This is a genomic window from Porphyromonas sp. HMSC065F10, assembly GCF_001808555.1.
GTDB lineage: Bacteria > Bacteroidota > Bacteroidia > Bacteroidales > Porphyromonadaceae > Porphyromonas_A.
Map to the genome: position 1 here is coordinate 71,535 of NZ_KV793803.1, position 57,671 is coordinate 129,205.

Consider the following 57,671-nt stretch of genomic DNA (forward strand, 5'->3'; position numbering starts at 1 on the left):
GATATTAGAGTTCACTAATATCGGTATTAGAGATCTCTAATATCGGTATTAGTACGACGCGATATTTTTGATCCGGAAGTGCAGGTCACGATGGGTCCCTTTTTTTAGTCCGACCTTTTTCCTAAGCCTGTCGGTCGGTAATAATGGCTATCTTTGTCTCTGTGCAAGGCTATATTGATATGAAACGACTATTTCCGGTGCTCCTCCTGATCGCCTCCCTCCTCGTCGGAGGGAACTCTCTTGCGCAGCAGACAGCACATCCCTTGACTGTGGGAAGCTTCAACCTCAGGTACATCAATGACCACGATGGTGATAATAGCTGGGCAAACCGTTGCCAGATGGTCACCGACCTGATAGGTTACTACGGCTTTGACTTCCTCGGCACCCAGGAGGGCTACCTGGAGCAGCTGAGGGATATTGATACCCTTGATAACTATGACTACATCGGGGTAGGTCGTGATGATGGTAAGGAGGCCGGTGAGCACTCTGCCATCTTTTACCGGACCGACCGCTTCGACCTGCTGGATCAGGGTGACTTCTGGCTGTCGGAGACACCCGAGGTGCCGTCTCACGGCTGGGATGCCTCAGAGTGCCTCCGCATATGTAGCTGGGGACACTTCCGTGATCGGATCAGCGGCAAGACATTGTATTTCTTCAATGTCCACTACGACCATGTCGGTCAGGAGGCGAGACGTCAGTCTTCGCACCTCCTGCTGAGCCGCATCCGTCCCTTGCTCGATCGGGGGGAGACGGTGATCCTCACCGGTGACTTCAATGCCGGTCCCGATGAGGAGCCGATACGGATCCTCCGAGAGGCAGCGCTGCTTCGCGACTCGAGGACGATCAGCCACGCAAAGCCCTATGGCCCCTCCGGCACATTCCACGACTTTGATCTGAGTAACTTCTCTGATGAGCCGATCGACTACATCTGGGTGTCGCCCAATATCAGGGTGGATAACTATCGGACTATCACCGACCAAGACCATGGCAGACTTCCCTCGGATCACTTCCCGATCATGACGCACCTCACATTTTGAGCGATAGTAGAGTGCTATCCCCTTGCAGTATCCAATAAAATTCTTACCTTTGCAGAGCAAAACCGAAAGAAACAGGGTCAGAGAGACCTGTAAGAGTTCTGGAAGTTAGGTGCGGTAGTTCAGCTGGTTAGAATGCCTGCCTGTCACGCAGGAGGTCACGGGTTCGAGTCCCGTTCGCACCGCAGCGGAAAGAGAGATTGTAAGTCGCTGATATAAAGCACTTACAGTCTCTCTTTTTTGCATTTTCTCTCCGGTTTCTTCATACGATCTGTGCCTCGGATTTGCCTCAAATAGTATTGTTTTGCCCCAAAATGACCCCTCAACCCCGCAAAAACCACGCAATTTTTGATCCTGCCTTTTGGTCCTCAGACGTACGGAATGGAGTCCGGGAGGAGGGGTGGAGGAATTAGGGGGAAAATGGTAAATTTGAGCGCATTAAGCTAAGGAGTAGCTCTTCGGGTGCACAGCGAGCCCGAGGAGTAGCTTTCTCTGACGAGTAAAAACTTCGCTGTACGAGTCAATTAATGAGTAGAAAAAAGCCAAAGAATCAAGTGCCGGAGCCTGTCCTCCGTCGTCTGCCGTGGTATCTGGCGTACATCAAGCTGCTGCAGGCTAGAGGTAAGGAGGTGGTTTCCAGTACCTACATCGCCCGCAGCATTGGGATCGATCCGTCTCTCGTAGCCAAGGATCTGTCGTATGTCAATATCGTAGGCAAGACGCGCGTCGGCTACTCGACCGATGAGATGGTAGAGGTGCTGGGAAAGTTTCTCGGTTTTGTGGATCAGCATAAGGCCTATGTCTTTGGGTGCGGTAATCTAGGTGCCGCTCTCATCCGAGATAAGGGACTCTATCAGTATGGGCTGGACATCGTGGCGGGCTTTGACACCAGTCCTTCCGTGATCGGCGATGACTCCCTGGGGGTGCCTATCTATGATATGGCCGAGCTGGATCAGCACCTCGATGAGGGGGTACAGATCGGCGTGCTGACTGTGCCGGTCGAGTATGCTCAGGAGGTTACGGATCGTCTGGTGGAGAGTGGACTGAGGGCGATATGGAATTTTACGCCCTTTCGGATCGCAGTGCCGGACGATGTGGTGGTAGAGAATCTCTCTATGTATGCCAGTCTGGCAGTGATGTTCAATCGCGTCCACGCTATGGATCAAGAGGAGATATGAAGGTCTTCTGTACTGACTTTGATCTCCTTGTGGGCAACTCCTCTGCAGAGGACCCCCTGATGACAAGTCTCTACCTGAGGGGGGATCATACGCTCCTAAATAGTGGTAAGCGGGTCATGATCACCTCTTGGATGAAGGGGCTGAGCTATATGCCCCAGCTGGTCGTGAGGATTGACCGTGCGGGTAAGGGCTTCGAGCCACGCTTTGCCGACCGGTACTACCGGAGGGCTGCGTGGGGTGTGGCTTTGGCTGACCGACAGCTGGTGCTTGATCGGCTCTCTCAGCGTATGGATCCCGGTGTGGCATACTCCTTTGATGGCTCACTTGCGGTGGGGGACTTTTGCCCTATTGAGGAGCTACGGTCTAGTCGGGTGACACTCCTTGAGACTGAGGGGGCGACCCCTCTTCGTGAGTCTTCGGATCCTCTTCCACTGCCCTCGGACGACAGGATCAATGAAGTGGTCTCGGCGGTGGCTCAGCTCTATCTCCTTAAGACGGGCGACTGCATTTGTTTTCCCCTCGGAGATGAGTACAAGGCTATTGAGGGCGGGCATTACCTCTTTATTGCAGAGGGGGATGAGGAACTACTAAGAATAGGTATAGAATGAATATTGAAAAGAAATGGATCGCTCTGACGCTGCTGATCCTCACGCCCTTTGCGGGGTTGTCGGCTCAGGAGCCCGCCACTGAGCCCTCGGATCACTCTTGGTCTCCGAGAGTGACCGGTGCGCCCTCCCTCCTGATCACTCCGGATGCGGGGTCTGCAGCTATGGGTGAGAGTGGTCTTCTCTCTGCCCACGGAGCCTTTGCCCTTATGCATAATATGTCACTGCTACCGATCTCTGGTGGCCAGACGTGGGGGGTGTCGCTCTCCTTTACGCCGTGGATGCCGGATCTTACGCGGGACACAAACCTCTCGACTGTCACCGGGTACTACACCTTTGATGGGGCATCGGACCTGCGTCACTCCGTGGCGCTGGGGATGAGGTATTTCAATATCGGTCACACCCTCGCTTTCCCCAAGAGTAAGCGAGGCGTTATGGAGACACGACCCTACGAACTCTCTGTTGATCTTGGCTATGGACTGAGGGTCCTCCCTACGCTCAGTGTCGGGATCGGGCTCAGGTATTTTGTCTCCGACTACAATATTTCGCAAAATGGGGTGAGTAGCCTTGCTCAGACCGTTATGGGTGATCTCAGCGTGACCTATCGACAGTCCTTTTCTATCAATAGTCTGCCGACCGAGCTTACCGCAGCCTTGGCGCTACGCAACGTGGGAGGAAAGATGACGCACGATGGCGGTCTCTCCTATCTCTACTCGCCTGCCACGCTTGACCTCGGAGTGGGGGCGAGACTTCGGCTCACCGAGTCGGATGAGCTTTTCCTGCAGATCACGGGAGATAAGCTGATGGTTCCCGAGTATCCCACTTCGGCTAAGACCGGTAGTCTGGATGAGGCACGTAAGGCCTACTACCGGTACTCTATATGGCAGGCTATGGGACAGTCGTGGCGTGATACCGATGCTTGGCGCGATCTTGCTGCCTCCGTCGGTGTGGAGTATGGGTATAAGGGGCGGCTCTTCGCTCGAGCAGGCTACAGGTATGTCCATCCCGATGCCGGGGTTGGCGCCGGCTTGACCCTCGGTGGAGGCTTTCGCTACGAGATGGCAAGGCTTGACCTCGGCTACTTTGTGGCGAGCGATAGTAAGTCGCCACTCAATAATACCCTAAGAGTCACCCTGAGTGCAGACTTCTGATGATGCAAAAGATAAGGGTCGGCTACGGCTATGATGTCCACCGTCTCGTGGAGGGACGGTCACTGACACTCGGTGGGGTCCGGATCCCCTCGTCCAGAGGTCTCTTAGGGCACTCTGATGCAGATGTGCTACTCCATGCGATCGCTGATGCTCTCCTCGGAGCTGCTGCCCTGAGAGACATAGGCTTCCACTTCCCAGATACGGACCCCAAGTATGCCGGAGCTGACTCTACGCTCCTGCTTGCCGAGGTCTATAGCCTGCTCAGTGAGAGAAACTACAGAGTGGGGAATGTTGATGCGACCATTGTGGCGGAGTCTCCAAAGCTAAACCCCTTTGTGCCACAGATGCAAGAGCGGATCGCGGAGCTCCTGGAGGTCTCCCCAGAGGATATCTCGATCAAGGCAACCACCAATGAGCGGATGGACTCGGTCGGGAGAGAGGAGGGTATGACCGCTTATGCCGTCGCACTTATCTATGGGACGGAGTGCGGGGATAGTGATGAGCTGAAAAAAGGCTAATTTTGCCCCGCAATCAGATATAGGTATCAAGTCAATGTATATCGGAGTATTGAAGTCCAAGATCCATCGAGTCCACGTCACTGAGGCAAACCTTAATTACGTGGGTAGTATCACCATCGATGAGGAGCTGATGGATGCCGCTCACCTAATCCAGGGAGAGAAGGTGCAGGTGGTCAATAACAATAATGGTGCTCGGCTGGAGACCTATGTGATCCCCGGTGAGAGAGGTAGCGGGACGATCTGTCTCAATGGAGCTGCTGCTCGACACTTCCTGCCTGGTGACATTGTCCTCATCATATCCTATGCACAGATGACACCGGAGGAGGCTCTTCACTTTGAGCCGACAGTGATTTTCCCGGATACAACTACTAATAAACTTGTCGACTAATCCTTATGACTAATAGATCTTATCATACACTTGAGAATCATCTCCAGAGAGCGGTATCGGATGCTCTGAAGACCCTTTTTGACATAGACCTCTCACCTGAAGAGGTACGGCTGGATCCCACCAGGAAGGATCAGGAGGGGGACTTTACCCTTGTCGTTTTCCCTTTCCTCAAGCAGGCTCATATGAAGCCCGAGGAGCTGGGTAATGCCATTGGTGACTACCTGGCAGCCCACTTTCCTCGGATGATCCAGAGCTATAATGTGGTCAAGGGATTTCTCAATCTCTCTCTCACCTCTGCCCTCTATGTGGACCAGCTCGGTGAGGTGGCTGATCAGGAGCGATTTGGGACTCGTGTCACCGGTGAGGATGCGCCGCTCTATATGATCGAGTACTCCTCGCCTAATACCAATAAACCGCTTCACCTTGGCCATGTGCGGAATAACCTCCTCGGGTACAGCCTTGCACAGATACTCAAGGCTAACGGCTGTCGGGTGATCAAGACTAATATCGTCAACGACCGAGGCATCCACATCTGTAAGTCAATGCTGGCGTGGCTCAAGTGGGGCGATGGCGTTACGCCGGAGAGCTCAGGAAAGAAGGGGGACCACTTAGTGGGAGATTTCTATGTCCTCTTCGATAAGCACTATCGCGCCGAAGTAAAGGAGCTGATGGACTCTCAGGGCCTCTCTAAGGAAGAGGCCGAGGCAGCCAGCCCGCTGATGAAGGAAGCTCGGCAGATGCTCGAGAAGTGGGAGGCCGGTGATGAGCAGGTACGCTCGCTCTGGAAGAGGATGAACGACTGGGTCTACGCCGGATTTGATGAGACCTACAAGCGTCTGGGGGTAGACTTCGATAAGATTTACTACGAGAGCGACACCTATCTTGAGGGAAAGAAAGAGGTACTTCGCGGACTGGACGAGGGGCTCTTTGTCCGGGACGAGGACCGCTCCGTGTGGGCTGATCTCCGTGAGGATGGTCTGGATCGCAAGATCCTGCTTCGCTCCGATGGCACGTCGGTCTACATGACTCAGGACATAGGTACGGCGAAAATGCGCTTTGCTGACTACCCCATCGATCGCATGGTCTACGTGGTGGGTAATGAGCAGGAGTACCACTTCCAGGTCCTCTCCATTCTGCTCGATAAGCTCGGCTTCCCCTTCGGCAAGGAGCTTGTCCACTTCTCCTACGGTATGGTGGAGCTCCCCAACGGCAAGATGAAGAGCCGTGAGGGTACGGTCGTCGATGCAGATGATCTGATGCAGGCGATGCACGAGGAGGCGCATAATGTAAGCGAGACGCAGGGGCAGATCAAGGAGCTCCCCGAGGATGAGCGCAAAGAGGTCGACGAGATCGTCGGGATGGGCGCTCTGAAGTATTTCCTCCTGAAGGTCGACCCACGGAAGAATATGATGTTTGACCCAGAGGAGTCCATTGACTTCAATGGTAATACCGGGCCCTTCATCCAGTACACCTATGCTCGTATCTGCAGTCTGGTCAGCAAGGCCGGTGATCGCGTCGACTGGAAGGGGGCCGCTCTTGAGCTGGAGGAGAAGGAAAAATCGCTCGTACAGGCGATCGACCGTTTCCCGAGCGTGGTGTCAGCCGCTGCGGATGATCTCAATCCCGCTGCGATCTGCAATTACACCTTCGACTTGGTGAAGCTCTACAACCAGTTCTACCACGACTGCCCTGTCCTTCGGGAGGAAAATGCGCAGCTCCGCTCCTTCCGCATCAGCCTGAGCGAAGAGACCGGCAAGGTGATCAAGACCGCTATGGGCCTCCTCGGCATAGACGTACCTGAGCGGATGTAACTCTCTATAGCTCGATAAGGCAATGGCTCTATCTCACGAGGAAAAGAAGCAGCTGGCGGTCGACAAGAAATACCTCCGGATGGCTCGCATATGGGCGGAAAACTCCTACTGCACGCGGCTCAATGTGGGAGCGCTCATTGTCAAGGACAAGATGATCATCTCCGACGGGTATAATGGTACCCCGTCCGGATTTGAGAACAAGTGCGAGGACGATGAGGGTAAGACAAAGGCTTATGTGCTCCATGCCGAGGCAAATGCCATTACCAAGGTCGCTGCCTCTAATAATAATAGCACAGGCGCCACCATATATGTGACTAACTCCCCCTGTATGGAGTGCGCCAAGCTCATTATCCAGGCCGGCATCCGCAGAGTGGTGTACGCCACGCAGTACCGCATCACTGAGGGCATCGACCTCCTTCGTCAGGCGGGCATCACGGTGGACCATATCGACATTGACTCCTCGGAGGATCTCTAATCACTTCACTGAGCTATGACTAAGGACGCTGTCCGTAATATACTTGCTACTCTCCTTGTGGGTCTTGCGACACTCCTCCTGGCGGGGGGCGGGTACTACCTCGGTCGTTACAGGGCAGGACTTGGGAAAAACTCTGCCCTGAGTAAGCTCCAAGCCTCACTTGACCTGATCAATACTCAGTATGTGGACGAGGTCTCGAGCGACAGCTTAGTGGAGACCCTGATCCCGAGCCTTATGTCTCATCTCGACCCTCACTCAAGCTACCTGACGGCAGAGCAGAGGAAGAAGGAGAGGGAAGAGTTGGAGGGCTACTTCTACGGCATAGGTGTGGTCTTCAATTCCCTCAAGGACACCGCCATTGTGATCCGGACGATCCCCAATGGTCCCTCCGATCTCGTTGGAGTGAGAGCGGGGGATCGCATCATAAGTGTCGATGGACGATCCATCGAGGGTAAGATCCCTACCGATACGATTATGAGTCTGCTCAAGGGAGCCAACGAGAGTATGGTGACCCTTACTCTCCGTGATCCCTCCACCAATGACCAGAGGACTGTCCGGGTAAAGCGTGGCCCCGTCTCCACCAGTAAGGTAGGTGCCAAGTATATGATGAGTGACTCGCTTGGTGTGATCCGCTTGGACGGCTTCTCCCTAAATACCTACAATGACTTCATGCAGGCTTTTGCTCAGTTGCAGCAGAGAGGGATGAAGGGCCTTGTACTTGACTTGAGAGACAATCCCGGCGGCATCCTCGAGTCTGCCCTGAAGATGATCAATGAGATGCTCCCCAAGGATAAGCCGGTGATCTACATCGAAGGCGCTCACTACCCGCGAGAGCAATTTCTCAGCAGTGGGGGTGGCAGTCTGATTGACTTCCCTCTGTATATCTTGATCAATGAGTCCTCTGCATCAGCCGCAGAGATCGTCAGCGGAGCAATGCAGGACAACGACGCGGCGATCGTCATCGGACGACGCTCCTTCGGTAAAGGACTGGTTCAGAAAGTCTTTGAGTACCCTGACGGGTCCTCGGTTCATCTCACCATCGCCCGCTACTTCACGCCCTCAGGTCGCTGCATCCAGAGGGAGTACCATACAGGCGACAGTGATGAGTACTATAGCGACTGGGCAAAGCGATTCAGCAACGGTGAGCTCTACAGCTCCGACTCAATCCCAACGGACTCCTCTAAGGTCTACAAGACCGGACGCGGACGACTCGTCTATGGTGGGGGCGGCATTATCCCGGACATCTTCATCCCTCAGGACAGCTCCAAGCTTACAGGCTACACGATGGATGTCCTGCGTAGGGGGATCCCTCAGAAGTATGCCTTCCTCTACGCTGATAGCCACAGGGCTTACCTGACAGACATTGGTGACGAACTCCGGTGCTATGACTTCCTGAGACTACAGGGACTACCATGGTTGATGGGCAACTATGCTGCCCGCGACTATAATATCCCGCTGCGGGGCTACCTCCTCTCTCACGATGAGGAGTACCTCAGTGACCTGATGGCTCAGTCTGTCATTATGTATATCTATGGTGACGATGCTATGGCCAAGGTGGCTGCGCAGAGTGATCCGATGATCAGTCGCGCGGTGGACCTCTTCAGCCGTCAGATCTACTCACCGATGAGTCTTTCGTCGGAGAGGTAATCGTAGACTTTCTTTATCCTAAATCATGACACCAGTATTTAGCTCTCCAGTCACTAAGAAAGAGATAAGGGCCCTTGTCCGGGACCACTTCAGAGTGCTCTCTCCTGAGGAGCGTGACGAGCGGTCGGCAAGAGCTTGTCGATCCCTCTACGAGAAATTCTTGAGAGATCGTCAGGAGCAGAGCGTGGGACTCTTTATGAGTATGAAAAATGAGGTGCAGACGGCTGCCCTCATCAGTATTCTCCGTGCGGAGGGCTCACGTCGCCTTCTTGTCCCGAGATGCGATGATGGTGAGACCATTCGCTTCTACCCTATGGGTGATATCTCCGGCTATGAGCTATCCGGCTACGGGATCCCAGAGCCGACCTGCCCGATAGAGGATGAGGAGGTGCCTGAGTTACTCGTCGTCCCCGGGGTGGCATTTGGTCGCCGGGACGGGAGCAGAGTGGGGCATGGCGTGGGGTACTACGACCGTTACCTCGCGAAGCACGCCTCGGAGCTGAGGCTTGTCGTTGGACTGGGGCTTGAGTTTCAGATCTTTGACACAGTGCCTACTGACCCTCACGACTATCCTCTGGAGGGGCTCGCTTGGGAGGACGATACAGCGCTCTGCGGACCCTCCAGGTAAGATGCTTGACAAGGCAGCTGCATAAGCGCACTCTCTAATACCGATAAAAGAATTCACTAATACCGATATTAGGTGACACTAATATCGGTATTAGAGTTACCCCTCTTTTGACGGGGTAAATAGGGCAGGGGCGTTCATCGTCCGACAGCCATTGGAGAATGTTGCACGAAGTGCCATTCTCGCACATTTGTTTCAAATGTGCTGAGACTTTGCACGAAAGATGAGATGCAAGACGCTGAGGATGAGGTCGATGGGAGCGTACTCACGTACGTGACCGAGCCCGAATTCCGAAAGCAACGCACCAGATCGCCTTCGTGCAATAGTCTCCATTGAGACGGGTGCTTTTTTCTTCTCAGATCCGCATTATTTCGCTATCTTTGTATAGTAACAAAGAAGAGAATTATCAATCCATGAATACCGAAATAGAGACACCTAAGCCACAGGTGTATGACGCGTCCGACATCCAAGTACTTGAGGGACTGGAGGCGGTTCGTAAGCGACCGGCTATGTACATCGGAGACGTCAGCTCGAGAGGGTTGCACCACTTGGTCAACGAGGTGGTTGACAACTCTATCGATGAGGCAATGGCCGGGTATTGCAATAGGATCGAGGTAGATATCAATGAGGACAACTCGATCACAGTCCGTGATAACGGCCGAGGCATCCCTGTCGACATGCACCCCAAGCTTCATAAGCCTGCCGTCGAGGTGGTGCTTACTGTGCTGCATGCCGGAGGTAAGTTCAATAAAGACTCCTATAAGGTCTCCGGAGGACTCCATGGTGTGGGCGTCTCCTGTGTAAATGCTCTCTCCAATAAACTGCGTGTAGAGGTCTATCGCGATGGTAAGATCTATGCCCAGGACTATGAGAAAGGCAAGCCGGTGAGCCAGCTGGAGGTGATCGGTACGAGTGATCACACCGGTACGGTAGTCCGCTTTCTCCCCGATGACACCATTTTTACTACCACCCACTATCAGTTCTCAGTCCTTGAGGAGCGTATGAGGGAGCTTGCTTTCCTTAATGGAGGGCTTGAGATCCAACTGACCGACTACAGGGATAGGGATGAGGATGGTAACCCCAGGCGTGAGTCATTCCACTCGGCTCATGGTCTGGTTGACTTCGTGAGGTATCTGGATGCCAATAAGGAACCCCTCATCAGCGATGTCATAGATATCAATACTGTGCGTGATGATGTCCCGGTGGAGGTCGCTATGACCTACAATACGGACTTCAATGAGAATATCTTCACCTACGTCAATAATATCCATACCGGAGAGGGTGGTACTCACCTGACCGGCTTCCGTCGTGCACTGACACGAACCCTGAAGAAATATGCCGATGACTCCGGCATCCTTGAGAAGGAGAAGGTCGAGATCACTGGTGATGACTTCCGTGAGGGACTTACAGCCGTGATCTCTATCAAGGTGGCTGAGCCGCAGTTTGAGGGTCAGACGAAGACGAAGCTCGGCAACTCTGAGATCACCGGCATCGTCGACTCTGCCGTCAGCGATGCCCTGACGGAGTACCTCGAGGAGCATCCCAAGGAGGCTCGTGCCATCGTCGATAAGGTGGTCCTGGCGGCAAAGGCACGTACTGCAGCCAAGAGAGCGCGAGAGATGGTTCAGCGCAAGGGCCCGATGTTCTCCGGTGGTCTACCCGGCAAGCTGGCAGACTGTCGCAGCCGTGACCCTGAGGAGTGTGAGCTATTCTTAGTCGAGGGAGACTCGGCAGGTGGTACGGCCAAGCTGGGTCGCGACTCCAAGTATCAGGCTATCCTGCCTCTGCGAGGAAAGATCCTGAATGTGGAGAAGGCGATGCCCCACAGAGTATTTGAGAATAAGGAGATCCAGTCAATGTACACCGCCCTCGGTGTCTCTGTCGGCACAGAGGATGACCCCAAGGCGCTTAACTACTCCAAGCTGAGATACCACAAGGTGATCATCATGACCGATGCCGATGTGGATGGTGCGCATATCGCCACCCTGCTGCTCACCTTCTTCTTCCGCCACATGCGCGCCCTCGTGGAGGAGGGATACATCTATATTGCCAATCCACCGCTCTATCAGTGCCGGACCAAGAGTGGGGACAAGATTGACTACTGCTTCAATGACGAAGACAGGGCGGACTTTATTGCCCAGTATGGCGCCGGTGATGAGTCTAAGATCATCACCCAGCGATACAAGGGTCTTGGAGAGATGGACGCCAGTCAGCTCTGGGAGACGACTATGGATCCTCAGGGACGCTATCTCAAGCAGGTCACTCTGGAGAATGCCGTTGAGGCAGATCGAGTCTTCTCAATGCTTATGGGTGAGGATGTGGAGCCTCGAAGAGACTTCATCAAGGAGAATGCCACCTTTGCCACTGTAGATGCGTAGTATGTACGTCCTTCTGCAGGAGGAGGGTTATTAGATTTTAAGCGAGTGCGACTGACAGGTTTGTTAGTCGCACTCGTCATTTATGGAGATTTATTTTCTAAAGAAATAGATTATCATGAGACACTTGACAGAGGAGGAGATCACGCTTCTGGAGGAAAATAGGCGGTGTCAGGCAGATGACTGGAGTCGCATCGAGGTGAGTGAGACCTTTGCCCCCTCACAGCTGACCGAGGTGACGTTTGTGGGCCACTGTACCCTTGGTGACCTATCCGGCACCCACATAGATAGGTATGGGATCAAGCGGAGTAATGGCATCTGTCACGCGCTGCTGAAGGACACAACCATCGGGGATGGAGCGTATATTGCCAATGTCCGCGACTGCATATCGGACTACGATATAGGAGCTGACGTCACGATAAGTAATGTCAATGCCATCTATATGTCAGGCGCGTCGACCTTCGGCAATGGCGTGTCTGTGCCGGTACTCAATGAGACCGGTGGCATAGAGGTGCCTCTCTCTCGCAAGTTGACCGCTCAGATAGCCTACCTGCTGGTGACTACCCCTGACTCGGATCCCGTCCATCAGGAGCTGGTACGGCTGATTAGTGCGGACGTGGAGGAGTGCCGCTCGGAGCGGGGGACGATAGGAGACAACGTGAGGATCGTCAATACCGGTACCGTCACAGATGGGTACATAGGCGATGGGAGCATCATCGATGGTGCATCGATCCTCAGCGACTTCTCTCTCTGCAGCCGCCCCGGATACCCGGCTGTGGTCGGTAATGGAGTGATCGGTAAGCACTTCATCGCAGCTGCCGGTGCCTCAATGGTGGATAATTGTACGCTGCATATGGTCTTTGTCGGTCAGTCTGCAAAGGTGGGAAATCTTTTCTCAGCCAATGAGTCTCTGGTATTCAGTAACTGTACCTTAGAGAATGGAGAGGCTGCTGCCATTGTTGCCGGTCCCTTCACGGTATCTATGCACAAGAGCTCCTTACTGATCGCCGGCCTTTTCTCTTTCCTCAATGCGGGCTCGGGATCCAACCAGAGCAATCACCTCTACAAGACCGGTCCCATCCATCATGGTGTCGTGGAGCGGGGGAGTAAGACTTCAAGCGACTCGTATATCCTCTGGCCCTCAAGGATCGGTCCATTCAGCTTGATCATGGGTCGCCATACGGATCATGTGGATACCTCCGCCTTCCCCTTCAGCTACGTGATCGAGAATCACAATGAGACTTATCTCGTGCCCGGTCGAGCACTCCTAACTATAGGGACGATGCGTGATGCCAAGAAGTGGCCCTCTCGTGATCACCGACCGGGAGACTGTAAGCTTGATTGCGTTAATTACAACCTGCTCAGTCCCTACACGGTGGGGAAAATGGAGCAGGGATATCGAAAGCTGCAGGAGCTGCTTGACTTTGTCGGGCAGCACGATGAGACCTATATTTATCATAATCTCCACCTTAAGTCCTCATCCCTGCACCATGGGCTTAGGATCTATAGGCTTGGGATTGATAAGTTTATCGGCAACTCCCTCATCACTCGTATCCGAGATAAGGTGGAGAGCCGAGAGATTGCCACCATTGAGGATCTCAACAGGCTACTCCGACCGGATCACGATGAGGGAGTAGGTCCTTGGACGGACTTGTGTGGTATGATTGCTCCCGAGCGTGGGGTGAGACGGCTCGCTGATGGCTTGAGAGAGACTGCATATGCGACGATTGATGACTTTAGCAGTCAGGTCCGATCACTGCATGAGAGGTATTACGAGCTGGAGTGGGACTGGAGCTACGATCTGATCTACCGGTGGTACGGGCTTGATAAGTCTGAGTCTTTGACAGCAGAGGTGGTCCATGAGATACTGGACCGCTGGATCGATGCGGTGCTGACGATAGATCGCAGTCTCATCCAGGATGCTGCCAAGGAGCATGCGATCGATCGGAGGATATCCTCCTCTGCAACTACTCAGCTGGATGCAGCGGATGAGCTGGATCAGGATGTGTATGTCCAGTGTGTCCGGGAGCACATGGAGCGGAAGCAGAGCCTCTATGACTCAGTCGTAAGGCAACTGCAGCTTTAGTCTTTAGTCGGGTATAGAGGGGTTTCGTCTTCGTCACTATCAACTGACCGTGAGTCGGCACCCCACATCAGCTTCTTACGAAGGTTTTCAAAGTATTGGTAACTGCTGGTGTGGAGTACCCTGACTATCCGATCCGACTTCCGGACGGTCACACGACAATTGTCCGGGAAATCCTTTCCTCTCCCGTCCAGAGCGATGGCAAATGTCCCTGATCGGCTGCTGATTGTGAAGTCGATCGTCATACTGTCGGGTATCAGGATCGGTCTCATCGTGAGAGAGTGGGGGGCTATCGGGACTATAAGAAGTGTGGAGCAATTGGGGTGAACAAGTGGTCCGCCTACGCTCAGCGCGTAGGCGGAGGAGCCTGTGGGCGTTGACACGAGCACCCCATCTGCCTGGTAGTCGACCATCCATTGTCCACAGACCTTGGTGGTGACTCTGATCATACTCAGGATGTCTCGCCTGATGACGGAGACTTCGTTTAGTGCGATCCCTTGGTGAATGACCTTCCCGTCCGGATCGGTGACGACTGCCTCCAGCGTGGCTCGCTCGTCCACCTGAGCCCGCCCGGATCGTATCTCATCCCAATAAGAGGAGAGGATATCAGGCTGCATACTGGAGAGGAAACCCAGGTGCCCGGAGTTGAGACCGATGATCCCGGCTTCCGTGCCGGCGACCAATTTTGCACCTCGTAGGAATGTGCCGTCCCCCCCGATGCAGACCATTAGGTCAGTGTCAATAGTCCCGCTGAGGGGGTAGGTCTTCACGCCTGATGGAGCTATTTTGTGCTGCATCAGGTAGCTAAAAAACCGACTATCAATGGTTACCTCATCGGCACTGTCGGTGGTCAGCAGGTCCAGGATACCTCGAAGAGTATCAAGTGAAGCGGTCTGATGGGTCGAGCCTATGATGTTTATCCTCATATATTTACTCTAAAGGTCACTGAATATCCCCGTGGACAAATATAGCAAAAGGGGCGGGATCGGAATGCTCCGATCCCGCCCCTTAGGCGTTATTGGGTACTCAAGCCTTACTTGTGCTCCAGAAGGATGGTCTTAGTCGGACGATCGCAGACGGAGCTCGGACCCCAGTACTGAATCGGTCCCGGATAGACGAAAGCGGTCTCCTTAGCCCACTCCTCGCGATGGCTCTCAAACTCTCTGAACGGAGCGCCCTCCAGGTCAACAAGTGCCTTGCGGATCACCGGTTTGTCCTTTCCTCCGCGACGCTCAATATTGAACATCATCGTGATCGGCGTGCCACCGGCAATCCACTGCGAGACCTCTCTCGTGAGATTTTGTACAGAGCTCATATATCCCGTCAGACCGGCCTCGATCAGCTTACTTGCTGTAAAGCCCAGGGTATAGCAGTAGTCGGCATCAAAATTGGATGGAGCAGCACATCGTCCCTCATAGCCGAGGAAGTGGTGCTGAGTCTTAAAGGAGCCCTCGTACTTCCCCTCCTTCTTCCACTCTGCGAGTTTCTTTGCCACCATCCCCGAGAGGAGCTTCTCTGTCTCGATGAGTGACACTTGTACATTGCCGTGTGGGTCTCTCTCTCCGGCGATCTGATAGGCAACCGTGTCGGGCAGGGAGCGGAAGGCCTCTGCATTATCTGCTGAGAGTCGTGAGGCTATGAACTCAAGTTGCTCCTCCTTCGGGGTGTGAGCAAAGTCGTCTCCCACCTTGGCGAGGAGGTCATTCAGCTCGCTGATGAGATCTCGCATAGAGGGGATAAACTCGATCAGCCCCTCTGGGATCAGGGCTACACCAAAGTTATTGCCCTCAGCAGCACGCTTAGCCACTATCGAGGCAATATATTCTACAATCTGACTTAGGGACTGCTTCTTCTCCTCTACCTCCTCCGAGATGAGACAGATATTAGGCTGCGTCTGTAGAGCGCACTCAAGTGCGATGTGAGAGGCAGAGCGTCCCATCACCTTGATGAAGTGCCAGTACTTGCGCGCAGAGTTGCAGTCGCGCTCAATGTTTCCGATGATCTCGGAGTAGACCTTTGTGGCTGTGTCAAAGCCAAAGGAGGTCTCTATCTGCTCATTCTTGAGATCCCCATCGATCGTCTTGGGACAGCCGATCACCTGTACTCCGGCATCGATCGACTTGTAATACTCAGCGAGTACACAGGCATTGGTATTGGAGTCATCACCGCCGATGATCACGAGAGCAGAGATGTGGAGCTCGCGCAGGATCTGGAGTCCGCTGTCAAATTGATCCTTAGTCTCCAGCTTCGTGCGACCGGAGCCGATCATATCAAAGCCTCCCGTATTGCGATACTCATCGATGATCTCATCGGTGAGCTCGATATACTTGTGCTCGATCAGACCGGAGGGTCCCATTAGGAATCCGTAGAGCTTGCTCTTGGGATTAAGTGCCTTGATGCCATCGAAGATCCCCGCAATCACATTGTGTCCGCCGGGGGCTTGTCCACCGGATAAGAGGACCCCTACATTGATCGGGTCGTGCTTGGCATCGGCATCTTCCCCCTTCTCAAAGGTGATACTCGGCATGCCATAGGTGTTGGGGAAGAGTCCCTTGACTCTCTCTTGGTCAGCTACCGACTCCGTGGGGTTGCCCTTGACGGTGTGTAGCTTCCCTTTCAGCACGTCAGGCATCTTGGGCTGATAGGCCTTTCTCTCTTTCTGTAATTCGCTTACTCTCATAAGATGTGTATGAATGTGTGATGTTTATTCCTCTTTCTTACCCCTCTTGGACGGATCGTTGTGACTGATGAAGTAGAGCATCAGACCGAAATTGAGTGCCAGTATCAGGCACAGCAGTGCGAAGTAGGTCTTCATCCAGCCTGCTAAGAATATCAGGCAGACGATCGCGCCGATGATTGAGATGGCGGCTCCTGCTATTGCGACTGCTCTAAAGCCACGAAAAAACCTTGGTCCCGGAGGCATGGTAAATATGGATTAGTGTGATACTTCTTACCTATCAGTACAAAGGTACTCATTTTTCACTCCTTGGGAGTATCCCGGAGTGGCGTTCCAGACTCAGCCTCCGAGGCAAAAATGGTCTCTGGGTAAGTCACCTCCTCCAAGAATAATCCCTCGCTCGGCGCAGACGAGCCGCAGAGGGATCTGTCACGGGCGGATAAGAGATCTCCGAAGGCCGATGGGTCCATTTTCCCACGCCCAACCTCAAATAGTGTCCCCACTATGCCACGGACCATATTTCTCAAGAAGCGATTGGCCGTGATGTGAAAGGTGTAGCAACACTCACCGAAGGAGCGGTCACGCTCCCACTTCGCCTCTGTGACGATGCAGTTGTGCGTCCTGACCTGAGAGTGCTTCTTGGAGAAGGTGGTAAAGTCGTGCTCACCGATGAGATAAGTGGCCGCTTGGTTCATAGCCTCAAAGTCCAGCGACTCGGGCACAGGGGTACAGTATTTCCTGGTGAAGGGTGAGGCTGTAGTCCTTACGTGATATCCGTACCGGCGACTTGTCGCATCAAATCGGGCGTGGGCATCTGCGGTCACCCGCCTGACCTCCAGTAAGGCAATGTCGGGGGGAAGGAAGCGTCGCAAACGATAGACCATCTCCCCCATCTCTCTGCCCGACAGGTCGAGGTCCAGATGACAAACCATTCGACTGGCATGCACCCCCGTGTCGGTCCGACCGGCACCCGTGATGGATATGGGAAGGCGAAGCATCGTGCTGAGTCTCTGCTCCAGCTCCCCCTGCACGGTGCGTCCCTCCGGCTGCGATTGCCAGCCGAGGAAGTCGGTGCCATCGTATGCTATGTAGAGGAAGTATCTCATACCCTTCTTCTTTTGCTCAGAAAAAAGTCCCACAGAGATCCGTCAAGAGGAGCACTGTGGGACTTGCTTTTAGATGGTCAGCCCATCCTTGATAAGGGTAGGGCGCCATCGTGAGGGGGCTTACTTCTTGTCCGTCTCCTCCTTCTCTGCGGTGCTCTTGGAGGGGTCGTACTGATCGTTGAGATACTTGATCACCTCCTCAGTGATGTCGTACATAGGCACCGAGTAGATGATTGAGCCACCTTGGTTGGTGAGGATCACCTGATAGTGTCCGTGGAGCTCATTGTAGGTGCGTATCTGAGACCAGATGGTATCGGAGAGCGACTTCATCGTCTTAGCCTGCTCCTCCATCAGTTCACCTGACAGCTTCTGCTGGAGCTGCTGGAAGTCCTGCTGCTTCTTCGCAAGCCTCTGGTACTCCCGCTCGGCACGCTCCTGGCTGAAGAAGGCGTTGTTATTCATCTTGTACTGAAAGTCCTGCATCTCCTTCTCAAGCTGACGACCCTGAGCGTTGAGGTTTGCCTGCTTGGTCTCAGCGGATGCCATAAGCTTGTCGTTGACGTCCTTGGCATAGTTGTACTGGGTCATCAGGCTGTCAATGGTGACGTAAGCTATCGGCATAACAACGGTAGAGTCGCCGGTAGGCATGGGCGCCATCTTGGGAGTTTTGGGCTTGTCTGCGAAGTGAAGCACAAAAAGTGCAACTACTGCTACCGCCAAGATGACGGTGATGATGGTATTTGTAGAGTTCTTCATTGATGAAATGCTGGGAGCTGTAGGCAGAGATGCCCGAGATGACTCCTTTGAGAATTAATGGTTTTGGAGAATGACTGTATGATAAGAGATGTAAGTGTGATCAATCAAAGTGATGGAGGTCTTAGTCGTCCGGGAGCTCCTGACCCTCGCTGATGCGATCGTATAGGTCCCGATGCTTCATCTCAAGTGCGGTGATCTTATTGCCGCAGACGAGTCCCTTAGCGCGCAGTGCGGGCTGATCCTCTATTTCGGTCTTAGGGAACTCTCCACCTTTCACGAAAAACACCCGCACGCCCAAGAGTAGCACAGCTATCCCTACGAGTGCAAGAGTGAGTATGAGAGTTGTCGTCATAACTTGGTAATCGTTTCCTTAGGTGATCAAATACGCTGGCAAATATACCTTTTTTATTGCTTTCAAGGGTCCTGATCTCTTTGGGATCCGGTGAGGAGCGTCATCTTTAGGTAGTTATAACATTTCGTCGCTCGGTCTGTCGAGGCTTGTACAGCCTGAGTCGTCACTTTCCTCAGGTCGATGAGAGATGGTGAGGACGAAAAGGGGGCTTGCTAATCCAAATTTTTATCTTACCTTTGCAGTGCAAAAACGAAGAGTACATCTCTCGTATGGCGCAAATGGCGCGGTAGCTCAGTGGTAGAGCAATGGACTGAAAATCCATGTGTCCTTGGTTCAATTCCAAGTCGCGCCACTCCCTCCCCCGAAGCCCCTTGGATGTTGACTTAGGTCTCATTCAAGGGGCTTCACTTTTTAGGCTGGCTGGACTTCTTTTTTTTCGTACCTTTCCACTATGATTGAGTATATCTACGGGAAACTTTTCTCCAAGAATCCGGCATCTGTTGTCGTGGAGGCAGGCGGCATAGGGTACCTGCTCAATATCACCCTCAATACCTACAACGCTCTGGACCGTCTGGGGGCCGGAGAGGTTCGACTCTTTGTCCATGAGGTCATCCGTGAGGATGCGTACGAGCTCTATGGCTTTCTTGATCAGAGTGAGCGACAGATCTTTCGTCTCCTGATCGGGGTCTCCGGCATAGGGCCTGCCACCGGGCGACTTATCCTCAGCACTTTTACCCCTAAGGAGCTGGTCTCGATCATCGCGGCCGGAGACGACAGGTCCCTGCAAGGGGTCAAGGGGATTGGAGTCAAGACTGCTAAGCGGGCGATACTTGATCTTAAGGACAAGGTGGTCGCCGAGATGGCTGACTTCATCGATGCTAAGGATCTTACCCGGGATGACAAGGCGGTACCACTGGCGAGGAGGGAACTCTACGAGGAGGCGGAGCAGGCTTTTGTCACGCTGGGGTACACAAAGGCTATGGCTCATAAGGTGATCGCTATGCTGGTCAAGGAGGATCCTGATATGAGCGTCAATGACATCATCCGCCGAGGTCTGCAGATGCTCTAATCATCCTACCGACTGCTGATGAAGGGCTGCCTGAACCTCATGCTCTGCGTGGCCGGACTGCTGCTCTCGGCGTCAGCACTCGCACAGCAGCTGCCGAGCGATAGCGTGAGTAACGCCCCTCCCCGGCTCAGAGTCGTGACGAATGGCTCAGTCACCCTCTCGGCCGGCAGGTCGACGATATGGGAGGATAATCCTCTCCTGCCTCAGAGCTATCGCAAGAGGACAATGCCGATACTGGAGCAGCAGAGCAATCTGCACGCCAATGTGAGGTATGGTGACCGCCTGTGGCTAGACCTTGACTACAATACCGATAGGGGGCTCAGCTCATCCAAGAATAGACTGCGCCTCGGGTATAAGGGAGGGAAATACGAGATGCTGCAGTCCCTCCAAGCGGGCAACATTTCTTTCCGAAGCCACAACCCACTCATCTCCACACCATCCAACCTCTTCGGTGTCTCGGGCGACCTCTGGATGGGACCTCTGCAGCTACGCTTCCTCACCTCGATACAGAGAGATAATGTCAGGCGGATGACCATCAGACGGGGTAAGCAAGTGTACCCTTTTGATCTGAAAAGCTCCGACTATGAGGTCAATAAGCACTTCTTCCTGTCGGAGTTTTTTGCACAGAAATACGATAAGGCGCTCCGGCAGTTGCCCTTGGTGGAGAGTGATATCAAGATCTTGCGTGTCTCCGTCTGGATCGAGTCTGCCGGTATCGCGGATAATGGAGGTAGGGCACACAGAGTGGCTGCTTATCGGTCTCTTAGTTTGGAGAAGGAGACCCCACCGGAGGGGCAGGGCCAGGGTGAGGTCTCCGAGATCCCCTATGCCGTGCGACTGGATGAGGAGAGCTATGAGGTCAATCCGATCCTGGGCTTCATCTCGCTCAGGTTTCCTCTCTCGGACAGCAAGCGGCTCGCTGTCTCCTACGAGTACCAGTATCAGGGGAAGAGGATCCGTGTCGGCTCCTTTGATGCAGATAGTTCGGGTACGATCACAGCGGCACTTCTGGCAGATCGGGACAAGTCCCCCTCATCCGACCTTTGGCCTCTGATGATGAAGAACGGCTACTCCATCGGAGCAACCGGTCGACTTGATGGTGCTGAGGACTTAGACGTGAAGCTAAGCTACATAGAGCCCGGTACAGGAGTGGCTACCGAGATGACTCCATCCGGAGAGACCTGGATGAAGTGGATGGGCTTAGATGTGCGTGACAGTAGGGGCATAGGTGGGGTGAGTGATGGGCAGCTTGACTATACTCCGGGGGTGACGGTGAGTGAGGAGATGGGCACACTTTTCATCCCGAGGAGAGAGCCGTTTCGATCTCTCCCCGATGGGTATGAGCCCTATGAGATTCTATATACTGGGAGCCCGACCAGGGCCAAGGAGCGTCAGGATCTGGATCGATTTAGGATCACGGGCTCGGTCTCAGCGAGGTCGCAAGAGACGGTCAAGATCGGCCACCGCATCCCGAGAGGGAGCATCACTGCGACGCAGGGCGGTCGAGCGCTGATAGAGGGGGCCGACTTTACAGTCGACTACGAGCAGGGCGAGCTGAGAGTCCTAAGCACCTCAGACGAGCCGATAGAGATCACCATCCCTCAGGAGTCGCAGACGGAAGTCAAGCGGAAGTCCCTCTTCGGACTTGAGGCTGAGCTTGCACTTGCTTACCGCCTGACCCTCGGAGCCAGTCTATATGGTTACGTGGAGGATTGTGGGGGAGAAAAGATGCGGATCGGTCAGGAGGACTTGCGAAATACGATCCTGGGTACTCACCTCACGTACGACTACTCCTCTCGAAAGCTGTCTCGATGGCTCTCCCGCTTTGCAACCATCTCGGAAGAGATCCCCGTTTCGCTCAGAGCAAAGATGGCTTATGCTCACTTGATCTCCGACTACAATACCTCCGGAGGCAGAGAGGCGATCATTGTGGATGACTTTGAGGACGGTGGCACGGCTGTCGACCTGACCTCCTCGCTGCGGTGGCAGCTGTCGACACTGAGAGAGAGCAGTGCCGAATGCAGAGCCCACTTAGCGTGGTTCAATGTAGACCCTCTCTTGGTACGAGAGGGGGCACCCGGTCAGCCGACCGGGCTCAGTCGCCGCCCCGACCTGAGACAAAGTCCCCTCGTGCGCGAGTATCGAGTTGAGGAGCTCTTCCCCGGCAGAGACCCGGACCAGCTGACCACTCAGATCATCGAAATGCTAAACCTCTCGTACTATCCGGATGAGCGCGGCCCCTACAACTATCGCACAGAGGGCTGGACGTCGGATGGCAAGCTTGCTCGACCTCACGACAACTGGGCATCCATCGTATCACCTCTGGAGATAAGGGACTTGGAGAAGGAGCGCATCACCTCCATTGAGCTCTGGGTATTGGATCCTTTCTCCATTCGTCCCGATGTCCCGGAGGGGGATTTGATGCTCGATCTTGGTAGATTTTCTGAGGAGGTCATCCCGGATGGCGCTCTCGACTTTGAGAGTGACCTGCCCAAGGTGACTACCCCCCACGGTCGGCGATCGGAGACGCTCCCTTCGTCCCGCTCTTTCTCCTCTCAGAGCATTGATGAGCAGGATGTCGGCTTGGACGGTATTTCCTCGTCGGATGAGCAGGTCCTCTTTGCCTCGTACCTCAAGTCTGTCGCTACCCACATTGATCCACAAGCGTGGAGTGTGGACGGAGTTCGGCTACCCGGTTCGCCGCTTGATGACCCCTCCGGTGATGACTACCACTTCTACCTCGGGGAATACTGGGATAGGGTGGAGGCGGACATACTGAGCAGGTATAAGTATATCAATGGTACGGAGGGAAATTCGTTGCCGCGGCTCATCCAGGGGCACCAGTCGGCACGGACCGATCTGCCGGATAGTGAGGACCTCAATGGCGATGGAGTGCTATCCACTGCTGATGGCTACTTTCGCTACCACTTGCCGGTGACAAATGAGGCGCTCCGTCCCGGAGGAAAGTGGTACTCCGGGGAGGTGGAGATCCGAGAGGAGGACGGGCGCTCCTCAAGGTGGGTCAAGCTTACCATCCCACTCTCTAAGTACGATGCCGCCTCCGGAGCTCACCCCACAATGCAAGATGTGGAGGCGGTTCGGCTCACCCTACAGCACTTCGATACGCCGATACACCTCAGGTGCGCCTCCCTCCGGCTCATCTCCTCGCCCTGGCAGCGCTACACCTCGGTCATTGATCCCGACCGGTCCAATGCTGAGCTGACCTTGCAGACCCACAGCCTTGAGGAGGACTCGGGCAGATCCCCCATTCCCTACGTCTCCCCTAAGGGAGTAGTCCGTGACCGGAGGCGTGGCACCCTTTCCTTGGCTCGCTATGATGAGAAGGCGCTTGCCCTCTCGATCCCAAGTATGGAGAAGGACGAGGTGGCAGCAGTCTATCGGGCTACCGATCTTGACCTGCGCCACTACCGGTATCTTACACTTCATACCCATGCCGAGGGAGAAGTAAGGGATCGGGATCTTGAGCTCTTTGTCCGACTGGGATCGGACTACTCCGCCAATTATTACGAGTATCGTCTCCCCCTGATGGTGACCCCAAGGAGAGACTACAGCAGGATGAGCACCTCGGAGAAGCAGGACTTGATCTGGCCCCTCTCCAATGTCCTACAGATCGATCTTAGCGAATTGACCGGACTGAAGCAGGAGCGTGCCTCTCAGGGAACTCTTGATAAGAGGGAGCTCTACACACGAGGCAGAGTCTCAATCAAGGGCTATCCCTCTCTCGGCAACCTCTCAGCTATCTTGATCGGTGTTAGAAACAGGGGCAGTGGGCGCATCAGTGCAGAGGTGTGGGTCAATGAGCTCACCGTCTCAGGCGCCGGTCAAATGGGTGGCAGTGCTTGGCTCACCGACATACAGGCGACGCTCTCCGACCTTGGTTCCGCCAGTCTTAAGGTTGGCGGTCAGTCCGGTGGCTATGGCGACATACGAAATGATGTCCGTCTCCGGCAGCAACTCACACAAACCTATATTGACCTGGAGACTATGCTGGAGCTGGGTAAGCTTCTACCTCGAGAGTGGGGTATCCAAGCGCCTGTCCGATACACATTTCTTGAGAATAAAAGGACACCGCGCTATGATCCCTACGACACTGATCTGCCCTACCGAGGGAGGGAACCCATTTACCTCGAGTGTGCTGATCATCTCAGCCTCAGCAACTGGAGAGTGAGTCCTGAGGGAGAGCCACTCACCTCGGGTGATAAGTCAAGGTCCGATCTCACTTTCTCCTACGACCTCACCCATCATCAGCGCAAGGATCCCCGAGTGATAGAGGAGAAAAATAGACGGATGCACACCACCATAGACTACCGGGCAGAGGGGGGCGATGGGGATTACCTCAGGCTCCATAGTGGCTGGAGTCGAGTGGACAATACGTCCCTCATGCCCACACCCGGGGAGGAGAAGGAGCAGTCCGCTCAAGTTTATCGGAATTGGCTCTGGGACCGCTCTTTGGGCATCAAGTGGTCGCCTGTCGACTTTGGCTCACTCACCATCCACAGCAATACTTTTGCTCTCATTGACAATATCCCTCCGGAAGTCGCCCAAGGGGAGAGTGACCTCTCTTTCCGGCTATTCACGGACCAGATCCTCCGCTCCATTGTCTCACTTGGCACTACCGACAGGTATCAGGGGCGCTACAGCATCACACTTCATACCCCGAGTATGCGCCACTCCCTCCTGTCGCCACTGTACGCCAGTCTATCCTATAGCGGAGACTACAGCTGGAGTCGAGGTGTCGTGGCGGGCGACCGGTCGAGCGGCCACACGATCAAGAATAATGGACGCCTTGATCTCCAAGCACGGTACGACCTCAGCAAGGCATCCAAGCGGGTGGGGGAGCTTCGGCTGAGATACAGTCACGATGGCGGGAGTATGATCCCCGGCTTCCTGCCCGAGGCCGGCAAGATCTTTGGTTTCGGACATCAGGGACAAGTGCTGTCCCCCACGATCGGCTATATGCTTAGCATCAGCGACTATGCGGGTGAGATAGGTCATGCGGTACGGTCTCGCTGGATAATGGACGATAGCTCTCTCAGTCGCCTTCCCTCCTACTTTGTCAAGGACGATCTCTCCTGCGCTCTGAGCCTGCAACCGGTCCGAGGACTTTCTGTAGAGCTCTTCCTCACTCAGACGAAGAGCAACTCCTATATATGTAGCAGCATCACCGGAGATGTAGTTGATATGAGCGGACGGCTCACGATGTCCACCATTGGGCTTCGAGGCGATCGGACGGAACTACTGTTAAGAGAGTTGGCGGAAAACCCAACCACCGAGCAGGCCATTGACCGCTTCGCATCCGGATATCTCGTCAGTCCCAAAATGCAGCGGGGCTTACCCTCGTCGCTCAATCTTCTTCCCAACTGGCTCCTCACGATCGACCTCGCTTCGCTCTCTGACGCCGTGCGATCGCTTACACCCCAACTCCTGATCAAGCATCAGTACAGAGGACTCCTTGAGCTCCCCGACTACCGCCTGAGGAGCGACACCGGGAGCGGCGCACCATACGATCTTCAGACGATCACCACCACCGATCTCTTCAGCCCTCTGCTGGGGCTTGACACCTCCGTCGGCAAGAGCCTCACGCTCTCAGCAGCGTATGTCCTCCGTAAGTCGCACTCCATCCTCACGGAGAGTCTCAGACTCCTCTCCCAAACCGATCGGAGGTGTGACGTCTCACTCCGGTATCAACTCAAGCTTCCTGCCCTTATTCGGTCAAGCCTCCCCTTGTTGTCCTCCACCTCTACCAACCTTGAGAGTAGCCTTGGGTACTCCTTTACGCACACATCGCTGGAGGAGGCAGACCTCAGACGCTCCACTCAAAACAGGCTGCGGGGACTTGACACCCACAGCCTAAGACTGACGCTGGACTATCACTGCTCTCGGAGCCTCTCCATCAGAGGGTTTTGGAGAGAGGATATACGTACCCCCCTCGTCACCGGTCGGCAGTACCCCTACCGCAAGTCTTCCTACGGAGCCATGCTACTGCTTACCCTCCATCCCTGAGTGCCGGGGAGTCTCACTCGTCAATATTTTTCAGCGGGAGTGCCGGTGTCTGCTTGACTACGCCCAGCACAAAGACACTGTCGAGGCTACCGATGCTGTCGATCGTGCCGAGCTTGTTGAGTACAAAATTCTGGTACTCTGACATATCATGGACAAGGATCTTCACCATGAAGTCATAGTCCCCCGAAGTATTGTAGCACTCAACCACCTCGTCGAAGTCAACGATCTTGCTCATAAAGTCCTGTCCCATCTCCTGTGCGTGCTTCTTAAGCTTGATGTTGCACCACACCTGGATGTTATTTCCCGTCTTCTGAGGGCTCAGGATGGCAGCGTACCTCACGATGTATCCCTCCTGCTCCAGCTTGCGCTGTCGCTCAAAGACCGGTGACTGAGAGAGCCCGACGCGGTTGGCAAGCTCCTTAGTGGTCATCTTCCCATTTTGCTGAAGCTCCTTAAGGATCTTGATGTCGATATTATCTAATGTGTGACTCATAAAAAGATGGTTGATTTAGATGATGGCAAAGGGTAATTGTTCTTTACTGAGACAAAAATAAGCAATTCTTTCTCACCGACCGAATTCTTATGCTTCCGCTGTAGATGAGATGTCTATTAGCCCCTCGAGAGTCTGTTGGCAGACGACGGAAAATCCCCCAACGTCAGGCTCAATTCTTTTATCGATATTAGAGATCACTAATATCGGTATTAGATTGATGGTGTCTTCTCCTGAAAAAAGCACACCGCTGATTGACTTTGTATAGGTGTGTCCTGCAGGCTTTTTCAGCACGTCTGGTGACCTCTTATGGGGCGACCTCAATAAATTGGTACCTTTGAGTAATGAAGGAATGCTATCACAATATACCATCTCCATCGTATGTGATGGAGGAGACGCTCCTGAGACGCAATCTGGAGCTGATACGATGCGTGTCGGTCGAGGCGGACGTGGAGATCATACTTGCCTTTAAGGCTTTTGCTCTCTGGAAGACCTTCCCGATATTTAGGGAATACATCAGTGGCACTACTGCCAGCTCCCTGTCGGAGGCGCGGCTGGGCTACGAGGAGATGGGCTCCCTGACCCATACCTATGCTCCGGTCTATCGTCCGGATGAGATGGAGGAGATATTGCGCTGCAGCAGCCATATCACCTTCAATTCTCTCTCCCAATTTGACCACTGGTATCCCACGGTTCGCGACTATGCTGGGCATTCGATCAGCTGTGGACTCAGGCTTAATCCTGAGTACAGCGAGATCGAGACCGACCTCTACAATCCCGCCTCACCGGACTCAAGACTGGGCGTGCCGCTTGCCGACCTGCCTGACGAACTGCCGGTCGGGATCGAGGGGATCCACATCCACTCGCATTGCGAGGACGACTCGCACACCTTTGCGCGCTCGCTTGGCGTGATCGAGGAGAAGTTTGGTCGCTATCTCGAGCGAGCTAAGTGGGTCAATTTTGGGGGCGGTCACCTGATGACGCGGAAGGACTACGATGTGGAGCTGCTGATCAGGCTCCTCACCGACTTCCATCACCGCTATCCTCACCTGCGGGTGATCCTGGAGCCGGGGAGTGCCTTTGCTTGGCAGACCGGACCACTCATCACAACGATCCTCGATCGGGTGACCCATGGTGGAGTCACCACGCTGATGATTGATGCCTCCTTCTCCTGCCATATGCCCGACTGCCTCGAGATGCCGTATCAGCCTGTCATCCGGGGAGCCTCCATGGTACAAGACGAGGAGCATGCGTATGGCCCTTACCGTGTGGGTGGCAACAGCTGCCTCAGCGGGGATGTGATGGGCGACTGGTACCTTGACCATGAGCCGGTGGTGGGGGAGCGGCTGATATTCGAGGATATGATACACTACACGACGGTGAAGACGACTATGTTCAATGGCATCTCTCACCCCTCTATTTACCTACTCCACAGCGATGGTACACCGGAGCTGCTGCGAGCCTATGGGTATGAGGATTACAAGACAAGAATGGATTAAAGATATTGAGCGATGGGATTTTTTGGATTATTCTCTAAGAAAAAGAAAGAGACACTGGACACCGGTCTGGAGAAGACGAAGCAGAGCTTCTTCGACAAGCTCTCCCACTCCGTAGCGGGGAAGTCCAAGGTGGATGACGAGGTACTTGACAAGCTCGAGGAGACACTCATCACCAGTGACGTGGGCGTGGAGACGACGCTGAAGATCATTGACCGGATCGAGAAGCGTGTCGCTCAGGATAAGTATGTGGGCACCGGGGAGCTCAATCGACTGCTTAAGGAGGAGATTGCGGCACTCCTCGCTGAGAATGAGACGGAGGATGGCACCTCCTTTGACCTCTCCAAGCAGGTCAAGCCCTACGTGATCCTCGTCGTGGGGGTCAATGGCGTGGGTAAGACCACCACCGTCGGCAAGCTCGCCTATCAGTATAAGAGTGAGGGGCTTAATGTGGTGCTTGGGGCTGCGGATACCTTCCGCGCTGCGGCCATTGAGCAGCTGGAGATCTGGGGAGAGCGCGTCGGTGTCCCGGTCATCAAGCAGAAGATGGGCTCCGACCCGGCCTCCGTTGCCTACGATACCGTTGAGCACGGCAAGGCCAATGGTGCAGACGTGATTATCATCGACACTGCCGGGAGGCTTCACAATAGGGTGGGGCTGATGAATGAGCTCTCGAAGATCCGCAAAGTGGTGCAGAAGGTTCATCCGGAGGCACCGCAGGAGATCCTGCTGGTGCTGGACGGCTCCACCGGGCAGAATGCCTTTGAGCAGGCCAAGCAATTTACCGAGGCGACCGACGTCAATACCCTCGCCATTACTAAGCTGGATGGTACTGCCAAGGGTGGGGTGGTGATTGGTATTTCGGACCAATTCAAGATCCCGGTCAAGTATATCGGTCTCGGAGAGCAGATGACCGACCTGCAGCTCTTCAATAAGGAGGAGTTCGTGGACTCCCTGTTTGAGGGTTCGCTCTGACAGCTCGGCTTATGCGGAAGAATAGGGTAGACGTCATCACCATGGGCTGCTCCAAGAATCTGATTGACTCGGAGCGGCTTATGAGACAATTTGCGGAGAGTGGCTACACGGTCTGCCATAACCCCGAGAAGGTCGAGGGCGAGATCGTGGTGGTCAATACTTGTGGCTTCATCGAGAGTGCCAAGAAGGAGAGCATTGATATGATCCTCGAGGTGGTCTCCGGTAAGTCCTCGGGGCAGGTGGGGCAGGTCTATGTCATGGGCTGTCTCAGTGAGCGATACCGGGAGGAGCTGAGGGAGGCTATCCCGGAGCTGGATGGGATATATGGGAAATTTGACTGGAAGGATCTGATCAGTCACCTTGGGAAGGCATACCACACTATTGTCGCTGACTCCCGCCTGACGACCACGCCGGATCACTATGCTTTCCTGAAGATTGCGGAGGGCTGCAGTCGGCACTGCGCCTACTGTGCCATCCCGATCATTACCGGCAAGCACATTTCCCGACCGGAGGAGGAGATCCTCGAGGAGGTGAGAGGATTGGCTGCCTCGGGGGTGAAGGAGCTGCTCGTCATAGCTCAGGATCTCACCTACTACGGGCGGGATCTCTATGGGGAGCCACGACTGCCAGGGTTGATCGAGAAGATCTGTCAAGTCGGTGGGATCGAGTGGGTGAGACTCCACTATGGCTATCCAGCACAATTCCCGATGGATCTCCTGAGGGTGATGCGCGAGCAACCCAAGGTCTGTAAGTATCTCGATATTGCCCTCCAGCACGCCTCTGACCATATGCTCAGAGTGATGCGACGGGGAGTGACCCGTCGGGAGACGGAGGAGCTCCTACGCCGTATGCGCGAGGAGGTCCCAGGCATAGCGATCCGGACCACCCTGATGGTAGGCCATCCGGAGGAGACGGATGCGGACTTTGAGGAGCTTATGGACTTTGTCAGAGAGCAGCGATTTGAGCGCATGGGTGCCTTTATGTACTCCCATGAGGAGGGGACTTACGACTACCTTCACTACAGCGACAATGTCCCGCAGGAGGTCAAGGAGGAACGCTATGATCGCTTGATGACCCTGCAGCAGGAGATTGCCATAGAGACGGCGGAATCAATGGTGGGTAAGACGTTCAGGGTGCTGGTAGACCGAGCTGAGGAGGGACACTATGTCGGTCGGACGGAGTACGACTCGCCTGATGTGGATCCCGAGGTGATCCTTTCGGGAGAGACAAGAGTGGGGGAGTTTTGTCAGGTACGTATCACCGGCACTGCCGACTATGACCTTGTCGGTGAGGTGCTAAGCTTAGAGTCCAAATGATTAGACGCACGCTCTCTTTTGCATCCCTTTTCATCCTCCTCTCTGTCGGTCTCTTTGCCCAAGAGCCGGTGGACTATGTCCAAGTGCTGATGGGTACCGACAGCAGTCATGATCTCTCCGCCGGAAATACCTATCCCGTGATTGCTCGACCTTGGGGAATGAACGCCTGGACCCCCCTGACGGGTAAGATGAGCGATGGGTGGCAGTACACCTATGACGCACAGAAGATCAGGGGCTTCAAGCAGACCCACCAGCCCAGTCCATGGATGAATGACTATGGTCAGCTGGTCCTGATGCCTACGACTGACAAACCCTCTCCAGATCAGGACGAGAGGGCATCGTGGTTCTCTCACTTCTCAGAGGTAGCTACTCCCTACAGCTATCGTGTCTATCTGGCAGACTACGACACCCGGGTGACGATGGTGCCGACTGAGCGGGCGGCAAGGTTTCGGATCAACTACCCTGAGGGGCGGACGCCTTACCTTGTCCTTGATGCTCTCGATGGAGGATCAGCGATCACTGTGGACGAAAAGGCGCAGACCATTACCGGGTACAGCAGCAAGAATAGTGGCGGGGTGGCGGACAACTTTAGGTGCCACTTTGTCGTGAAGACGAACCGCCCCTTCCGACTACACCATGTATACAAGGAGGGTCAGGAGGTGGACTCTCCTCAGGCGAAGGGAGACCACGTCTCAGCCGTGCTTGCTTTTGAGGAAGGCGCAACGGTTGAGCTGGTCGTTTCCTCCTCTTTTGTCAGCCCGAGACAGGCGGAGCTCAACCAGCGAGAGGCGGTTTCAAAGGGTATCGACGAGCTGGAGCAGGAGGGACGAGACCTGTGGAATAGCCTCCTCGGGCGCATCCGGGTGGAGGGAAAGAGTGTCGATCATATGAGGACCTTCTACTCCACGCTCTACAGGTGCCTGCTCTTCCCACGTCGTCTCTACGAGTACGATGAGTCCGGCAGAAAGGTCCACTACAGTCCTTACGACGGGCAGGTCCATGAGGGGTATCTCTATGGCGACACCGGCTTTTGGGACACATTCAGGGCACTATTCCCGCTCCTCAATCTACTATACCCTGAGGAGGCTGCAAATATGCAGGCGGGTCTCGTGAGTGCTTACCGCGAGAGCGGTTTTCTGCCCGAGTGGTCCAGCCCGGGACATCGAGACATCATGGTGGGAAATAACTCCGCCTCGGTCGTCGCCGACGGCTATCTCACCGGCCTGAGAGGCTACGACGTGGAGGCACTGTGGGATGCCGTCACCCATGGCGCTCATGCTGTCCACCCTAAGGTATCCGCGACCGGACGCCTTGGGTGGGAGTGGTATGACCGTCTCGGCTATGTCCCCTCCGATGTGGGGATTAATGAGAGTGCTGCGCGTACGCTTGAGTATGCTTACGATGACTGGTGCATCTGGAGGCTCGGCAAGGCACTGGAGAAGAGTGATGATGAGCTGAGACCCTATGTGAGGGCAGCTACGAACTATCGCCATCTCTATGACCCCACGCACAAGCTGATGCGTGGTCGTCTGAAGGATGGCACGCCCGCCCCTGACTTCAATCCGCTTAAGTGGGGAGGGGACTTTACCGAGGGTAACTCTTGGCACTACACTTGGTCTGTCTTTCACGATCCACAGGGGCTGATCGACCTGATGGGTGGCAGAGAACCATTCGTACAGATGCTTGACTCCGTCTTTTCTCTCCCCCCGATCTTTGACGAGGGCTACTATGGCTTTGTCATACACGAGATCCGCGAGATGCAGGTGATGGGGATGGGCAATTACGCCCACGGCAATCAGCCGATCCAGCATATGATCTATCTCTACAACTACGCCGGTAAGCCTTGGAAGACTCAGTATCTGGTTCGTGAGGTGATGGATCGCTTCTATGCAGCACGACCGGATGGCTACTGCGGGGATGAGGACAATGGGCAGACCTCTGCCTGGTATGTCTTCTCGGCACTCGGGTTTTACCCCGTCTGTCCCGGCTCGCTCCAGTATGTGATCGGCTCACCGCTTTTTGATAGGGTGACGATAAGTCTCCCTGAGGGAAAGGAACTCTCTATCGAGGCGATAGGTAATGGTCCCAGTTGCCGATACGTAGATGCCATGCAGATCGGTGACAAGGTCTTGGATCGAAATTATCTGACGATGGATGAAATCCGAAGGGGTGGCGTGCTAAGGTTTCAGATGAGCAATCAGCCTAATATGAAGAGGGGAATTTCGCTTTCAGCGACCCCGTACTCCTTTTCACGTGACTGCAGCGTTAAGTAAGATTATCAGTTGTTTCGGCAGGGGTTGGGGCGAAATCGGTATATTTGTGGCTGTTTGAGAGGGAGGCTTAGGTAGATAATATAGTAAGATTAGATATGGAACAACCAAGCGTAGATATCAGGGCACTGACGGAGATGATTGAGCGTGAGAGCGGTTTTCTCACCCTCATTGATGAGGGGATGAATCGTGTCATCGTTGGGCAAAAGCATCTTCGGGAATCGCTTCTCATAGGGTTACTTGCAGACGGGCACATCCTCCTGGAGGGTGTCCCCGGATTGGCGAAGACCCTTGCGATCAAGACTCTGTCGGAGCTTATTGACTCTGACTTTAGCCGGATCCAGTTCACTCCCGACCTTCTCCCGGCAGATGTCATCGGCACTCAGATCTATAGTCAGCGGTCTGAGACCTTCAGCGTGAAGAAGGGACCGATATTTGCCAACTTTGTGCTCGCCGATGAGATCAATCGTGCTCCTGCCAAGGTGCAGAGTGCACTGCTTGAAGCGATGCAGGAGCGTCAGGTGACGATCGCTGATCAGACCTTTGAGCTGCCACGCCCATTCCTCGTCATGGCCACTCAAAACCCGATCGACCAGGAGGGAACCTACTCCCTACCGGAGGCACAGAGTGACCGCTTTATGCTCAAGGTGCTGGTAGGCTATCCTACCAAGGAGGAGGAGAGCCGTATCGTGACGGAGCAGATCAAGGCTACGCCGGCCGAGGTACGTCCCGTGGTCTCCGGTGATCAGATCCTAAAGGCTCGGGAGATCGTGCATCAGGTCTACCTCGATGAGAAGATCAATAAATACATCATTGATATCGTCTTTGCTTCCCGCTTCCCGGGCGATGCCGGGCTGGATAGCCTTAGGGGGATGATAAGCTATGGCGCATCACCGCGTGCCTCGATCAACCTTGCCCTCGCTGCGAGAGCCTACGCCTTTATCAAGCACCGCGGCTTCGTCATCCCGGAGGACGTGCGAGCTGTCTGTCACGATGTGATGCGTCACCGTATCGGGCTTAGCTACGAGGCTGAGGCAGAAAATCTCAAGACAGATGAGGTGATCACAGAGATACTCAATAAGGTACAGGTGCCCTAAGCGGAGAGGTGATGGATACACAGGAGTTGCTAAAGAGACTCCGAAGGATCGAGATCAAGTCGAGTCGTCTGTCGGAGGATATCTTCTCCGGCGCGTATCGCTCAGCCTTCAAGGGGCGAGGTATGTCCTTTAGCGAAGTGAGAGAGTACCAGCCGGGGGATGATGTGCGGGATATCGACTGGAATGTCACCGCTCGATATGCTCGCCCTTACGTCAAGGTCTACGAGGAGGAGCGCGAGCTGACTATGATCCTCCTCGTAGATATCTCAAGGAGTGAGCACTTCGGTACCGTGGGTATGACGAAGCGGCAAAGAGTGGCGGAGATCGCCGGCACGCTCGCCTTTAGTACCATAAAGAATAATGATAATGTCGGTGTGATCTTCTACTCCGATAGGGTGGAGAAGTATATCCCACCATCTAAGGGTCACAAGCACGTGCTGACAATCCTCTCTGAGATCCTTTCTATCGAACCTGAGGGGTCGGGGACTGATATATCCGTGGCTCTGCGCTTTGCACACAATGTACAGCGCAAGAGCTGCACACTCTTTCTCCTCTCTGACTTTATCGATGGGAGTGACTATGCCAAGACTCTGGCAGTGGTGCGTAACAAGCATGACCTGCTCGCCATGCAGGTCTACGATCCCCACGAGGCAGAGTTGCCGATGGTCGGACTGCTGCGCGTCAAGGATGCGGAGACAGGTGAGGTGCGTATGATCGACAGCTCCTCTAAGTCCGTCCGGAAGCAGTATCGTGACTACTGGCAGGAGCTCACCGTCAAGCTGAGGGAGACCTTCAGTAAGTACAATATCGGATATGCGAGCGTGTCGACATCGGAGGACTATGTCCCGAGACTGCAGCGACTCTTTACTCACCCTCGGATCTGATGACTGATATAGATATGGTCCATCGTCTCCGGCATTGTCGCCTGATTGCCCTCCTTCTGCTCGCTTGTGTGTGCGGAAGCGCTTTCGCACAGGATGAGGTGCGTGTGATCCCGAAATTAGAGCCGACGAAGATCCTGATTGGTGAGCAGACCACTCTTAGTGTGAGTGTCGTCGCCCCAGCGGATAGGGAGGTCCAGCTCGCTCTGCCTGCAGACACTTTGGTCTCAGGGGTGGAGATCTTGGGTGTTGCCACCGGCGATACAACGATGATCAGTGACCGACTGCGTCAGATCGTCTACGAGGTGACGCTCACCTCCTTTGACTCCGCCTCTTACACGCTTGAGCACATTGCAGCGATAGTTGCGGACAAGCCCGTGGAGGCACAGGATCAGCCGATCCTTATGGTCGGTACTGTACCTGTAGACCTTGACCACCCGGATGAGATCAAGGACATCAAGCCCCAGTGGCTGGCGGACTTTGTCCTCTGGGACTACCTCTACTATGTGGCACTCTTCTACGCTCTTCTGAGTCTCATCGCCTTGCTCTTCGTCTCGGTCGCTTACTTTGTAAGTCGTCGGAAGAAGGGAGCCGAGGCAGAGTCTACCATTGTCCGGGAGCCACTCCGCGATCCCTACGAGGAGGCGGTGGAGGAGCTGACGAAGCTCAAGGACGAGAAACTCTGGGAGAGCGATCAAGTGAAGGAGTACTACACCGAGATGTCAGATATTCTGCGTCGCTACCTCAAGCGGGTCTATGGCTTTGAGACCGGTGAGAAGACCTCGTCGGAGATCCTTGAGCTCTTCCGCTCTCACATCGGGCGTGAGCGTATGTATGATGACCTAAGTCGGATCCTGACTACTGCCGATCTGGCGAAGTTTGCCAAGTACCGACCGGAGATGGGGGAGAATGTTGGACTCCTGAGTGCCTCTCGAGCTTTTGTCGAGGAGCATAGGCCGAAGGTTGAGACTAAGGAGGAGGATAAGGATAAGAAAGAGGACAAACTATGACATTTGCACATCCTTGGTTTTTTCTCCTCCTGCTGCTCCTGCCGCTTTTCGTCTACCTGTATCTACGTAGGCAGAAGCGTCCGGCCACCTTTACGCTGAGCACCGCCAATGCCTTCCGCGGTATGCGTCGCAGTATACGCTCGCGCCTAACGTGGATCCCCTTTGCCCTTTTGCTCATCGCCTACTCATGTATGGTGGCGGCACTTGCCCGCCCGCAGAGCTTTAGTAGCAAGTCGTCCAGTGAGACGGAGGGCATCAATATTATGATGGCCCTGGATATCTCGGGGAGTATGCTTGCCCGGGACCTGCAGCCCAATCGCGTAGAGGCAGCAAAGGCGGTAGCCGGTGAGTTTATCTCCTCTCGCGAGCATGACAACATCGGCTTGGTGATCTTTGCCGGAGAGAGCTTTACCCAGTGCCCCCTCACTACAGACCACGCCATCCTACTCAGTCTCCTTGGTCAGGTGGACATAGGACTGCTGGAGGACGGAACGGCCATCGGTGATGGTCTTGCCACCGCAGTGAGCCGACTTAAGGATCAGAAGGGTGATAGTAAGGTGGTGATTCTCCTTACCGATGGAACCAATAACGCCGGAACCATTGACCCCATGACGGCGGCTGAGATCGCGAAAAGCTTTGGGATAAGGGTCTACACTATCGCCGTTGGCACGATGGGGCAGGCTCCCTATCCTGTGATGACGGACTTCGGCATCGAGTATCAGATGATGCCGGTGGAGATCGATGAGAGCTCCCTTCGGACCATCGCTGAGACCACCGGTGGTACTTTCTTCAGAGCCACGGACAACACCAGCCTTGAGGAGATCTACGACCAGATCGATCAGATGGAGAAGATCAAGCTGGAGGTACATAACTACACGGAGAAGTCTGAGCACTTTATGCCGTGGCTCTGTGTCGCCCTGCTCTGCCTATTTGGGGCGATCCTCTTGAGGACGACCGCCTTCCGTACGATGCCGTGATATACTGAGGATATGCGATTTTTATACCCCTACATACTGCTTTTGCTTGTACCTCTCTCGCTCCTCTTGGTGTGGGCATTCCTGAGGATAAGGAGGGACAAGAAGATGCTTAAGAACTTCGGTGAGACAGAGCTGGTTCGCCAGCTGATGCCCGATCTCTCTCTGAGGCGTAAGCTGACAAAGGACATTCTCCTCATCGCAGCCGGAATGCTCGTCGTAGTGGCGCTTGCCCGCCCACAAGTGGGATCAAAGCCGGAGAAGGTAAAGCTGGAGGGTGTCGAGATGATCGTTGCTCTCGATCTCTCCAATTCTATGCTTGCCAAGGACGTTACCCCGAGCCGTCTCACGTTAGCCAAGAACATTGTGTCTCGTATGACGGACCAGTTGGCTAATAACAAGATCGGTCTGATTTACTTCGCCGGCGAAGCCTACATCCAGCTACCGATCACATCGGACTTCGTCTCCGCCAAGATGTTTCTGCAGTCCGCTGATCCCAGCCTCATAGCTGCTCAGGGGACCGCCATTGGTGAGGCGATTAAGCTGGCGACCAGAGGCTTTTCATCAGACAAGGAGGTGAAGAAAGCACTGGTGCTGATCACCGATGCGGAGAATCTTGATGGTGATGTGGAGGAGGCTCTCCGGGCAGCTAAGGAGAAAGGGATCCTCATCTCCGTACTCGGTGTCGGGACAGAGGAGGGTGCACCGATACCGATGGGGAATGGTGAGTATCTGACGGACGAAGAGGGTAAGGTGGTCGTTACTCGCCTTAATCAGCAGCTCGCCAAGCAGATTGCTGAGACTGCCGATGGGGTCTACATCCATGCTCAGGACGTCTCCGGAGCGGTCCGACTGCTCAAGAAGAGCCTCGACAGACTGCAGAAGTCGGATATGAGTACCACCATCTACCGATCTTATGTGGACGTCTATTACTACTTCCTGATACCGGCGCTACTACTGCTCATGATAGACCTGCTGATGCTGGATCATAAGAATAGGCTCCTTAGGCGGTTTAATATCTTTGATATAAAGCGTGATGATGAGAAGTAAGTACTTGCTGTCGATCCTCTTTGCCACTCTCTTTTGTCTCCCTCTTTGGGGGCAGAAGCAGGTCCGGGACCTGACCCGCAGCGGCAATAAGCTCTATCGCTCCAAGGAGTACTCCAAGGCTGAGATAGACTACCGCAAGGCTCTTGAGGTCAATAAGAGTGACCGCACCACGATCTTCAATCTTGCCAATGTCCTCTACCGGACCGATCGTGGGGAGGAGGCCGGTAAGCTCTACCAGTCTCTTGCTCCGCACCTCTCCTTACTCTCGCCCACAGAGGCGGCCGATCTGACCCACAACGCCGGCAACACCGCTTTCCGAGCCAAGCAGCTGGAGCAGGCGATCGAGTACTACAAGGAGTCACTTCGTAGGCGCCCCTCCGATGAGGACACGCGCTACAACCTCGCTCTCGCTCAGAAGCTACTGGAGGATCAGAAAAAGAATGGCGGTGGTGGTCAGGATCAGAAGCAAGATCAGGATAAGGATCAGCAGAAAGATCAGCAGCAGGATCAGCAGAAAGATCAGCAAAAGGATCAGCAGAAAGATCAGCAGAAGCAACCTCAGCAGCCCAATCAAGATCAGATGTCTCAAGAGACTGCCAATAGGATCCTCCAAGCCCTACAGAAGGATGAGAAGAATACTCGGCAGAAGCTCGAGCAGGCTCAGCAGCAGAGAGGGCGCAGTCGTCGTAAGAATTGGTAATCTACTATGTCTCGTAGAGTATTTCATATAATCGCAAGCCTCCTCGTCCTCTCCCTGACTGCTCAGGCGGCGGATAAGGTGACTGTACGGGTCTCACCGCCCCAGGAAGCGGTCGTCGGGGAGCCCTTTAGGATCCAGCTGATCGTGAGTGACAAGGCGTCCGATCCTCAGTGGACCTTCCCATCAGGATTAGAGGTCCTGTATGGACCTGCCGTGAGCCGATCCTCGAGTACCAGCATCATCAATGGTAAGATGTCCCGCTCCTCCTCCACCTCATTTACCTACACTCTGATGGCAGATCATGCCGGCTCCTACAGTCTCCCCTCCGCTACGGTAAAGGTCGGAGGCGCCACCTATCGATCAGGTGCTACGACCTTCAAGGTCTACGAACCGTCAGCCGTCTCTCCCGGTGCCTCAGGGTCAAGTGTGTCCGGCGATGATGGGGAAGGTAAGGGGAAGATCTCCGAGGCTGAGGCGGTCCACCTGAGCAATGATGCCCTGCAGGTGGTGGCTAATGTGAGTAAGACGACCGTCTATGAGCAGGAGGCTCTACTCGTCACCTACAAGCTCTACTCAAGATACCAAGGGATCCAGATTGAGAGCGCCAACTTCCCTGAGTACGATGGATTTGTCAAGCAGGAAATCCCACAGAGTGGTCCGCTGCAGCTTGACATAGAGCAGTATCGGGGCAAAAATTACTATACTGTGACGCTCCTCCGTCAGCTTCTCTTCCCTCAAAAGCCCGGTAAGCTCAGCGTCCCCTCAGGTTCCTTCGGTCTTCTTGTGACTGTTCCCTCGCAGAATAATGATCCCGATGACTTCTTCTCCGGTTTCTTTGACTCCTACCAGAGGGTTCGGAAAAAAGTGACCACCAAGCCCTTTACGGTCAATGTAAAGCCCCTCCCTACACCTAAGCCCGATGACTTTACAGGAGCTGTCGGCAACTTTAAGCTCACCTCCGATGGCCTTCACCAGTCTGCGAAGACCGGTGAGAGTGTACAGATGAAGCTGACTCTCAGCGGCGAGGGAAATCTCAAGCTGTCCACCCTCCCTGAGGTGCAGTGGCCCGAGGGATTTGAGGTCTATGATCCCCAGGAGGAGGACGACATCCAGGTCACAGCGGGAGGGGCATCCGGATGGAAGTCCATTGAGTACTTCGCCATCCCGAGGTACGAGGGTACTTATACCATACCCGAGGTTACCTTCTCCTACTTTGACCCTAACACCGGGTCCTACAAGCGTGAAGTGATCCCCGCACAAAAGATCCAGGTAGAGAAAGGCAACGGATCGGCAGTGTCGGATGGCTCTGCCTTCGGTAGCCGTGATGCCCTCAAGCGCTTGGGTAACGACATTCGTTACCTCAAGCCGACCGGCAGTCTTACCCATCTTTCACGAGTCAGCCTTAGGACATACTGGCTGCTCTATGGGGTGGTACTCCTTGTCGGAGTGATCGCTTTCTTCCTCATTCGCACCCGTAGGGCGGGATCGGTCGAGAACTCCCACAACCGCGCCCGTCGCGCCGGCAAGATGGCGCGTAAGTATCTCAAGCTGGCAGAGAAGGAGCGTGCCAAGGGCGACAATATGGCCTACTACGAGGCACTCCTCAATGGTCTCAATAGCTACCTCTGTGCCAAGCTCCACATTCCGCCCTCTGATCTCTCCAAGGAGCGTATTGCTGAGGTCATGCGAGCTAATGGCTTGTCCGATGAGCTGGTGAGCCGGACCCTCTCCGTACAGTCAGACCTTGAGCTGGCCCGCTTTGCACCCTCTGAGGAGGGAGGGCTAAGGGATGAGCTCTACAAGACCTCATCGGAGGTCATTGATGGCATTGAGGCCTCTAAAATCAAGATCATAGACTGATGAAGCGACTACTGATACTTCCCATCCTTCTCCTCTCTATTGTCCTCAGTGGAGTTGCCTCTGCTCAGGAGACGGCTCCTGCAGACAGCACCGGTGTCGTGACACCCACTGATAGTGCAGTCTCCTCGACTGACATCAAGAGATTGATGGATGAGGCTGCGACTGCGTATGGTGAGCAAAAGTACAGCCTCGCCATATCGATCTACGAGAAGTGCCTAAGTCTCTCGTCTGAGCCCTCTGCCGAGCTGTACTACAACCTCGGCTGTGCCTACTATAAGGATGGTCAGCTATCCAGCGCCATCCTTAGTCTCGAGCGAGCCTACAGGCTGGATCCCTCAGACGCTGACACCCGCTACAACCTTGCCTTCCTCGCAGACCATACGGCCGAGAAGGTAGAGCAGCCCCGATCACAGATGCTCTCGCGGATGATGGCTGGGATGACCCACTGGTTCTCTTTGCCGGTATGGATGAGTCTTGCCTTTGGCTCCTTCGTGATCTTTGTCCTTCTCATTTTCCTCTTTGCCTACGGACGTAGCGAGGCTAAGAGGCGGATAGGCTTCTATGCCGGGTTAGTCGCTCTCGTGCTGTGTGTGGTCCTCAATCTCTTTGTGTATCGATCTTATCGGTTTATCACCGATCGCTCTGAGGCGATCCTCACGGCCCCTGTGATCACCCTGCAGAGCTCACCCGACTCCTCGTCGCAGGACATCGCAGTGGTGCACGAGGGACATAAGGTGAGGGTACTAGATAGAGTAGGGGGCTACGCTGAGATACGACTTGCTGACGGGACGGTCGGCTGGGTCCCCGAGGAGACCTTTGACTTAATCAACGACTTTAGCAACTGATAGAATGGTAGAGAAGTTAGCCCTGCTGGAGCGAGACTTTTTTCTCTGGCTCAATAGCCCTCACAGTGACTATCTGGACTCGGTGATGTTCACCTTCTCCGACAAGCGGATCTGGTACTTCTTCTTGATCTTCTTCTTTGCATTGCTTTTTTATCGGCAAAAGGTCAAGGAGTGTCTGCTGCTTATCCTCTTTGTCGCACTGATGATGGTGATCTCTGACCAGCTCTCTTCGGCAGTCTTTAAACCCTATTTCCAGCGCTTCCGCCCAACCCTTCATCCCTTTACGGAGGATGTCGTCAAGACAGTCATGGGACACTCAGGAGGAGGTCTTTACGGCTTTATCTCCGGTCACAGCACCAACTTTGCTGCCCTTGGGGCCTTCACGATGTTGCTGATGAGGCATAGGGGCTATTCCATCATTATGACGCTCGTTGTGCTGACTACAATGTACTCGCGCGTCTACTTAGGCGTCCACTTCCTCTCGGATGTGATTGCGGGTTGTCTCTGTGGTATCCTCGTCGGAGTTGTGATGTACTACCTCTATCGTGAGACGCGCTACAGCTTTTTCAAGATCCCGGATCGGCAGAAGTCGGTCTGCTATATAACCCCTCGCAGTAGGATCGATAAGATTGCACTCTCTCTTGTGATCCTATACCTCGCCTTTTGGATCTTGGGGCCTATCGTATACCCCATCTTATATCTCTAAACTTAACATTATGACAAAAAACTATCAGACGATCCTGGATGCTTTCCCCATCGAGGGAGAAGTGGTTGGCGTAGAGCCTTTTGGGAATGGTCATATCAATGATACTCTCCGTGTTACAGTCAAGGACCTTGATGGTGTGGAGCGTATCAAGTATGTCCTCCAGAGGATCAATCATCATGTCTTCCGAGATGTAGACACCCTTCAGCAGAATATATTCACTGTCACTGAGCACATTAGGAAAAAGCTGGAGGCAGAGGGGGATCAAGATGTGGACCGACACGTCTGCACGTTCCTCAGGACAAAGAGCGGTGAGCGCTATACCTCATACGAGGGAGCCTACTGGCGCGTGATGCTCTATATACCGGGATCTATTACCGTAGAGACAGTCACGCCGGAGTCAGCACGATCTGCCGGGAGGGCCTTTGGACAGTTTCAGAGCCACCTTGCTGATGTGCCTGAGGGCACACTGGGCGAGACGATCCCCCGCTTCCACGATATGGCATTTAGGCTCAAGGAGCTCTCTGATGCCATCCGAGAAGATAGTGTGGGCAGAGCTGCTGAGGGTCGTGTACGGAAGCTCGTCAAGGAGCTGGATGATCGCTCCGATGATATGCTGATCCAGGAGAGATTGTACGAGGAGGGAAAGCTACCCAAGCATATCAATCACTTAGATACAAAGGTGGATAACATCCTCTTCGATAAGGAGTCCGGAGAGGTGTTGACGGTTATTGATCTTGATACGGTGATGCCCGGCTTCATCCTCTCCGATGTCGGAGATTTCATCCGCACTGCTGTGAATACAGGTGCCGAGGATGAGACCGACGAGTCCAGGATCGATGTGGATATGGAGATATTCAAGTCGTATGTGGAGGGCTACATGGGCTCTGCCAGTAGCTTCCTTACCGAGACGGAGATACGACTTATCCCCTACGGCGGTCGTATGATGACCTATATGCAGGCGGTCCGGTTCCTGACCGACTACATCAATGGGGATACCTACTACAAGACGGACTACAAGGACCACAATTGGGATCGCGCGTGGGCTCAGTTTGTCTACCTGACCCGCTTAGAGGATAAGGCCAAGGAAATGAGTGACTTCATGTCACACTGGCTGTAAGCGGCTAACTCGCCTGACTGAAAAAACAAGTCCATCAGCTAAGAGTCACACACATTGGTCCGAGGCCATTTTGTAATGGTCTGATGGTGACCACCTCCTCAAGGGCAATTCTTTTACCGGTATTAGTTTTCTCTAATACCGGTAAAAGATTTCACTAATATCGGTATTAGATTTCTCTCAGATCAATATTGGTTTTAGGGGGAGTCCCTGCCCTTGAGTACCCTTTTGTGGTCATTCCTTAGTTGCACGAGCGTTGGCATTCCATAGGGGGCATTGGGCTAAAAATTGGTATTTTTGCAACTGATCGTGATGTCACGATCGGTTGAGAAGATAAGCATGCAACGAAGTAACTATAAGCGCCTGGAGCGTGGTATGAGCTGGCTCGTCTTTGCCATCTCTGCCATCATCTACTGGGTGACCATGGAGAAGAGTGCCTCGGTATGGGACTGTCCGGAGTTCATCACCACCTTCCATAAGTTAGAGGTGGGACACCCGCCGGGAGCGCCATTCTATATGCTGGCGTACAATGTCTTTGCTGAGCTTTTCCCTGGCCATGGCGATTGGATTGCCATTGCGGGCAATGCTCTGAGCGGGCTCCTCTCCGGTCTGACGATACTACTTCTCTTCCGGACGATCAGCCACTTGATCCGGCGGTCCTTTATCCTCCGTACCGCCTCGTGGCGTGAGGATGCTGAGATACCTGCCGACTATGCGTGGATTGCTCTGGGGAGTGCCTTGGTGGGTTCGCTCACCTACGCCTTTACTGACACTTTCTGGTATAGTGCGGTGGAGAGTGAGGTGTATGCCTTCTCAAGTTTCTTCACAGCTCTCGTCTTCTACCTCATACTGAAGTGGGAGGAGACGCGCAATCCGATCAAGGAGGATCGCTGGCTCCTGCTTACAGCATACCTTATGGGGCTGAGTGTTGGTGTGCACCTGCTCAATCTGCTTGCTATCCCAGCGATGGCGCTCGTGTACTACTTCAAGCGGACGGAGAAGGCAACGTGGAAGGGTGGACTGGTAGCTACGCTGCTATCCTTTGTCCTCATCGCAGTGATCCTCTTTGGGATCATCCCGGGTGTGCCGGAGGTGGCGGGATACTTTGACCTCTTCTTCGTCAATACGCTCGGTCTCAGCTATAATAGCGGTCTGATCTGCTACGTCCTCGTGCTAGCTCTTGTGATGGGACTCACCCTCTATGCATCGATGAGACGACCGGTGCCGATGACACTCCTCAGGGTGGGCTTCCTCTCCACCTGCATCCTGCTCGGGATCCCATTTATGGGCAGCGGGTGGATTGTCCCCATCATCGTGATCGCTGCCATCGTCTGGTACCTGTGGTACTCTAAGCGGACAGATGCTCACCGACTGGCTCAGCTGACGATGGCGATGGGGCTTCTCTTCGCCGGTATCAGCACGTATGGTGTGATCCTTGTGCGGGCCAACTCGGATATTCCGATGAATCAGAATACTCCGGCTGATGTCTTTGCACTCCGATACTACCTCTCGCGCGAGCAGTATGGTAGTACCCCTCTGATCTATGGTCAGACCTACGCCTCCCTGCCGGAGTACGATGCTCAGGGGCGTCCGGTGACCACCACCAAGGTCACCTATGCCAGAGCGAATAAGCTCTCTCCCGACGATCCCGATCACTACGAGCGTCAAGAGAGTAGCTCGCTGGTCTACCGGAGCGATATGAAGATGCTCTTCCCACGCGTCTACAGCAATATGATGCCCCACTTCAAGGAGGGGTATGAGATCTGGGGCGAAGTGAAGGGAGAGACGAAGACGGTCAATCAAGCAGGTAAGGTGGAGACAGTGACGCTACCGACCTTCGGGGAGAACCTCCGTTACTTCTTCTCTTACCAGCTCAACTATATGTACTGGAGGTACTTCCTCTGGAACTTCTCCGGTCGACAAAATGATATACAGGGGCAGGGAGAGCTGACGAAGGGTAATTGGATCACAGGCATCTCCTTCATCGATGGGCTCTTCCTCGGCCCACAGACAGACCTGCCCTCCTTTGTGACCGACAATCCCGGACACAATCGCTACTTTATGTTGCCCCTCATCCTCGGTCTCCTCGGACTGATTGCTCAGCTGCTGAGCCGTCGTGAGCGGAGTAGACAGAATTTCTGGATCATCCTCTCGCTCTTCTTTATGACTGGTATAGCTATCGTGCTGTATGTCAATCAGACGCCCTATCAGGTGCGCGAGCGAGACTACTCCTATGCGGGATCTTTCTACGCCTTTAGTATATGGATCGGGTGTGGTGTCTTCGGTCTTTATGACCTCATCACAGGGGAGAGGAGTAAGAAGAAGAGTGGTCTGGCTCTCGGTCTGACAGCCCTTTGCCTCCTCGTGCCGACATTGGTGGCGTGGCAAAACTGGGACGATCACGACCGCTCCGGGCGTCGTCTCGCAGCCGATACGGGGAATAACTACCTCAATAGTTGCGAGCCGAATGGGATCATCTACTGCAATGGAGACAACGATACTTTCCCCCTCTGGTATGCGCAGGAGGTGGAGGGAGTGCGTACTGATCTGAAGGTCTGCAACTCCTCCTACCTACAGGCGGACTGGTACATCGAGCAGATGAAGAAGCAGACCTACGAGGCAGCTCCAATGCCCATCACCTGGGGACTGAGGGAGTATGGGGGTGACAAGCGTGGCATCGCTTATGTGGTGCCGGTGATGAGGGACACGCTGGAGCTGAGGCACGCACTTGACTTCATCGGCTCCGATGACCCCTCCACCAAGGATATCCCCGGCATTGTGCAGAAGGTAGACTACCTGCCCAGTACCAAGGTGGCTCTTCGCTACGACCCTGAGGAGCTGATACGGCGTGGCATCCTTTATCCGAGCGATTCAGCGTTTGTGAAGGATCCGGTGACGCTGTATGACTTTCAGGGCAAGAGCTATCTCGGCAAGGAGGAGCTGGTCTCCTACGATATGATCGAGGCTAATCGATGGGAGAGACCGATCTACTTCTGCATCACTGTAGGTGAGTCCAATCGTATGGGACTTACCCCTTACTTCCGCCAGACCGGTATGGCCTATCAGGTGCTCCCGATCCGGACCAAGGGGACCTCAGGCGAGGTCGATGTGGATCGGATGTATACCAACGTGATGAAGCGCTTCCGCTGGGCGGGAGCCGACCGGGCAGGGACCTATATGGATGAGAATGCTCGCCGTATGCTGGAGACCTACCGGAGCATGATCTTTGCCCCTCTGGCTAAGGGACTAATAGCCCGTGGTGACTCGATACGAGCACGTGAGGTGCTGAGTCGATCCAGGACTGCCATCCGCGATGAGGTGGTACCCCATGGAGCCTCCTCACTACCTCTCGTGGGAGTCTTTTACGACGCAGGGATGACCGCTGACGCTGAGGAGATCACCTCTCTGATGCTTGATCGTAGCCTGAGAGATCTGGACTGGTTCTTCCGTCTCAGTGACAGGGACTTCATCACCTGTATGCCTGAGATCGAGCGTGAGATCATCGTTGCTGAGGAACTCATGCGACTCAATCGCGCCCATGGTAGCGGTCTGGAGGCGAAGTATGGCAAGGACTGTGACTACTACAGCAAGGCATACCTGCAGATATACAACCAGCTCTCCGGGGCATCTCAGCAATGACTCAGGACCTGCGACCGCTCATCCGTGAGGCTGGTAGGGAGTATGGCTTTGATGCAGTAGGCTTTGCTCGTCTCGGCGAGGTGTCGGATGAGCACCAGTCCTATCTCGACCACTGGCTTGAGGAGGGCAAGGAGGCGGGTATGGGCTATATGTCCAAGAATGTCGAGGTGAGGAAGAATCCCATCGACAAGATCCTTCCGGGTGCTCGATCGGTGATCGTGGTGGCAGCTTCGTATTATCCCTTGAGGCAGCAGCCCAAGGAGGCTCCGCAGGTGGCTAAGTATGCCTACGGACCGGACTACCACGATGTGCTGACAGAGGCTCTGGTACATCTTGGCGAAGGGATAAATGATCGAGTGGCACCACACTCATTTCGCTGTATATCGGGCAGTGTACCTTTCCTTGAGCGGTATTGGGCGAGCGAGGCCGGTATAGGCTTCATCGGGAAAAATCGCTGTATGATCATCCCCGGGATGGGTAGCTTCTTTTTCCTTGCCGAGATGCTGACGACTCTTGACCTGGAGTCGGAGCATCCGGTCCGTAGACCGCTCTGTGGCTCTTGCCATCGTTGCTTGGACGCCTGCCCGACAGGTGCGCTCTCTCCGGAGGGGATGGATGCTCGCCGCTGTGTCAGTTACCTGACTGTGGAGCACCACGATGAGGTATCGCCTGAACTGAGCCGGCGGATGGGGAATAGGCTCTTCGGCTGCGACAGCTGCCAGGATGCCTGCCCATTTAACCGACGACCAAAGCCGACTAAGCTCTTCCCCTCATACGACACGATCCTCGACCTAAGTCGTGAGGATATCACGGAGATGTCGCTGGAGGATTACCATAGGATATTTCAGCAAAGCCCTGCCCGCAGAGCAAACTATAAGTGGATGACGCGCAACTGCCGACTTTGGCTGGAGAATAATCCTCCCGCCGACGCTGATAATTGAGTACCTTTGCCCATTATATCTATGAAAGATAAGAGCAAGATAGAGAGCAAGGCTGTAGAGAAAGGGTGGATCGTGGTACAGGGGGCGAGGGAGCATAACCTCCGCAATATCTCTGTGTCCATCCCACGTAATTCCCTGACGGTGGTTACGGGCCTGAGTGGTAGTGGTAAGTCTTCGCTTGCCTTTGATACGATCTACTCAGAGGGTAATCGGCGATATCTGGAGACCTTCTCCTCGTATGCCAGAGGCTATATCGGTGACCTGGAGCGACCTGATGTTGATGAGATTACCGGTCTATCTCCTGTTATCTCCATTGAGCAGAAGACTACCAATAAGAATCCGCGCAGTACCGTAGGCACGACCACAGAGATCTATGACTTCCTCCGCCTGCTATACGCCCGCTGTGCGACCGCCTACTCGCTCACGACCGGTAAGGAGCTGGTACACTACTCTGAGGATCAGATCATAGAGCGGATCCTTGAGACCTATGCCGACCGCAAGGTGTACCTCTATGCTCCGGTCGTGCGGACACGTAAAGGGCACTACCGCGAGTTGCTTGAGAGCTACCGCCGGAAGGGGTACGTATCTGCACGGATCGATGGCGAGCTGACTAACCTGAAGCCCGGTCTCGCCTTGTCGAGATACAAAAACCACTCAATAGAGATCCTGATTGATAAGCTGAAGGTGGTGCCCAAGCAGTCTGAGCGGATCAAGGAGAGCGTCAGGACTGCTCTGAGGATAGGTAAGGGGATCATCCTTGTGCAGGATATGCAGGAGGATGGGCTCAAGCCCTCCTACTACAGCCGCAATCTGATGGACGAGGAAGCGGGAGAGTCGCTCCCGGATCCGGACCCTAATACGTTTTCTTTTAATTCCCCTCAGGGCAGCTGTCCTAAGTGTAAGGGGCTTGGGGTGGTCACTGCACCGGATCTCTCTAAGGTGATCCCCGACCCAAACCTCAGCTTGAGAGAGGGAGGTCTGGTACCGATCGGGAAGTACAAGCGTGGGTTGCTCTTTGCCCAGATGGATGCGATCCTAAAGCACCATGACCTGGATCTCGACACACCCATAAAGGAGTATCCGGAGGAGTTGATCGATGACGTGCTGAATGGTGTAGACTATCCTCTCTACTATCACACTGAGACCGGTGTCCGTCAGCGACTGACTGAGTACAATGGTATCGTCTCCTTACTGGAGAAAATGACAGAGGGGGACTATAATGCAAAGACAAAGAAGTGGGCAGAGCAATTTAGCACTTATGTCCCCTGTCCGCGCTGCCATGGGAGGCGGCTGCGCAAGGAGGCTCTGGCATTTAAAATCGATGGCAAGGACATCACAGAGTTGTCGTCGATGCCGATCCCTGAGCTGCTTGAGGAGATCAAAGCGGTCCCGACAAAAATAGACCGGCAGAGACGTGTCGTCGCTACGGAGATCTGTAAGGAGATAGAGAGCCGTCTCTCATTCTTAGTAGAGGTGGGGCTGACCTACATTTCCTTAGATAGGACCACGGCCACCCTCTCCGGGGGGGAGATGCAGCGTATACGTCTGGCGACTCAGCTGGGAAGCCGCTTGGTAAATGTCCTGTACATCCTTGATGAGCCCTCGATAGGACTTCATCAGAGGGATAACGACCGGCTGATACGGTCTCTTAAGTCGCTACGGGACCAGGGTAATACGATCTTAGTCGTGGAGCACGACCGAGAGATCATGGAGCAGGCCGACTACATCATCGATATCGGTCCCGGAGCGGGACGCAAGGGAGGGCATATCGTCTTTAGTGGTACACCTGAGGAGCTGATGAAGACTGACACTCTGACGGCTCAGTACCTGAGGAGGGAGAAGGACATTGAGATCCCCAAGGTAAGGCGTTGTGGCTCAGGTAAGTGCCTTACGTTGCTGGGTGCAAAGGGTAACAATCTGCAGGGAGAGCCATTCTCCATACCTCTGGGGACACTGACTCTGGTGACCGGAGTGAGCGGCTCCGGTAAGAGCACCTATGTCAATGACACCCTTTACCCGGCTCTTTCAAAGCATCTCTACAGGTCTCTCACGGAGCCACTGGCGTATGATAAGATCGAGGGCATTGACCTGGTAGACAAAGTGGTCCAGGTGGATCAGTCGCCCATCGGTCGCACACCAAGGAGCAATCCCGCGACCTATACGGGAGTCTTTACCGACATACGAAATCTCTTTACGGAGATGCCGGAGGCAAAGATCAGAGGGTACAAGCCCGGCCGCTTCTCCTTCAATGTCAAAGGGGGGCGCTGTGAGACGTGCAGTGGAAATGGCTATCGCCGAATCGAGATGCACTTCCTCCCCGATGTCTATGTGCCGTGTGAGGTGTGCCGTGGTAAGCGGTACAATCGGGAGACGCTTGAGGTGAGGTACAAGGGGCAGTCTATCTCCGATGTACTGGAGATGACCGTAAATCAGGCGGTAGACTTCTTTGATGGTCAAAGCCGCATCCAGAGTAAGATCAAGGTGTTGCAGGATGTGGGGCTCGGCTATATAAAGCTTGGTCAGTCTTCGTCAACTCTCTCAGGGGGTGAGTGCCAGCGGATCAAGCTGGCGAGCGAACTAAATAGACGCGACACCGGCAATACGATCTACTTCCTCGATGAGCCGACGACGGGGCTTCACTTCGAGGACATCAGCATGCTGATGACGATCGTCAATAGACTGGTGGATCGAGGCAATACCATCGTGATCATTGAGCACAATCTTGACGTGATCAAGACCGCTGACCATATCATAGACATAGGTCCCGAGGGGGGAAAGGATGGTGGACACATCATCTTTCAGGGGACACCTGAGGAAATGGTGCAGTGCTGTGACAGCCACACGGCAAAGTATCTGAGAGAGGAATTTAAGGCAGCTGGAAGAGACGTATGATGACGACAAGCGAGGAGCTCTTAGCGACGCTCAATGAGGAGCAACGTCAGGCTGTAGAGGATCTCACTCATGATAGTCTGGTGATTGCCGGAGCGGGCTCGGGCAAGACACGCGTCTTGACGACGAAGATAGCCTATATCTTGGCTGAGGGTAAGGCGGGTCCCTCAGAGGTGTTGGCGCTTACCTTTACGAATAAGGCTGCGAGAGAGATGCGCTCCCGTATCGCCACCATCGTGGGAGAGGATCTCTCGCGGATGATCCCTATGGGGACCTTCCACTCCATCTTTGCTCGCTGGCTCCGTGGTTACGGGAAGTATCTCGGATACGATAGCGACTATACTATCTACGACTCAGGTGACTCACGGACCTTGGTCAAGGTCATCATACGAGATATGAAGCTGGATGAGAAAGACTATCCCCCCAAGAAGGTCTACGGACTCATATCAGCTTGTAAGAATGATGGACTTACTCCCGGCAGCCTCTCGGATAGTGACCCGAGACTACGTCGGATGCCCCGCTTTGAGGACGTCTACAAGGGCTATCTGAGCCGCTGCTTCAGGGCCAATGCGATGGACTTCGATGACCTTCTCATCAATATGCTCCGGTTGCTGAGGCAGCATCCGGAGGTGAGAGACGAGCTTCATAGGAGATTTCGATATATCCTCGTTGACGAGTATCAAGATACCAATTGGGTGCAAAATGAGATCGTTAAGCAACTGAAGGGATCTGATACGACCCTCACCGTTGTAGGAGATGATGCGCAGAGTATTTACTCCTTCCGTGGCGCTGTGATAGAGAATATCCTTAGCTTCAGCAATACATTCCCCGGAGCCGTGGTCTATAAGCTCCGGAAAAACTATCGCTCAACCTCCAATATTGTTGACATCGCCAATAGTCTGATCGAGAAAAATCACTTCCGAATCCCCAAGACTGTGGAGGCGATAGCCGGTCAGGGAGAGAAGCTTACCCTTTTCGATGCCTTTAGTGGTAAGACTGAGGCTGAGCGGGTCGCAGAGATGATCTCTTCCTCTCTCCGGCGTAGGAGAGCCCCTGAGGAGGTAGCCATACTCTATCGTACCAATGCTCAGAGTCGCCTATTTGAGGAGCAGTTGCGCAATTACTCTATCCCTTACAGGATCTATGGCGGGCTCTCCTTCTACGACCGGGCTGAGATCAAGGATGCCCTCGCATACCTCCGTCTGGTGATCAATGCCAGTGATGATGAGGCATTTCGAAGGGTCTATAATACCCCCAAGAGGGGTATCGGCGATGTGACCTTTTCCACCCTCTCCGATCTGGCTAATAGTCAGAGGAAGCCTCTGATGGAGGTTGCTGCAGACCCTGACCTGATGGCAGAGACTCTTAAGGCAGGACCGGTCAAGCGGATCTCCGACTTTGTGGAGCTGATCAATCAGCTACGTGAGGCGGCAAACACCGGGATGACATTGGCGGAGTATATGAGCCATCTCATCCTCGCCACACGGTTGCCTGATATGTATAGCGATGATAGTGTGGAGTCACTGTCCAAGCTGGATAACCTCAATGAACTGGTCTCTGCGGTGCAGGAGTATGAGGATGCTCACTACGAGCTCTCTGACGATCCCGTAACCATCGAGGACTTTGTCCGTGATATGTCTCTCTACACAGATGCGGATCAGAAGGAGGACGGCACCCCCAGAGTTACCCTGATGACGATGCACGCCTCCAAGGGACTGGAGTATGAGGAGGTCTACTGTGTGGGGCTTGAGGATCAGCTGATCCCCAGTGACCGATATAGCGAGGAGAAAGACATCGAGGAGGAGCGTCGTCTCCTCTACGTTGCTATTACGCGAGCCAAGGAGAGGTGTATACTCTCCTACGCTCAGAGCCGTATGACCCATGGCCAGCTGGACTACCAGAGACCGAGCAGGTTCCTCCTTGACTTAGACCCACGATACCTCGAGGATCATACCGGACTGACCGACTATCTGCCACGCTCGTCAGCTCGAGTGGAGTCTCCGAGAGAGGTGAGACCCTCAGTGATGCCCTCATCTCCAGAGAAGTCGTCACCCCATATTGATCCCAGACCCAGACGTGTCCGTCGAGTGATACGGACGAAAGAGGAGGACAACGAGCCGCTGACCGACCGAGTGAGCGAGGCGGATCTCTGCAAGGGCGATCGAGTAGAGCATCCCACCTTTGGGGTGGGGCAGGTGGAGGGCTTCTCACAGAGTGTCTCCGGGACCAAGGTCCTTGTCACCTTTGACGATGGATCGAGGAAGCAGATGATCCTTAAGTTTGCCAAGCTACGCAAGATCTGATCGAGCTGCGACTTACTAACGACTTACCCTGATGAAGGACTTTTTCCGAGCATTTAGAAGGTTTCTCCCCAAGTACAAGTGGTATATCTTAGGTAACATAGCCTGCAATGCCATTGCACCGCTGCTAAACCTATTGGCATTCTCTCTCCTGATACCTATCCTGAGGGTTCTATTCGGGATAGACACCACCGCATACCACTTTGTGCCATGGAGCGAGCTCTCGCTCAGTACGCTGATGAGTGGGATCCAGAATAATTTCAATTATGCGGTGACGCAGATGATTGGCGCTTATGGTGTCTCTAAGTCTCTGCTGATCTTGGCGCTTTATCTTGTGGCGATCACACTGCTGAAGGTGTCAGTGCAGTATGCTGCCTCATTCTTCATGATACCGGTCCAGACCGGTGTGGTGAGGGATATACGAAATCAGCTCAATGAGAAAGTGCTGGGGCTCAACCTGGCCTTCTTCTCCGGTGAGCGCAAGGGCGATCTACTGGCGCGTATATCAGGAGATGTCAATGAGCTGCAGCACTCCTTGATCAGTTCGCTTGATATGATGATCAAGAATCCCCTTATCATCCTCGTCTCTCTGATCGCTATGCTGATCATCAGCCCCACGTTGACCCTTTTCGTGATGCTCTTGCTGCCTGTGGCCGGGCTTGTCATGGGGCGGATCGGCAAGAGGCTTAAGCGTGACTCCCTTGAGGGGCAGACGAAGTGGGGCTATCTGATCAGCCTCTTTGAGGAGACGCTGGGCGGACTTAGGGTGATTAAGGCCTTTCATGCTGAGAAGCCCATACAAGATCGGTTTGAGGGTCAAAACGAGGAGTTTAGGACCATCTCCAGGCATGTCGCCTCGAGACAGGCATTGGCCCATCCAGTGAGCGAATTCCTGGGGACGGTCACCATCGCCGTGGTGCTGTGGTTTGGTGGTACGCTCATTTTCCATAATAGCGTTGGCTTCGATGCCTCCACCTTCATCTACTACTTAGTGATCTTCTACAGCATCATCAATCCTGCGAAGGAGTTTTCCCGCGCCTCCTACGACATACGTAAGGGGATGGCATCCCTCGCCCGCATTGACGAAGTGCTCTCGGCAGTCAATCCGATCCAAGACCCTGAGCAGCCCCGGGCGATCCGCTTTGAGAGAGAGATCCGGTATGACCATGTCTCCTTCCGGTACAATAACTACGATGATCACTGGATCCTAAGAGATGTTGACCTCACCATTCCTAAGGGAAAGACGCTGGCGATCGTGGGGGAGAGTGGCTCCGGCAAGAGCACATTAGTGGATCTCCTGCCTCGCTTCTATGATGTGGACGAGGGCTCCATCCGGATCGATGATACGGACATCAGAGAGCTGAGAATGCACGACCTTAGGATGCTGATGGGTAATGTCAATCAAGAGGCGATCCTCTTCAATGACACCGTCCGGGCCAATGTCGCTTTTGGCAACGCGAATGCAACAGATGAGGAGATTGTGGCGGCCTGCAAGGTGGCCAATGCGGACGACTTTATCAGAGAGCTCTCCGAGGGATACGAGACCAATATCGGTGACCGTGGCAGCAAGCTATCAGGTGGTCAGAGACAGCGACTGAGCATCGCACGCGCTGTGCTCAAGGACCCGGACATCCTGATCCTCGATGAGGCAACGTCCGCTCTCGATACAGAGTCCGAGCGGCTGGTGCAGGAGGCACTGGAGCACCTGATGAGAGGACGCACCACCATCGTCATTGCACATCGTCTCTCCACGATTGTCAGTGCCGATCAGATTATCGTTCTGCACAAGGGAAGTATCGTTGAGCGAGGTACGCACGAGGAGCTGCTGGCACAGGGGAGATACTACGCTCGCCTCGTCGCTATGCAGAAGCTCTAACCGACTGCCCCATGGCCAGTATTGCCGGTACTTAGCCCCTTGGCGGACTGAGTGCCGGCATCTTGTTTAAGGAGAAGTCAAGGTCCCCTTACTGCTCGCTCTTTGGTCAAGGAATCAATAATGGGTACCTTTGGTTATCCACTGAGTGTTGTCAACTCAAAATGATTATGATCATAAAGCAATGAAAGGGAAATCAACCGACTACATAACTCTACCAAGACTGGGCTTAGCCCTTGTGGCACTCTTGATTTTAGGAACTTCATGCACGCATAGAGAAACGGGAGATGATCTGCTTCAGCCGTATGAGCTGCGATACAAGGCAAGCTTCCGATCGGCAGCTCCTACTTGGCAGAAAAATGATCAGATGGGAGTCTTCTCCCTCTCTCATGGTGTGGTCTCGGATGACAATATCCTCTATACATCGAGTGCGGGGGATGGTGTTTTCTTCTCCACGTCACCGATCCATCGGTCGCCATCGTCCCCTCTTGAGATCATCGCATACTATCCGTATACGACTGAGGCTTCGCAGGGACAGATCCCGATGAACTATGCTGGTCAGGCACAAGGAAAGGCTCCGGACTACTTCTATGGGAAGCTCTCCGATGTCACTTGGACCCCGGAGCCGAAGGTTACTCTTAGTCGTATCAATGCTCTTCTGCAATTAGTTGTCACGGCATCGCCTGACTTTGGTGACCTATCGCATCTGACTGTTGAGGCTGCTGATGTCCCTCTCTCAGCTTGCTTTGATCTGGTGTCGGACCAATTTCAGTATCGGGGTGCAAAGGGTACACTTGACCTGGCGGTACGAGGTCATCGGGCTCAAGCCGTGGCTGCAGCTGTGGTGGTGCCCGGCGTCAACTATGGTGATTTGGTCGTGACCCTAAGTTATGGTGGGCGCTCTGTACGGTGGCGTCCCTCCCCTTTTGTGGGGAAGGCAGGCGAAGTGGCTACTTACCACCTGACCCTCTCCGGTAGCGGGAGTGGCCTCCATATTCTTGAGACCAAAGGACCTGGTGAACTATCTCAAGAGGCTCCCGAAGGTCCTATAGTGCTGACGCCGGATGGGCTGAAGGGAGAGCGCTACAATCCCTATGATCCCAAGTTTGGCGCTAAGCCTATTGACCCAAGTGCCGGAGTTGATCCCCTCCGACCCTCGCCTATAGAGCCATCTGTCAAGGATAGTGAAGGAGGCGGAGTGCCAATAGATCCAAGCGCCGGCATTGACCCTCTCGCTCCGGCAGACATGGATCCCTCGATCAAGGAGGGAGATAAACCCTCCAGTGGAGTGCCTATTGACCCAAGTGCGGGGAAGATCCTCCCTCTAAATCCCGGTGGTGACTTCACCGTCAAGGATCAGGACGGAGTACCTATTGACCCCTCCACTCCCGGGATTGATCCCACTGACCCGGATGAGTCCACGCCGGGAGTCGACCCTAATGACCCGTTCGGTAATGTCCGCCCCGGTGTGGTGGCGCAGTATCGAGAGGAGGCTGTGGTACGGAATGCCAGACTTCTGGATCATGCCCTGTTTGTTCGCCATATGGCCCCCGATGCATGGTTTGCTGATGGAGGTAGCGGCACGAGGCGAAATTATTCCATCCTCTTTGATACAAAGTATCATAGTCCAAGGTACGTTGCCTTTCCGATGTATCCGGCTGTAATAGGAAATACCGATCGGTCCAATAGGTGGGACTACGATCCTGAGCTCTCAAGATCCATTCAGCCTAACCTCTCTAGGTCTTATAAAACCCGTGGCTTGTCACGGGGACATATGCTGTCTAGCGGGTCGAGGACAGCCTCCAGACCTTTGAATGAGACAACATTCTACTTCTCCAATATGGTTCCTCAGAATCAGTCACAGAATGCAGGTCAGTGGCAACAGTTGGAAGGAAAGGAGCGCAATTGGGCTCAGCAAGTCTCCAAGTACGACACACTGTATGTAGTCTGCGGCCCGGTATATAGCAAGGAACCCCTACAGATGACCACAGACCGAGATGGGAAGCAGATCCCGGTCCCGGATGCCACATACAAGGTCTTCCTTCGGCAGGAGAAGTCTACGGGCAACTGGTACAGCATCGGCTTCGTTATGCCTAATAGAGCTCTCCCCGGTACGAAGTATAGCGACTACTCTGTGACGGTCTCTGAGGTAGAACGACAGACAGGGCTCCAGTTCTTCACCCACCTCCCGAAGGATAAGGCAGTGGGGATAAAGTCGCAGAATGACCAGTCCCGCTGGAGGTAATCTCATTATGTCCCGAAACAGAACAAACGAATATACATATGTCACGTCACACGATCTATCACACGCTACTTGCTGCTGTGTGCTTGCTCTCACTTGGGCTCTCCTCCTGCTGTCGGGGACCGCAGTCCTGCTCGACAGGCTGTGCTCCCGATGATGTTGAGGATCCGTATCTTATACGGTCCGGTGACCTCCGCCTGACAGGTATTCTCAAGGGCAATGCCCTGCAGGCTGGCGCACGCTGGCACGATCGTGATGCCATTGGTGTCACAGCGCTTCTTGACAGCAAGGTACAGGTCTCTAATGTCAAGTATACCACAATGACATCTCTCGGTGGTCACTTCGTCGCTGCCAAGTCGGGCATTCGTCTGCCGGAAGGTAAGAGTTATGAGTTGATTGCCTACTATCCATACACCGAGGAGCTTGCCGATGGGGAGTATCTCCCCTTGACAACTACCTCTGCCCTCTACCTCTCTCGCCCTGTGACGGGAGTGGCTGCCGATCAGACTGAGACAGTCTTGGAGTTCTATCCCGTCCTCTCGTCTCTCAAGATTAGCCTCTCGGGCGTTGATCTCTCCGGTGCGAGACTGGAGCTGATGGGGTTAGCCCTGTCAGGTATGGTCAGTGTGAGGGATGGCTCGGTGACCATCGGGGAGAAGAAGGGTAGCTCCACTGCGTCCATCACTACCGATGGACCACTCTCCGGGAGTGCTGATCTGCATCTCCTCCCGGGTCAGAGTCTCAAGGGGATGACCCTGCGGATCTTCACCCGTGAGTATGTCTTCACTTTTCCCATCACTCAGGAGATTATGCTCAAGAGTGGGATTCAGACTACCATAGAGCTGAAGCTGACGGATGGTGGTGATGCCACCTCCGACAAGATCACCACCTCGGAGGGCACCATCCTGCCGATGCAGGACGTGATCATTGACGCCGGCACCATATAAGTCGACTGAGTGTCACACAAAAGAGTTCTGACTGAGTATTTGCTATTACTGCCAATCATAGAAAAAGGTATATATGTTTAGACGAAAATTAGCAACGGCACTCTCGTTCATCCTTGCTGTCTCCGGAGTCTCTCCGCTCCTGGCGCAGGAGGAGTCTCCCGATCCGGTCATCATCGGACGGG

General features: G+C 54.2%; 43 protein-coding genes and 2 tRNA genes (1 of these 45 only partly in view). 38 read left to right on the forward strand and 7 right to left on the reverse strand.

Going from position 1 to position 57,671, the window contains the following annotated elements:
* Window positions 1-179 precede the first annotated feature (179 nt).
* From HMPREF2890_RS07285 to HMPREF2890_RS07345, 13 genes are all read left to right on the forward strand, one after another.
* Window positions 180-1,037 (forward strand): endonuclease/exonuclease/phosphatase family protein, encoded by an 858-nt coding sequence (locus HMPREF2890_RS07285; RefSeq protein WP_070467247.1) that lies wholly within the window; start codon window positions 180-182, stop codon window positions 1,035-1,037.
* A gap of 108 nt (window positions 1,038-1,145) precedes the next feature.
* Window positions 1,146-1,219: transfer RNA gene (locus HMPREF2890_RS07290), tRNA-Asp, on the forward strand.
* Between the two features lie 342 nt (window positions 1,220-1,561).
* Entirely contained in the window at window positions 1,562-2,212 is a 651-nt protein-coding gene (locus HMPREF2890_RS07295) for a redox-sensing transcriptional repressor Rex (protein ID WP_070467136.1), read from the forward strand.
* A complete protein-coding gene (locus HMPREF2890_RS07300) occupies window positions 2,209-2,820 on the forward strand; it encodes a hypothetical protein (RefSeq protein WP_070467137.1) in 612 nt (203 codons plus the stop codon). Before HMPREF2890_RS07295 ends, HMPREF2890_RS07300 begins: the two co-directional genes overlap by 4 nt.
* On the forward strand, window positions 2,817-3,968 hold the full coding sequence (locus HMPREF2890_RS07305; RefSeq protein ID WP_070467138.1) for a PorV/PorQ family protein: 1,152 nt from the start codon (window positions 2,817-2,819) through the stop codon (window positions 3,966-3,968). The genes HMPREF2890_RS07300 and HMPREF2890_RS07305 overlap by 4 nt, the downstream gene beginning before the upstream one ends.
* Complete coding sequence (gene ispF / locus HMPREF2890_RS07310) at window positions 3,968-4,486, forward strand: 2-C-methyl-D-erythritol 2,4-cyclodiphosphate synthase (protein WP_210394789.1); 519 nt, start codon at window positions 3,968-3,970, stop codon at window positions 4,484-4,486. The genes HMPREF2890_RS07305 and ispF overlap by 1 nt, the downstream gene beginning before the upstream one ends.
* Before the next feature lie 34 nt (window positions 4,487-4,520).
* Entirely contained in the window at window positions 4,521-4,874 is a 354-nt protein-coding gene (gene panD / locus HMPREF2890_RS07315; RefSeq protein WP_070467139.1) for an aspartate 1-decarboxylase, read from the forward strand.
* Between the two features lie 5 nt (window positions 4,875-4,879).
* Window positions 4,880-6,685, forward strand: coding sequence for an arginine--tRNA ligase (gene argS / locus HMPREF2890_RS07320; RefSeq protein ID WP_070467142.1), 1,806 nt, complete (start codon window positions 4,880-4,882; stop codon window positions 6,683-6,685).
* 22 nt (window positions 6,686-6,707) lie between these two features.
* Window positions 6,708-7,160, forward strand: a complete 453-nt coding sequence (locus tag HMPREF2890_RS07325) for a deoxycytidylate deaminase (RefSeq protein ID WP_070467143.1) — start codon at window positions 6,708-6,710, stop codon at window positions 7,158-7,160.
* 15 nt (window positions 7,161-7,175) lie between these two features.
* Window positions 7,176-8,807 (forward strand): S41 family peptidase, encoded by a 1,632-nt coding sequence (locus HMPREF2890_RS07330; protein WP_070467145.1) that lies wholly within the window; start codon window positions 7,176-7,178, stop codon window positions 8,805-8,807.
* Window positions 8,808-8,832: 25 nt separating this feature from the next.
* On the forward strand, window positions 8,833-9,435 hold the full coding sequence (locus HMPREF2890_RS07335; protein WP_083289880.1) for a 5-formyltetrahydrofolate cyclo-ligase: 603 nt from the start codon (window positions 8,833-8,835) through the stop codon (window positions 9,433-9,435).
* Window positions 9,436-9,845: 410 nt separating this feature from the next.
* Complete coding sequence (gyrB, locus tag HMPREF2890_RS07340; RefSeq protein WP_070467151.1) at window positions 9,846-11,810, forward strand: DNA topoisomerase (ATP-hydrolyzing) subunit B; 1,965 nt, start codon at window positions 9,846-9,848, stop codon at window positions 11,808-11,810.
* Window positions 11,811-11,925: 115 nt separating this feature from the next.
* Window positions 11,926-13,893, forward strand: coding sequence for a DUF4954 family protein (locus HMPREF2890_RS07345; protein ID WP_070467153.1), 1,968 nt, complete (start codon window positions 11,926-11,928; stop codon window positions 13,891-13,893).
* Here the strand turns inward: HMPREF2890_RS07345 and HMPREF2890_RS07350 are convergent.
* From HMPREF2890_RS07350 to HMPREF2890_RS07375, 6 genes are all read right to left on the reverse strand, one after another.
* On the reverse strand, window positions 13,890-14,816 hold the full coding sequence (locus HMPREF2890_RS07350) for an NAD(+)/NADH kinase (protein ID WP_070467154.1): 927 nt from the start codon (window positions 14,814-14,816) through the stop codon (window positions 13,890-13,892). The genes HMPREF2890_RS07345 and HMPREF2890_RS07350 overlap by 4 nt on opposite strands.
* Before the next feature lie 107 nt (window positions 14,817-14,923).
* Entirely contained in the window at window positions 14,924-16,570 is a 1,647-nt protein-coding gene (locus HMPREF2890_RS07355; RefSeq protein ID WP_070467156.1) for a diphosphate--fructose-6-phosphate 1-phosphotransferase, read from the reverse strand.
* Window positions 16,571-16,594: 24 nt separating this feature from the next.
* A complete protein-coding gene (locus tag HMPREF2890_RS07360) occupies window positions 16,595-16,813 on the reverse strand; it encodes a hypothetical protein (protein ID WP_070467158.1) in 219 nt (72 codons plus the stop codon).
* A 56-nt stretch (window positions 16,814-16,869) separates the two neighbouring features.
* On the reverse strand, window positions 16,870-17,673 hold the full coding sequence (gene truA / locus HMPREF2890_RS07365) for a tRNA pseudouridine(38-40) synthase TruA (RefSeq protein WP_083289881.1): 804 nt from the start codon (window positions 17,671-17,673) through the stop codon (window positions 16,870-16,872).
* Between the two features lie 120 nt (window positions 17,674-17,793).
* Window positions 17,794-18,429, reverse strand: a complete 636-nt coding sequence (locus tag HMPREF2890_RS07370) for an OmpH/Skp family outer membrane protein (protein ID WP_070467163.1) — start codon at window positions 18,427-18,429, stop codon at window positions 17,794-17,796.
* Between the two features lie 121 nt (window positions 18,430-18,550).
* A complete protein-coding gene (locus HMPREF2890_RS07375) occupies window positions 18,551-18,781 on the reverse strand; it encodes a hypothetical protein (RefSeq protein ID WP_070467164.1) in 231 nt (76 codons plus the stop codon).
* Window positions 18,782-19,061: 280 nt separating this feature from the next.
* On the opposite strand from HMPREF2890_RS07375, the gene HMPREF2890_RS07380 reads away from it, so the two are divergent.
* The 3 genes from HMPREF2890_RS07380 (at window position 19,062) to sprA (ending at window position 25,874) form a co-directional block, all read left to right on the forward strand.
* Window positions 19,062-19,133: transfer RNA gene (locus tag HMPREF2890_RS07380), tRNA-Phe, on the forward strand.
* A 99-nt stretch (window positions 19,134-19,232) separates the two neighbouring features.
* Window positions 19,233-19,850, forward strand: a complete 618-nt coding sequence (gene ruvA / locus HMPREF2890_RS07385) for a Holliday junction branch migration protein RuvA (protein ID WP_070467165.1) — start codon at window positions 19,233-19,235, stop codon at window positions 19,848-19,850.
* Window positions 19,851-19,868: 18 nt separating this feature from the next.
* Window positions 19,869-25,874, forward strand: coding sequence for a T9SS outer membrane translocon Sov/SprA (sprA, locus tag HMPREF2890_RS07390; protein ID WP_070467167.1), 6,006 nt, complete (start codon window positions 19,869-19,871; stop codon window positions 25,872-25,874).
* Between the two features lie 13 nt (window positions 25,875-25,887).
* On the opposite strand, the gene HMPREF2890_RS07395 is transcribed toward sprA, so the two are convergent.
* Entirely contained in the window at window positions 25,888-26,367 is a 480-nt protein-coding gene (locus tag HMPREF2890_RS07395) for an Lrp/AsnC family transcriptional regulator (protein WP_070467169.1), read from the reverse strand.
* 341 nt (window positions 26,368-26,708) lie between these two features.
* On the opposite strand from HMPREF2890_RS07395, the gene nspC reads away from it, so the two are divergent.
* From nspC to HMPREF2890_RS07505, 22 genes are all read left to right on the forward strand, one after another.
* A complete protein-coding gene (gene nspC, locus HMPREF2890_RS07400; RefSeq protein ID WP_070467171.1) occupies window positions 26,709-27,863 on the forward strand; it encodes a carboxynorspermidine decarboxylase in 1,155 nt (384 codons plus the stop codon).
* A gap of 12 nt (window positions 27,864-27,875) precedes the next feature.
* On the forward strand, window positions 27,876-28,835 hold the full coding sequence (gene ftsY, locus HMPREF2890_RS07405; protein WP_070467172.1) for a signal recognition particle-docking protein FtsY: 960 nt from the start codon (window positions 27,876-27,878) through the stop codon (window positions 28,833-28,835).
* A gap of 11 nt (window positions 28,836-28,846) precedes the next feature.
* Window positions 28,847-30,151, forward strand: coding sequence for a 30S ribosomal protein S12 methylthiotransferase RimO (rimO, locus tag HMPREF2890_RS07410; RefSeq protein WP_070467173.1), 1,305 nt, complete (start codon window positions 28,847-28,849; stop codon window positions 30,149-30,151).
* Entirely contained in the window at window positions 30,148-32,424 is a 2,277-nt protein-coding gene (locus HMPREF2890_RS07415; protein WP_070467175.1) for a GH92 family glycosyl hydrolase, read from the forward strand. Before rimO ends, HMPREF2890_RS07415 begins: the two co-directional genes overlap by 4 nt.
* 95 nt (window positions 32,425-32,519) lie before the next feature.
* The gene (locus HMPREF2890_RS07420) at window positions 32,520-33,518 is read left to right on the forward strand and encodes an AAA family ATPase (protein WP_070467176.1); all 999 of its coding nucleotides are present in this window, start codon (window positions 32,520-32,522) and stop codon (window positions 33,516-33,518) included.
* Between the two features lie 11 nt (window positions 33,519-33,529).
* On the forward strand, window positions 33,530-34,402 hold the full coding sequence (locus tag HMPREF2890_RS07425; RefSeq protein ID WP_070467178.1) for a DUF58 domain-containing protein: 873 nt from the start codon (window positions 33,530-33,532) through the stop codon (window positions 34,400-34,402).
* Window positions 34,402-35,409 (forward strand): hypothetical protein, encoded by a 1,008-nt coding sequence (locus HMPREF2890_RS07430; protein ID WP_070467180.1) that lies wholly within the window; start codon window positions 34,402-34,404, stop codon window positions 35,407-35,409. The genes HMPREF2890_RS07425 and HMPREF2890_RS07430 overlap by 1 nt, the downstream gene beginning before the upstream one ends.
* Window positions 35,406-36,386 (forward strand): vWA domain-containing protein, encoded by a 981-nt coding sequence (locus HMPREF2890_RS07435; RefSeq protein ID WP_070467182.1) that lies wholly within the window; start codon window positions 35,406-35,408, stop codon window positions 36,384-36,386. Before HMPREF2890_RS07430 ends, HMPREF2890_RS07435 begins: the two co-directional genes overlap by 4 nt.
* Before the next feature lie 12 nt (window positions 36,387-36,398).
* Window positions 36,399-37,433 (forward strand): vWA domain-containing protein, encoded by a 1,035-nt coding sequence (locus HMPREF2890_RS07440; protein ID WP_070467184.1) that lies wholly within the window; start codon window positions 36,399-36,401, stop codon window positions 37,431-37,433.
* Window positions 37,420-38,133, forward strand: a complete 714-nt coding sequence (locus tag HMPREF2890_RS07445) for a tetratricopeptide repeat protein (RefSeq protein ID WP_070467186.1) — start codon at window positions 37,420-37,422, stop codon at window positions 38,131-38,133. Before HMPREF2890_RS07440 ends, HMPREF2890_RS07445 begins: the two co-directional genes overlap by 14 nt.
* Window positions 38,134-38,139: 6 nt before the next feature.
* Window positions 38,140-39,993 carry a BatD family protein gene (locus tag HMPREF2890_RS07450; protein WP_070467188.1) on the forward strand — a complete coding sequence of 618 codons (1,854 nt, stop codon included), beginning with the start codon at window positions 38,140-38,142 and terminating at the stop codon, window positions 39,991-39,993.
* Window positions 39,993-40,838 (forward strand): tetratricopeptide repeat protein, encoded by an 846-nt coding sequence (locus HMPREF2890_RS07455; protein WP_083289882.1) that lies wholly within the window; start codon window positions 39,993-39,995, stop codon window positions 40,836-40,838. The genes HMPREF2890_RS07450 and HMPREF2890_RS07455 overlap by 1 nt, the downstream gene beginning before the upstream one ends.
* A gap of 4 nt (window positions 40,839-40,842) precedes the next feature.
* Window positions 40,843-41,544, forward strand: coding sequence for a phosphatase PAP2 family protein (locus tag HMPREF2890_RS07460; protein WP_070467190.1), 702 nt, complete (start codon window positions 40,843-40,845; stop codon window positions 41,542-41,544).
* A gap of 10 nt (window positions 41,545-41,554) precedes the next feature.
* Complete coding sequence (locus tag HMPREF2890_RS07465; protein WP_070467192.1) at window positions 41,555-42,661, forward strand: phosphotransferase enzyme family protein; 1,107 nt, start codon at window positions 41,555-41,557, stop codon at window positions 42,659-42,661.
* A 336-nt stretch (window positions 42,662-42,997) separates the two neighbouring features.
* Window positions 42,998-46,297 (forward strand): glycosyltransferase family 117 protein, encoded by a 3,300-nt coding sequence (locus HMPREF2890_RS07470; RefSeq protein ID WP_070467194.1) that lies wholly within the window; start codon window positions 42,998-43,000, stop codon window positions 46,295-46,297.
* The gene (gene queG / locus HMPREF2890_RS07475; RefSeq protein ID WP_070467196.1) at window positions 46,294-47,238 is read left to right on the forward strand and encodes a tRNA epoxyqueuosine(34) reductase QueG; all 945 of its coding nucleotides are present in this window, start codon (window positions 46,294-46,296) and stop codon (window positions 47,236-47,238) included. Before HMPREF2890_RS07470 ends, queG begins: the two co-directional genes overlap by 4 nt.
* A 21-nt stretch (window positions 47,239-47,259) precedes the next feature.
* A complete protein-coding gene (gene uvrA / locus HMPREF2890_RS07480) occupies window positions 47,260-50,130 on the forward strand; it encodes an excinuclease ABC subunit UvrA (RefSeq protein WP_070467198.1) in 2,871 nt (956 codons plus the stop codon).
* A complete protein-coding gene (locus HMPREF2890_RS07485) occupies window positions 50,127-52,430 on the forward strand; it encodes an ATP-dependent helicase (RefSeq protein ID WP_083289883.1) in 2,304 nt (767 codons plus the stop codon). Before uvrA ends, HMPREF2890_RS07485 begins: the two co-directional genes overlap by 4 nt.
* Before the next feature lie 31 nt (window positions 52,431-52,461).
* Window positions 52,462-54,303, forward strand: coding sequence for an ABC transporter ATP-binding protein (locus HMPREF2890_RS07490; protein ID WP_070467200.1), 1,842 nt, complete (start codon window positions 52,462-52,464; stop codon window positions 54,301-54,303).
* A gap of 181 nt (window positions 54,304-54,484) precedes the next feature.
* Window positions 54,485-56,545: a DNA/RNA non-specific endonuclease gene (locus HMPREF2890_RS07495; protein WP_083289884.1), complete on the forward strand. Its 2,061-nt coding sequence runs from the start codon at window positions 54,485-54,487 to the stop codon at window positions 56,543-56,545.
* A gap of 38 nt (window positions 56,546-56,583) precedes the next feature.
* The gene (locus HMPREF2890_RS07500) at window positions 56,584-57,489 is read left to right on the forward strand and encodes a fimbrillin family protein (protein WP_070467205.1); all 906 of its coding nucleotides are present in this window, start codon (window positions 56,584-56,586) and stop codon (window positions 57,487-57,489) included.
* A gap of 73 nt (window positions 57,490-57,562) precedes the next feature.
* Window positions 57,563-57,671, forward strand: the 5' portion of a protein-coding gene (locus tag HMPREF2890_RS07505; RefSeq protein ID WP_070467207.1) for a TonB-dependent receptor. 2,645 nt of this gene lie beyond the right edge of the window; only the first 109 of its 2,754 coding nucleotides appear in the window; its start codon is at window positions 57,563-57,565; its stop codon lies off the right edge, out of view.

Coding starts and splice junctions, on each gene's coding strand:
- HMPREF2890_RS07420 (WP_070467176.1), top strand. CDS start 32,520: ATGGAACAACCAAGCGTAGATATCAGGGCACTGACGGAGATGATTGAG.
- HMPREF2890_RS07360 (WP_070467158.1), bottom strand. CDS start 16,813: ATGCCTCCGGGACCAAGGTTTTTTCGTGGCTTTAGAGCAGTCGCAATA.
- gyrB (WP_070467151.1), top strand. CDS start 9,846: ATGAATACCGAAATAGAGACACCTAAGCCACAGGTGTATGACGCGTCC.
- HMPREF2890_RS07355 (WP_070467156.1), bottom strand. CDS start 16,570: ATGAGAGTAAGCGAATTACAGAAAGAGAGAAAGGCCTATCAGCCCAAG.
- ftsY (WP_070467172.1), top strand. CDS start 27,876: ATGGGATTTTTTGGATTATTCTCTAAGAAAAAGAAAGAGACACTGGAC.
- HMPREF2890_RS07430 (WP_070467180.1), top strand. CDS start 34,402: ATGACTGATATAGATATGGTCCATCGTCTCCGGCATTGTCGCCTGATT.
- HMPREF2890_RS07330 (WP_070467145.1), top strand. CDS start 7,176: ATGACTAAGGACGCTGTCCGTAATATACTTGCTACTCTCCTTGTGGGT.
- HMPREF2890_RS07490 (WP_070467200.1), top strand. CDS start 52,462: ATGAAGGACTTTTTCCGAGCATTTAGAAGGTTTCTCCCCAAGTACAAG.
- sprA (WP_070467167.1), top strand. CDS start 19,869: ATGAAGGGCTGCCTGAACCTCATGCTCTGCGTGGCCGGACTGCTGCTC.
- HMPREF2890_RS07445 (WP_070467186.1), top strand. CDS start 37,420: ATGATGAGAAGTAAGTACTTGCTGTCGATCCTCTTTGCCACTCTCTTT.
- panD (WP_070467139.1), top strand. CDS start 4,521: ATGTATATCGGAGTATTGAAGTCCAAGATCCATCGAGTCCACGTCACT.
- HMPREF2890_RS07345 (WP_070467153.1), top strand. CDS start 11,926: ATGAGACACTTGACAGAGGAGGAGATCACGCTTCTGGAGGAAAATAGG.
- HMPREF2890_RS07435 (WP_070467182.1), top strand. CDS start 35,406: ATGACATTTGCACATCCTTGGTTTTTTCTCCTCCTGCTGCTCCTGCCG.
- HMPREF2890_RS07305 (WP_070467138.1), top strand. CDS start 2,817: ATGAATATTGAAAAGAAATGGATCGCTCTGACGCTGCTGATCCTCACG.
- rimO (WP_070467173.1), top strand. CDS start 28,847: ATGCGGAAGAATAGGGTAGACGTCATCACCATGGGCTGCTCCAAGAAT.
- HMPREF2890_RS07495 (WP_083289884.1), top strand. CDS start 54,485: ATGAAAGGGAAATCAACCGACTACATAACTCTACCAAGACTGGGCTTA.
- HMPREF2890_RS07350 (WP_070467154.1), bottom strand. CDS start 14,816: ATGAGGATAAACATCATAGGCTCGACCCATCAGACCGCTTCACTTGAT.
- HMPREF2890_RS07455 (WP_083289882.1), top strand. CDS start 39,993: ATGAAGCGACTACTGATACTTCCCATCCTTCTCCTCTCTATTGTCCTC.
- HMPREF2890_RS07300 (WP_070467137.1), top strand. CDS start 2,209: ATGAAGGTCTTCTGTACTGACTTTGATCTCCTTGTGGGCAACTCCTCT.
- ruvA (WP_070467165.1), top strand. CDS start 19,233: ATGATTGAGTATATCTACGGGAAACTTTTCTCCAAGAATCCGGCATCT.
- HMPREF2890_RS07485 (WP_083289883.1), top strand. CDS start 50,127: ATGATGACGACAAGCGAGGAGCTCTTAGCGACGCTCAATGAGGAGCAA.
- nspC (WP_070467171.1), top strand. CDS start 26,709: ATGAAGGAATGCTATCACAATATACCATCTCCATCGTATGTGATGGAG.
- HMPREF2890_RS07285 (WP_070467247.1), top strand. CDS start 180: ATGAAACGACTATTTCCGGTGCTCCTCCTGATCGCCTCCCTCCTCGTC.
- HMPREF2890_RS07295 (WP_070467136.1), top strand. CDS start 1,562: ATGAGTAGAAAAAAGCCAAAGAATCAAGTGCCGGAGCCTGTCCTCCGT.
- HMPREF2890_RS07375 (WP_070467164.1), bottom strand. CDS start 18,781: ATGACGACAACTCTCATACTCACTCTTGCACTCGTAGGGATAGCTGTG.
- HMPREF2890_RS07465 (WP_070467192.1), top strand. CDS start 41,555: ATGACAAAAAACTATCAGACGATCCTGGATGCTTTCCCCATCGAGGGA.
- HMPREF2890_RS07325 (WP_070467143.1), top strand. CDS start 6,708: ATGGCTCTATCTCACGAGGAAAAGAAGCAGCTGGCGGTCGACAAGAAA.
- HMPREF2890_RS07415 (WP_070467175.1), top strand. CDS start 30,148: ATGATTAGACGCACGCTCTCTTTTGCATCCCTTTTCATCCTCCTCTCT.
- argS (WP_070467142.1), top strand. CDS start 4,880: ATGACTAATAGATCTTATCATACACTTGAGAATCATCTCCAGAGAGCG.
- ispF (WP_210394789.1), top strand. CDS start 3,968: ATGATGCAAAAGATAAGGGTCGGCTACGGCTATGATGTCCACCGTCTC.
- HMPREF2890_RS07335 (WP_083289880.1), top strand. CDS start 8,833: ATGACACCAGTATTTAGCTCTCCAGTCACTAAGAAAGAGATAAGGGCC.
- queG (WP_070467196.1), top strand. CDS start 46,294: ATGACTCAGGACCTGCGACCGCTCATCCGTGAGGCTGGTAGGGAGTAT.
- truA (WP_083289881.1), bottom strand. CDS start 17,673: ATGAGATACTTCCTCTACATAGCATACGATGGCACCGACTTCCTCGGC.
- HMPREF2890_RS07440 (WP_070467184.1), top strand. CDS start 36,399: ATGCGATTTTTATACCCCTACATACTGCTTTTGCTTGTACCTCTCTCG.
- HMPREF2890_RS07370 (WP_070467163.1), bottom strand. CDS start 18,429: ATGAAGAACTCTACAAATACCATCATCACCGTCATCTTGGCGGTAGCA.
- uvrA (WP_070467198.1), top strand. CDS start 47,260: ATGAAAGATAAGAGCAAGATAGAGAGCAAGGCTGTAGAGAAAGGGTGG.
- HMPREF2890_RS07500 (WP_070467205.1), top strand. CDS start 56,584: ATGTCACGTCACACGATCTATCACACGCTACTTGCTGCTGTGTGCTTG.
- HMPREF2890_RS07460 (WP_070467190.1), top strand. CDS start 40,843: ATGGTAGAGAAGTTAGCCCTGCTGGAGCGAGACTTTTTTCTCTGGCTC.
- HMPREF2890_RS07450 (WP_070467188.1), top strand. CDS start 38,140: ATGTCTCGTAGAGTATTTCATATAATCGCAAGCCTCCTCGTCCTCTCC.
- HMPREF2890_RS07470 (WP_070467194.1), top strand. CDS start 42,998: ATGCAACGAAGTAACTATAAGCGCCTGGAGCGTGGTATGAGCTGGCTC.
- HMPREF2890_RS07425 (WP_070467178.1), top strand. CDS start 33,530: ATGGATACACAGGAGTTGCTAAAGAGACTCCGAAGGATCGAGATCAAG.
- HMPREF2890_RS07395 (WP_070467169.1), bottom strand. CDS start 26,367: ATGAGTCACACATTAGATAATATCGACATCAAGATCCTTAAGGAGCTT.